Source organism: Microvirga sp. Mcv34 (genome assembly GCF_024519725.1).
Taxonomy (GTDB): Bacteria; Pseudomonadota; Alphaproteobacteria; order Rhizobiales; family Beijerinckiaceae; genus Microvirga.
Genome location: NZ_JALJRK010000004.1, coordinates 98,031 through 155,701 on the forward strand (window position 1 = coordinate 98,031; position 57,671 = coordinate 155,701).

The following is a 57,671-nucleotide window of genomic DNA, read 5'->3' on the forward strand; positions in this document are numbered from 1 at the left end:
CTGCCCGCGCTCACCATCGACGCGCAGGGACGCCTGGCCGACCAGCGGGCCGGAATCGACGCGAGGATCGCCATCGGACGAGGAGGCACCGTGCAGGTTTCGGGCAGCGTGCCGCTGAGCCCAGCCGAGGAGCTGGCGCTCCGGGTGTCGGGTCGCACCGACCTGACCATCGCTAATTCCTTCCTGTCCACATCCGGCCAACGCCTGACGGGCGCCGCCAATCTCGACCTGTCGATTGCCGGCCCTGTCGCCGATCCCCGCATCGAGGGCAGCGTCACGCTCGCCAATGGCAGCTTCACCGACTCGCTGCAGGGCGTTCGGCTGACCGGCATCGCCGGGCGGTTCGTCGCGCGCGGGCAGGTGCTGACCATCGAGAGCCTGACCGCCCAGACCCCGAGCGGCGGCTCCCTTGCAGCCCGGGGGCAGGTGACCATCGATCCGGCCGCGGGCCTGCCCGGCGAGATCCGGATCACTGGCAGCCGCGCCCAGCTCGTCTCCAATGAGACCGTCGACGCGACGGCGGATTTGGACCTGACCCTCTCGGGCCCGCTCATGAGCCGGCCGCGGGCTGCGGGGCGCATCGACATCATCTCGATGAACGTCTCCGTGCCGGACCGCCTTCCGACCACCCTGAGGCCGCTCCCCGGGACCAAGCACGTGCGGCCGACCCCGACCGCCGCCGCGCGCCTTGCGCTCGCCCAAAGGCGGCAATCCGCGTCTGCGCGGGGCACCCCGTTCCGGGCGGAGCTCGACCTGACGCTGACGGCGCAGAACCGGATCTTCGTGCGTGGGCGCGGCATCAATGCCGAACTCGGCGGCGACTTGCGGCTTCAGGGCACGACGCAGGACCCCGTTGCCATCGGGGCCTTCGAACTCCGGCGCGGACGTTTCGACATCCTGGGCAAGCGGCTCGATTTCGTGCGCGGCAGGCTCGATTTCACCGGCGATCTCACCCCGTCCCTCGACTTCCTGGCGGAGACGCAGGCGGGCGACGTGACAGCGCGGATCGGCGTGACAGGCCCAGCCTCAAGCCCGGAATTCACCTTCAGCTCCAGCCCGGACCTGCCTCAGGACGAGGTGCTCTCCCGCATTCTGTTCCAGCGCCCGTCCGGTGGCCTCTCGGCCGGGCAGGCGCTGCAACTGGCGCAGGCCGTGGCGCAGCTCTCGGGCGGCTCCGGCAGCGACGCGTTCGAGCAGTTGCGCCGCTCGCTCGGCGTCGACAGCCTCGACATCACGGTCGGCGCCGGCGGCGGGCCGGGCGTGGGTGTCTCGCGCTACATCAGCGACAATGTGCGGGTGGGCGTGAAGGCCGGCGCCCAACCGGAGGAGAGCGGCGTGACGGTCGATATCGACCTGACCCGGCGCCTGAAGGCCCAGGGCGAGATCAACGCCGAGGGCGGCAGCTCCGTGGGTTTGGGTTTCGAGATGGAGTATTGAGGGTGGTCGTCTTCCGCGTTACCGACGGTCGAACCGGCTCGCGATGAGATCGCCTGTGGACTGGACCACCGTGACGATGACGATCAGGACCGCGATGACGCTGACCATGACCGTGGTGTCGAAGCGCTGGTAGCCGTAGCGCATGGCGAGGTCGCCCAAGCCGCCGGCTCCCACGGCGCCGGCCATGGCCGAGGAGCCGATCATCGAGACCAGCGTGATGGTGAAGCCCCGGATGATGCCAGGCAGGGCTTCCGGCAAAAGCACGTGGACGATGATCTGCAAGCGGCTCGCTCCCATGGCCTGCGCGGCCTCGACGAGGCCGTGATCGACCTCCCGCAGGCTCACCTCCGCGGTGCGGGCGAAGAACGGCGTCGCCGCGATGCTCAGGGGCACGACCGCGGCCCAAAGGCCGATGGATGTGCCCACGATCAGGCGCGTAAAGGGAATGAGGGCGACCAGGAGGATGATGAAAGGCGTCGAGCGGAAGCCGTTGATGACGCTGCCCAGAACCCGGTTGAGGCGCGGCATCTCGTAGATGCCGCCGGGGCTGGTGGTGACGAGGACGACAGCCAGCGGGATCCCGGCCGCAAAGGCGAAAAGGCCCGCAGCGCCGACCATGGTCAGGCTCTCGAGGAAGGCTTCCCAGAACATGGGAAGGAAGTTGGTAGGCATGGCTGGTCTCCCGTTCCGTTCACGAAGTCGATGAGGACGCCGCAGCGGCACTCTTCGCCTGGGCCTCGCTCTGGATGACGGCCTGGAGGACGCCCGCCGGCGGCGTGCCGTTCAGCCAGTAATCGCCGATGGCGCGTTGGCGCTGGATGGCGGGATTGTGGGAGGCGAGAACCCTGGCATTGCGCCAGTAACGGTCGAGGCGGCGCGTCTCGCTCGTGGCCGAGGCGCCGCCGATCTCGAAGAGCGACGTCGTCGCTTCGAGCACCTGCTCGATCACGATCTGCTGCGCCTGGTAGGCCTTGATGTTGGCCGAAGTATAAAGCTGCGTCTCCTCCTGGCCGTTGGTAGCCGCCTGATAGGAGGACTCAATGGCCTCGGCAACGGCGTCTACCAGCGTGTCGGCCGTGAACGACAGGCTTGCGAGGCGCCCGATCACGCTCTGGACCAGAGGGTCGTGGCGCGGACTCGACTTGCCCGGAACCGCGAAGGTCCGGGTCTTGGCGCGGGTGAACGCAATGGCATCCTTCAGGACCGCCCGGGCGATGCCGGCCAGCGCCGCCAGATGGAACAGCTGGTAATACGCGATGATATACGAGGCCTTCGGCGGCTGCTCGACGGAGACCCGGCGCAGGATCTGATCGTCGCGGACCACGACCTTGTCGAAGCGCGTCGTGCCGCTGCCGGTCAGGCGCTGTCCGAAGCCGTCCCAATCGTCCTCGATCGTGACGCCCGGTGCCGTGGTGGGGAGAACCAGGGAGACATACTCCGTTCCCTCCAGGGCGACCGCGACGATCCACGAGGCATAGATCGTTCCGGTGCTGTAGAACTTGTAGCCGTCGAGGAGCCAGTGATCGCCGGTCTTCGTGAGGGTCACGGTGGTCTCGGTTCCCTCGGTCTTCTCCGCCATGGCGGCGCCGAAGAGGGCGCCGTCGACGATGAGGGAGAGCCACCGCTGACGGTCGGCTTCATTCTTGCCGTTCAGGCGCTCTTCGACGAAGGCGAAATGGGCGCGGAAGATCTGGGGCAGGTTGGAATCCGCCTCGCCCAGCTCGACGAGAAGCCGGAACGTCTGGGGCAGGCTGGCGCCCAGACCGCCATAGGCCTGCGGAACGCGCAGGGCTCCGAAGCCCGCATCGCGCAGCCAGGCGACGGCGTCGAAGGCCAAACTCCGCGACTGCTCCCGCTCGACGGCGCCCTCGGCGATCCTTTCGAAGATCGGGCGGAAGCGCTGCGCCAGTTCTTCGTCTGAAATGGGTGGAGACGCGGATCGGTGCAGGGCGCTGCCCGCGCCGGTCTGCGGGTCCGGAATGAAAAGGCTCGTGGCGGCTGACATCGGTGTTTCCGTTCAAAGGGAGGGAAGGGTTCAGGCGAGTTCCCGGGCCGGTGCGGACTGTGTCGCGCCGGCGCGGTAGCGAGCACCCCAATGCTCGGCCGGGAGGCGGCTGCGGCCTTCGCCGAACAGCTTTTCGCGGAGCGTCCCCTGCGCATAATCGGCCTTGAACAGGCCCCGCTCCTGCAGCGCGGGAACCACGAGATCGACGAAGTCGGCGAGGCTTTCCGGCGCCACCGTGCGCGGCAGGTTGATGCCGTCGATATCGGCGGTCTCGACCCATGCGGCGATATGGTCGGCGATCTGCTCGGGCGTGCCGACGAACGGCTTCTGCCGGCTGCCGAGGATCATCTGGTCGATCAGTTTGCGAACGGTCCAGACCGTTCCGGCGCTGCGCGTGGTAATGGCCTCGAGCGTCGAGTTGTTGGCGTTGTTCTTCTCGTACTGGATCGGCTCGTCGAGATCGTATTTCGCGAAGTCCACGCCCGACGAGCTCGAGAAATGGGCCAGCGCGCCTTCGACGCTCGCGTGGCGTCGATATTCCTCCAGCTTGTCCTGTGCTTCCTTCTCGGTGCGGCCGACCACGACGCTCATTCCGACGAAGACCTTCACATCGAGAGGATTGCGGCCATGGCTTGCCGCGCGGGCTCTGATGTCCGCGATGACGTCTTTCGCGACACCCGGGTTGGGACCGCCCGTGAACACGCATTCGGCGTGCCTTGCGGCGAACTCGCGTCCGCGCGTCGAGGAGCCGGCCTGATACAGGACAGGCGTGCGCTGAGGAGACGGTTCGCTCAGGTGAATGGCGTCGATCTGGTAATAGGGACCGTCGTGCCTGATGGCCCGGACCTTGTCCGGGCGCGCATAGACCCCGTTGGCGCGGTCGCGGACGACCGCATCGTCGTCCCAGCTGCCTTCCCAGAGCTTGTAGAGCACGTCGAGGTAATCGTCGGCGATGTCGTAGCGATGATCGTGATCGAGCTGCTCGGGCAGTCCCATGCCGCGCGCCGCGCTGTCGAGATAGCCTGTCACGATGTTCCAGCCGATGCGCCCGTTCGTGAGATGATCGAGTGTCGACATGCGGCGGGCATGGAGATAGGGCTGCTCGTAGGTCGTGTTGACGGTCACGCCGAAGCCGAGATGCTTCGTGGCATGGGCCATGGCCGGCACGACGAGCATCGGGTCGTTGACCGGCACCTGCGCGCCGGCCGCGATGGCGCTTGCGGGCCCGCCTTTGTAGACGTCGTAGACACCCACGATGTCGGCGAGGAAAATCCCGTCGAGCTTGCCGCGCTCGGCGATCTTCGCGAGGTTCACCCAGTAGTCTAGGCTCGTATAGGATGGAGACTGATCGCGCGGGTGGGTCCACATTCCATGATTGATGTGGCCCACGCAGTTCATGTCGAAGGCATAGATGTTGATCTTCTTGGTCATGGTCTCACCCGGCTCGATCTTCGGTTGATGGTTGAGCATCGAACGCAAAAGTGGGAACCGGTTTTGCGTGCAGAGATGCGTGAAAACAAAACTTGGAGCATCGGACGTGAGTTCGAAGTCACGTCCGATGCTCTAGTTCGTCGGGTTGGCGGCGGATTCCTGCGGGAGATCCCAGGCCGGAACGGTCATGTCGCCGAAATGCTTCTTGAGGATCGCTCTGACCTCGGGCGAGTTCTGATAGATCGAGACGAACTTCTTGATCCGCGGATTTTCGGCATCCTCGGCGCGCACCACCCACTGAATGGCGAAGCGCTTCTGGACGTTGTCGAAGATCAGGGCCGAGTTCGGATCGATGTTGAATTGCTTGAGGGTTGCGGGATAGCCCTGTCCGAGATCCACGTCGTCGAGGGCGGTCGGCAGTTGCTGCGCGACGAGCTCGGTGATCCTGATGTTCCTCGGATTCGACACGATGTCGGCCACGGTGGCTTTGTAGTCCAGGCCTTCCCTGAGCTTGATCAGGCCGACTCGCTCCAGGAGGACGAGCCCACGCCCGCCGTTCACCGGATCGTTGGCGATGGCGACCTTCGCGCCGTTGGGCAGATCCGCGATGCTCTTGTACTTCTTCGAATAGAGGCCGACCTTCGACATGGTGCCCACGCCGACGGACACGAAATCATAGCCGCGCGCCTTCTTCGCATCCTCCAGGAAGGGGATGTGCTGGAAGTAATTGGCGTCGATATCCTTGTTCACGAGGGCAGCATTGGGCGTGATCCAGTCGGTGAACTCGATCACCTTTACGTCGAGCCCCTGCTCCTTGGCTTCCTTGGCCGCCTGGTGGACCGCGTCGGCCGAGAGGCCCGAATTGATGCCGATCTTCAGGGGCGGTTCCGCCAAAGCCGGGCCCGAGACGAGAGCCCAGGCGGAGGCGGCGAGAAGGGCCAGGAGCGGGAGGGACTTCACGGGTGAGCCGCGACGGCTCAAGGTGGAGAAGGCTTTGATCGGCATCAGACCGGACCTCGGATTTGAAAGAAAAAGACAGCGGGTTTCCTGTCTCCCGATGGTTCACGAAGCATCGTGGCCCTCGTTATGCCGCATCATCGGCTTCGACATCTTCGAAGATCTGGCCAGTCGAGAGCAGATACTTCCCTATGCTGATGCCGACAGCCCATGGAGCGCTTCGGAGACTTGAGGAAGGGTGACGGGCGAATGGGCCGGGGTCAATTAGATTGTTCTTTTTTTAGAACGCGGAGGTAAAGAAGAAACTTTCCTCTTCTGTGGTGATGGCAGGATAAAATTACTTCTTAGGCGGAGTGTTCCGGGAAATGGCGCTCTCTCGGCTCATTATGATGAGGCTGGAGGATCGTATGTGCCGACGGTCGGCATCTGAGGCAGGTTGACCTTGTTCTATATAACGAACATAAATGGCGGTGCGAAACCCTGCGTAGGACAGTCGATGGACGCAACCGATGCCAAAATCCTGAGGTTCCTGCAGGAGGACGCCAGTATCTCCGTGGCGGAGCTCGCCCAGCGCGTGAACCTGTCCCAAACCCCTTGCTGGAAGCGCATCCAGCGGCTCGAATCCTCGGGCATCATCAAGCGGCGGGTCGCGCTCGTCGATCCGGACAAGATCGGCCTCAGCCTGACAGCCTTCGTGGCGGTAGAGGCCTACGACCATTCCGAGGCCTGGATGCAGCAATTCGCGGAATTCGTGTCCGGCATCCCGGAGGTGATGGAAATCTACCGCATGGCCGGCGACGTGGACTACATCTTGCGCGTGGTCGTACCCGACATGGCGGCCTACGACCACTTCTACAGGCAGCTGATCAAGGCCATCCCGCTCAAGAACGTCACCTCCCGCTTCGCCATGGAGCGCATCAAATCCACCACGGCCTTCGTGCTGCGCTCGTGAGGAGGGCGGGATTGAAGGCTCGTCTATCTTCGGCCTCATCCTGAGGAGCAGACGCAGTCTGCGTCTCGAAGGATCGTCCAAAGAGCACGGGAGGCGCCCTCATGCCCGGACATCGTCCGGGACCTCGAGACGGTCGCTGCGCGACCTCCTCAGGATGAGGGCTCAGGGAATAGCCAGAGGATGAGCCAAGGACCTAGGAACTGAACAGCTCCGGGTTCTCGGCCTCAACGCGGGGCAGGGCGCGCAGGATCTCGGTGAGGTGGCGGCGCATGGCTTCGGCGGCGGCGTCCTCGTCGCGGCTGTCGATGGCCGTCACGATGGCGCGGTGCTGGTCGATCAGGGGCAGCATGGCCTCGGGGCTCGGCAGCGTCAGCTGGCACACCCGGTCCATATGGGCCTTGATGTCCTGCACGGCCTCCCAGGCGAGGGGGCATCCGGCGCCCTCGGCCAGCGCGATGTGGAACAGCTCGTCGTAGCGCTGAAAGGCATCGTGATCGTTCCGGCGGGCGGCCTGTTCCTGCATCTCGAGGAGATCGTCGATCCGCTCCCGGCTCTGCTGGTCGAAGGATGAGCAGGCGCGGCGCACGACCGCCGTCTCGATCGCCTCCCGGACGAACCGGGCCTCCATCATTTTGCGCACGGAGATCTTCACCACAGTCGTACCGCGCTGGGGCTGGATCTCCACGAGGCGGGTTCTGGCGAGGCCGATCAGCGCCTCGCGGACCGGCTGGCGTGAGACCCCGTGGCGCTCCGCGATGTCCTGCTCGGAAAGCCGGCTTCCGGGCGGAAGCTCCAGAGCGATGATCAGGCGGCGCAGCTCGTTCTCGATGCGCTGGGCTGCGGAGCCTTGGCCGACAGGGAAGGGCGTGTTCACGGCAATCTCATTCTTTTGGCGGGTTGCGTAACATATAAGTGCATACTACCATACAATGGTCGACAAGGTAAGCCGCGCCAAGCGGTACCCGGTCCCGCTCGATGAGTCGCACGGGCTCGAGGCGCAGGGCAAGCCGGCCAAAGGCTTGGACTGGAACAATAAAGCATTCGAGGAAACCCTAAGGAGGAAGATCATGTTCACCAGGAGAACTCTTGCCGCCACCGCGCTCGGCGTGTGGGCGGCTTTCATGAGCGGCACGGCCGGTGCCCAGACGACGCTGCGCTCCGCCGATATCCACCCGGACGGATACCCCACCGTCGAAGCCGTGAAGTATTTCGGCTCCCTGCTCGAGAAGAAGACCAACGGCCGGTACAAGGTGCAGGTGTTCCATTCGGCGCAGCTGGGCCAGGAAAAGGACACCATCGAGCAGACCCGTTTCGGCGTGATCGACCTGAACCGGATCAACATGGGGCCGTTCAATAACCTGATCCCTGAGACGCTGGTCCCGTCGCTGCCCTTCATCTTCCGCTCGGTCGACCACATGCGCAAGACCATGGACGGCCCGGTCGGCGACCAGATCCTGAAGGCCTTCGAGCCGCATGGGCTCGTGGCGCTCGCCTTCTACGATTCCGGTGCCCGCTCGTTCTACAATTCCAAGCGTGCCATCAACACGCCGGCCGATCTCAAGGGCATGAAGGTGCGCGTGATCCAGTCGGATCTCTTCCTCGACATGGTGAACGCGCTCGGCGCCAACGCGACGCCGATGCCTCCGGGCGAGGTCTATTCCGCGCTCCAGACCGGCGTGGTGGACGGCGCCGAGAACAACTGGCCGAGCTACGATTCCTTCCGTCACTTCGAAGTGGCGAAGTTCTACTCGCTGACCGAGCATTCCATGTCGCCGGAAGTGCTGGTGATGTCGAAGAAGAGCTTCGACAAGCTCTCCCCGGAGGACCAGAAGGCCGTGCGTGAGACGGCGAAGGAATCCGTCGTGAAGATGCGCGAGCTCTGGGAAGCGCGTGAGAAGGAAGCCGAGAAGAAGATCCGGGCGAGCGGCAGCCAGATCAATAATGTCGACAAGCAGCCCTTCATCGACGCCATGAAGCCCGTCTACGAGAAATATGCGAAGGACGCGAAGGTGAAGGAGCTGGTCTCCCGCATCCAGGCGATGAACTGAGCCTCGTTCTGCCGACACTGCCGGGCCGGCCGGCGCATCGTGCGGAAAGGTGGAAGCCAGTTTTTTCCGCCCGATGCGCCTCTTGATCGGGAGCATTCCATGGAGCCTGAAAGTGCATGCCACTGTCAGGTCTGATGCCCAGGGCCGGCCCGTCTTTTACTTCACCGGAGACCATTACCGATGCGCGCTGAACTTGCCGCGCTGTCCCGCATCCTTGCCGTCGTGAACCGGGCGGCTCTCTGGATCGCCGGGATCGGCCTCGTCGCAATGACCCTTTTCGTCGCCTGGCAGGTGTTCGGCCGCTATGTGCTGAACCAGTCGCCGAGCTGGACGGAGCCTGCCTCGCTGCTTCTCATGAGCTGGTTCATCCTGCTCGGCTCCGCCGTGGGCGTGCGCGAGGGCAACCATCTCGGCTTCGAGATCGCCCTTCACTACGCTCCGTATGGGCTGCGCCAGATCATGCTGGCCGTCACCGAGGTGCTGGTGATGCTCTTCGGCGCCGCCATGGCCTGGTACGGCACGGCGCTGGCGGTGGAAACCTGGTCGGCCCTCATGCCGGGCCTGCCGATCCCGCAGGGCTTCGACTACGTGCCGCTCGCGGTCGGCGGCGTGCTGATCGCCCTGTTTTCCCTGGAAAAGCTCGTCCGCCTCCTGCTCGCGGGAGAGGACGTGCCCCTGGTGCGCGCGGACGAGCCGCGCCTTGCCGCCGTGAAGGAGTGAGACAATGGAGATGTGGGTTCTCTTCGGCGTCTTCACGCTTTTGCTCATCATCGGCACGCCGGTCGCATTCTGCCTCGGCATCGCGTCACTGGCGACCGTGCTCTACATGCAGCTGCCGCCGGTGGTGGTGTTCCAGCAGCTCAATTCCGGCATGAACGCCTTCGCCATGATGGCGATCCCGTTCTTCATCTATGCGGGCGACCTGATGATGCGCGGCGGCATCGCCGACCGCCTGATCCGCCTGGCTGCGGGTTTCGTCGGTCATCTGCGCGGCGGCCTGGGCCAGGTGAACGTGGTCGCTTCGACGCTCTTCGGCGGCATTTCCGGTTCGGCCGTCGCCGATGCGTCCGCCATCGGGGGCATCATGATCCCGCAGATGGAGAAGCGCGGCTACGCCAAGGATTACGCCGTCAACGTGACGGTGAATTCCGCCATCATCGCCCTGATGATCCCACCGTCGCACAACATGATTATCTATTCGATCGCGGCCGGCGGCACGATCTCGGTGGCGGATCTCTTCACCGCCGGCGTGGTGCCGGGCATCCTTCTGGCCATGGCCCTGATGATCACCGCCTATGTGGTGGCGATCCGTCGCGGATACCCGGCCGATCCGTTTCCGGGCTTCCGGATGCTGGCCTATTTCTTCGTCTCGGCCGTGCCGGGCATCCTTCTGATCTTCATCATCTTCGGCGGCGTCCGCTCGGGCATCTTCACCGCGACGGAGAGTTCGTGCATCGCGGTCGTCTATGCGCTGCTCGTCACGCTCTTCGTCTATCGCGAGATGAACTGGGAGAGCTTCGTCGAGGCGACGCTCGGAGCCGTGCGCACCACCGCCATGGTCCTGCTCGTCATCGGCACGGCCAGCGCCTTCGGCTGGCTCATGGCCTTCCTGCAGGTTCCGCAGGCCACCATCGCGGTGATGAAGAGCGTGTCGGACAATCCCATCGTGCTGCTGCTGCTCATCAACGTCATCCTGCTGGTGCTCGGCACCTTCATGGACATGGCCCCGATGATCATCATCTGCACGCCGATCTTCCTGCCGGTGATCAAGGCCTTCGGAATCGATCCGGTGCATTTCGGCGTCATCCTGATTCTGAACGCCGGTATCGGCCTCAACACGCCGCCGGTGGGCTCCGTGCTCTTCGTCGGATGCGCGGTCGGCAAGATCACCATCGGCGAAGCCATGAAGACCATCTGGCCGTTCCTGGGCGCCAGCGTCTTCGTGCTGCTGCTCGTCACCTACATCCCCGGCCTGTCGCTCTGGCTGCCGGCCCTGTTCCGCTGAATCGTCGCATCTGAGAGGTAATGATGACCATTGACATCCGGCAGGTATGCCATCCCGAGGCGGTCCGCCATTTCAGCGCGGCCGAACTGCGCCGGCACTTCCTGATCGAGACCCTGTTCGTTGCGGGCGAGGTCAAGCTGACCTACAGCCATATCGACCGGCTGGTCGTCGGCGGCGCGACGCCGACCACGGGAGCGATCCGGCTCGAGTCGCACAAGCAGATCGGCTCGCCCAACTTCCTCGACCGACGCGAGCTCGGCGTCGTCAACCTCGGTGGAGCAGGCCGCGTGCATACCGACGGCGAGGTCCATCATCTCGAACCCCGCGACGCACTCTACATCGCCATGGGCACGAAGGACGTCCGCTTCGAGAGCCTCGACGAGAGCCGTCCGGCGAAGTTCTATCTCGTCAGCACCCCGGCCCATGCCCGCTTCGAGACCGTGAAGATCGGCCTCGACCGCGCGCGCCGGGTCGATCTCGGCGATGCGGCGAACGGCAATGTCCGCACGATCTTCCAGATGATCCATCCGGAGGTGTGCCGCTCGGCCCAGCTCGTCCTCGGCATGACGCAGCTGAAGCCCGGCAGCATGTGGAACACCATGCCGGCGCATCTGCATGACCGCCGTTCCGAGGTCTATGTCTATTTCGACATGCAGCCCGACACGCGCGTGTTCCACTTCATGGGCGAGCCCGACGAGACGAAGCACCTCGTCGTCGCCAACGAGCAGGCGATTCTCTCCCCGGGCTGGTCGATCCATTCCGGCGTCGGCACCAGCAACTACACCTTCGTGTGGGCCATGGGCGGCGACAACCAGGATTTCACCGACATGGACATGGTGCCCATGGACGCGCTGCGGTGAGGACCGGACGATGACATATCCCTTCGACCTCGCCGGCAGGACGGCGGTCGTGACCGGGGCCAATACCGGCCTCGGTCAGGCCATTGCCGTCGCGCTGGCCCAGGCGGGCGCGTCCATCGTGGCCGTCGGCCGTTCGTCCATGGACGAGACCGAGCACCTGTGCCGAGAGGCGGGCGCAGGCTTTCACGCCGTGCGGGCGGACCTCGCGAGCCTTGAGCCGATCGAGCGCATCGTCGCCGAGGCGACCTCGGTCAGCGGTCGGATCGACGTCCTCGTCAACAATGCCGGCATTATCCGCCGTGCGGACGCCATCAACTTCACGGAAAAGGATTGGGACGACGTGATGAACGTCAATCTCAAATCCACCTTCTTCCTGTCCCAGGCGGTGGCCCGCACCATGCTGGCGGACGGGCGCGGCGGCAAGATCATCAACATCGCGTCGCTCCTGTCGTTCCAGGGCGGTATCCGCATCCCATCCTATACCGCGAGCAAGAGCGGCCTGGCGGGGCTCACGCGGCTCCTGGCCTGCGAATGGGCCGGGAAGGGCATCAACGTGAATGCCATCGCGCCGGGCTATTTCGTGACCAACAACACGGAGGCGCTCCGCGACGATCCGAAGCGCAGCGCCGAGATCCTCGCGCGCATCCCCGCCGGGCGATGGGGCGATCCGACCGATCTCGGCGGCGCCGCCGTCTTCCTGGCGTCGCCGGCCGCAGACTACATTCACGGCGTCGTTCTGCCGGTGGACGGCGGATGGCTCGCCCGCTGAGAACCTTCTGGAGGAACCATGAACCGCATCAATGAACCCTTCGCCTTCGACGGCGAGATCGGCTGGGAGCCGGCAGGCCAGGGCATCCGCCGCAAGATCCTCACCTACAATGAGAAGGTGATGATGGTGCGCGTGGATTTTCAGGCCGGAGCCGTCGGCACGCCGCATTCGCATCCGCATATCCAATGCAGCCTCGTCGAGGCGGGGATCTTCGACGTGACCATTGCCGGGCGGACCGAGCGGCTCAAGCAGGGCGACAGCTTCCTCGTGCCTCCCGATGCCGTGCACGGTGCCGTCGCGGTGGAAGCCGGCGTGCTCCTCGACGTCTTCACCCCGATGCGTGAGGATTTTGTCTAGAGAATTGTCCGCGACTGACAATCGACTATCGATATCGGGCCGTCGGCGGGAGCGCCGGCGGCCCGTTCTGCTTTCGGGGACAGGAAAACTCAATCGCCGACTCGCGGTATAGTGTGGTGCCGCCAATCGCTTCTCCCGATCTCGCCGCCAGGGTCCTTCTGGAATGGAACCCTCTCACGTCACGGCCCGCCTTGTGCTTGCCACCCAGATTGTCCGAGGCGCCGCGCTCTCCCGGTCGACATCATTGAGGCACGTGCGATGATGGCGGGGAAATAGCGGTCATCGCGCTCCCATGCAGACTCCTAGGTATGGAAAATGCGCGACGTATGACGGTAATAGAGAGAACGTCAGTATCGCGAGAGGCGAAACATAATTTCGACTCCGAGACGCTGTCATAAAATTGCTGAAGCGATGGAACTCCGGTCCTTGAAAAACGTTAAGAGGGGTCGAGTTCCATCTGAAGACGAACAAAGTAGCTTTTGGAATGTCGGCGAAGGGGGCCAGGCGTTGGTTAAGCCTGGGACAGCGTAACGGGGGGCCTTATGTCACAAGTCGAAACCACCACTTTGCAGCTTGATCCCAGGCTGCTCCTCAAGACATTGCGCGCCTTGAGAAGAGGCGACTTTTCCGCCCGCCTGCCGTCGGACTTGACCGGCATCGACGGTGAGATCGCAGAGGCCTTCAACGACATTGCCGACCTGAACCAGGGTCTCGCGCAGGAACTGGAGCGCGTCGCCAAGGTCGTCGGCAAGGAGGGACGCATTGAGGAGCGCGGGCGCCTTGCGGGGGCGACCGGCTGCTGGAGCGAGTGCATCGATTCGGTGAACGCCATGATCGGCGACATCGTCCAGCCGACGATCGAGGTGGCGCGCGTGATCGGCGCGGTCGCAAAAGGCGACCTGAGCCAGACGATCGACCTGGCGACCGATGGGCGCCCCCTGCGCGGCGAATTCCTGCGCATCGGCAAAGTGGTCAACACCATGGTTGGCCAGCTCGGCAGCTTCGCTTCCGAAGTGACCCGCGTGGCGCGCGAGGTGGGCTCGGAAGGTAAGCTCGGCGGACAGGCGAAGGTCAAAGGCGTGGCCGGCACCTGGAAGGACCTGACCGAGAACGTGAACCTGATGGCGGCCAATCTGACCGGACAGGTGCGTAACATCGCCGAGGTCACGACGGCGGTGGCGAACGGCGATCTCTCGAAGAAGATTACCGTCGATGTGAAAGGCGAGATCCTCGAGTTGAAGGACACCATCAACACGATGGTGGACCAGCTCAATTCCTTTGCGTCCGAAGTGACGCGCGTTGCGAAGGAGGTCGGCACCGAAGGCAAGCTCGGCGGGCAGGCCCAGGTGCGCGGCGTCGCCGGCGTGTGGAAGGACCTCACCGACAACGTCAACATGATGGCGGCCAACCTCACTGGTCAGGTGCGAAACATCGCCGAGGTCACGACGGCCGTCGCCCGGGGCGACCTGTCGAAGAAGATCACCGTCGACGTGAAAGGCGAGATCCTCGCCCTCAAGTCGACCATCAACACCATGGTGGACCAGCTCAACTCCTTCGCCTCGGAAGTGACGCGCGTGGCGAAGGAGGTCGGCTCGGAAGGCAAGCTCGGCGGGCAGGCGCAGGTGGAGGGCGTCGGTGGCGTCTGGCGAGACCTCACCGAGAACGTGAACATGATGGGTTCGAACCTCACCGCGCAGGTTCGTAACATCGCCGAGGTGACCACGGCCGTGGCGAACGGCGACCTGTCTAAGAAGATCACCGTGGAGGTTCGTGGCGAGATCCTCGAGCTGAAGAACACCATCAACACGATGGTGGACCAGCTCAACTCCTTCGCGTCCGAAGTCACCCGCGTGGCGAAGGAAGTCGGGTCGGAAGGCAAGCTCGGCGGTCAGGCGCAGGTGCGGGGCGTGGCCGGAACCTGGAAGGACCTCACCGACAACGTAAACCTCATGGCGGCGAACCTGACGGGACAGGTGCGCAACATCGCGGAAGTCACGACCGCTGTCGCTAATGGCGACCTGTCGAAGAAGATCACCGTGGAGGTGCGCGGTGAGATCCTCGAGCTGAAATCGACCATCAACACCATGGTGGACCAGCTCAACTCCTTCGCTGGAGAAGTGACCCGCGTGGCCAAGGAGGTCGGCTCGGAAGGCAAGCTCGGTGGGCAGGCCCGCGTGGAAGGTGTGGCCGGCATCTGGAAGGACCTGACCGATAACGTCAACCTCATGGCGGCGAATCTGACGGGTCAGGTACGTAACATCGCGGAAGTGACGACGGCCGTCGCGAACGGCGATCTGTCCAAGAAAATCACCGTCGATGTGCGCGGTGAGATTTTGGAACTCAAGTCCACCATCAATACGATGGTCGACCAGCTCAATTCCTTCGCGGGCGAGGTGACCCGCGTGGCGCGTGAAGTGGGTACCGAGGGCAAGCTTGGCGGGCAGGCGCAGGTGCGCGGCGTTGCCGGCGTGTGGAAGGACCTGACCGACAACGTCAACATGATGGCGGCCAACCTCACAGGTCAGGTGCGAAATATCGCCGAGGTGACCACAGCCGTGGCGAACGGCGACCTGTCGAAGAAGATCACCGTCGCGGTCGAAGGCGAGATTCTGGAGCTGAAATCGACCATCAACACCATGGTCGATCAGCTCAACTCCTTCGCGGGCGAAGTGACGCGCGTGGCGCGCGAAGTGGGCACGGAAGGTAAGCTCGGCGGACAGGCCCAGGTTCGCGGCGTCGGCGGCGTCTGGAAGGACCTGACCGAGAACGTGAACATGATGGCGGCGAACCTGACGGGACAGGTGCGCAACATCGCCGAGGTGACCACGGCGGTCGCGAACGGCGATCTGTCCAAGAAAATCACCGTCGACGTGCGTGGTGAGATCCTCGAGCTGAAATCGACCATCAACACCATGGTCGATCAGCTGAACTCCTTCGCGTCCGAAGTCACCCGCGTGGCCCGCGAGGTGGGCATCGAAGGCAAGCTCGGTGGACAGGCGCAGGTGCGGGGCGTGGCCGGCACCTGGAAGGATCTCACCGACAACGTCAACATGATGGCCGACAACCTCACCGGTCAGGTGCGCGGCATCGCCAGCGTGGTGACGGCGGTCGCCGAGGGCGACCTCAAGCGCAAGCTCATCGTAGATGCGAAGGGCGAGATCGCGGCGCTTGCCGAGACCATCAACGAAATGATCGACACCCTTGCGACCTTCGCCGACCAGGTGACGAACGTCGCCCGCGAAGTGGGTGTGGAAGGCAAGCTGGGAGGGCAGGCGAGGGTGCCGGGAGCTGCCGGCCTGTGGCGCGATCTCACCGATAACGTGAACCAGCTCGCGGCCAACCTGACCACGCAGGTTCGCGCGATCGCGGACGTGGCCACCGCCGTGACCAAGGGCGATCTTACTCGGTCGATCTCGGTGGAAGCCTCGGGCGAGCTCGCCTCGCTCAAGGACAACGTGAACGAGATGATCCGCAATCTGCGCGACACGACGCTCAAGAACGCGGAGCAGGATTGGCTCAAGACCAACCTCGCCAAGTTCACCCGCATGCTGCAGGGCGAGCGCGATCTTACCACCGTGTCCAACATGATCCTGTCCGAGATTGCCCCGCTGGTGAACGCCCAGCAGGGCGTGTTCTACACGATGGGGAACGATGGCAGCGGGCCGATCCTCGACATGGTGGCGTCCTACGCCTTCACGGAGAGGAAGCATCTCAACAACCGCTTCCGCCTGCGCGAAGGCCTCGTCGGGCAGGTCGCCTACGAGAAGAAGCGGATCCTCCTCACCAATGTGCCGGGCGACTACATCACCATCAGCTCGGCTCTCGGCGAGGCGCCGCCGCTGAACATCATCGTGCTGCCTGTCCTGTTCGAGCAGGAGGTGAAGGCCGTGATCGAGCTTGCCTCCTTCAGCCGGTTTTCGGAGACGCATCAATCCTTCCTCGAGCAGCTCACAGAATCGATCGGCATCGTTCTGAACACCATTGCGGCGAACATGCGGACGGAAGGGCTGCTGAAGCAGTCCCAGCTTCTCACCTCCGAACTGCAGAGCCAGCAGGAAGAGCTGAGAAACACCAACGACCGGCTGGAGCAGCAGGCCGCCAGCCTGCGCCAGTCCGAGGAACTCCTGCGGCAGCAGCAGGAAGCGCTGCAGAAGACGAATGAAGAGCTCGAAGACAAGGCGCGCCTGCTCGAACTTCAGAAACGCGAGGTCGAGACGAAGAACCAGGAGGTCTCCGTCGCGAAGACCGCCCTCGAGGAGAAGGCCGAGCAGCTCTCGCTCACGTCGCGCTACAAGTCGCAGTTCCTGGCCAATATGAGCCACGAATTGAGAACGCCGCTGAACTCGCTTCTCATCCTCTCGAAGCTCCTGACCGAGAACTCGGACGGAAACCTGACCGACAAGCAGAGGGAATTCGCCAAGACCATCCACGCGGCGGGATCCGACCTGCTCTCGCTCATCAACGACATCCTGGACCTGTCGAAGATCGAGTCCGGTACCGTCAGCCTCGAAGTGTCGAGCGTCGCCTTCAAGGATCTCGTCGACAACATGGAACGGACCTTCCGTCAGGTGGCCGAGGAACGGAAGCTCGATTTCCACGTGGAGGTCGATCAGAAGCTGCCGTCGTCGATCAGGACGGATTCCAAGCGTCTGCAGCAGGTGCTGCGCAACCTCCTGTCGAACGCCTTCAAGTTCACGGAGCGCGGAGGCGTGACGCTGCAGATCGGCTCGGCCGAGGGAACGCCGCTGAGGGCCGGCAGCCAGTGGGTCGCCATATCGGTGACGGATACCGGCATCGGCATCCCGGAGGAGAAGCAGCGCATCATCTTCGAGGCCTTCCAGCAGGCGGACGGCACGACGAGCCGGAAATACGGTGGCACCGGGCTGGGCCTGTCGATCAGTCGCGAGATCGCCCGTCTGCTCGGCGGCGAGATCGTTGTGTCGAGCACCCCGGGAAGCGGCTCGACCTTCACGCTCTTCGTGCCCGTAGAGCCGCCGGCCAGCCATGGAACGGCCGGCGCGGCATCCTCCGTGCGGCTGAACGGCGATGGAGCCGCTCAATCGACCGCGACGACGGACGAGGCGGCGGGAACTCTGATCCGCCAGCCGTCGGCCGCCATGGCGCTCTCCGCCTCGCTCGACGACCGCCATGCGATCACGAGCGGGGACCGTGTCGTCCTCATCGTCGAGGACGACGCCATGTTCGCCTCGGTGCTGCTGGAGCTTGCCCGCGAGGAGGGCTTCAGGGGATTGATCGCCATGGACGGCGCCTCGGCGCTCGCGCTGGCGCATCGCTACAAGCCCCATGCGATCACACTCGACATCGGCTTGCCCGACATGGACGGCTGGGCGCTGCTCGATCTTCTCAAGCACGATCCGCGCACGCGGCACGTGCCGATCCATGTGATCTCCGTCGACGACCAGAAGAAGCGCGGCCTGAAGGCTGGTGCCTTCGGCTTCCTGGAGAAGCCCGTCGACCGGGATGCGCTCATGGGGGCGCTCAACCGCACGAAGGAGTTCATCGACCGTCCCGTGAAGAATCTGCTTCTCGTCGAAGATGACGACATTCAGCGCATGAGCCTGTCGGAGCTCATGAAGAGCGAGCAGGTCGACGTGACCGCCGTGGGAACGGCCGAGACGGCCCTGGAGGCGATCCAGGTGCGGCAGTTCGATTGCGCGGTCGTCGATCTGGGCTTGCCGGATCTCCCGGGAGCGGAACTCATCGAGCGCATCCGTAAGACGAAGGGCGGAGAGGACCTGCCGATCGTCATCTATACCGGCCAGGACCTAACCACGACCGAGGAGCGTCACCTGCAGGGCATGGCGGCCACGCTCATCGTGAAGGGCGAGGGCTCGTCCGAGCGCCTGCTCAACGACACGGCTCTCTTCCTGCACCGGGCGATCAGCGCGATCCCGGAAGAAAAGCACATCGTCGTCCAGCACCGAACCGACAATTCGCTCGATGGCCGGAAGGTGCTGATCATCGATGACGACATGCGCAACATCTTCTCGCTGACGAGCGCGCTCGAGCAGCACGGGATCTCGGTCGTCTTCGCCGAGAACGGCCTGGAAGGCATCGAGAAGCTCCAGGCCAACCCGGACGTGGACGTCGCCCTGGTCGACATCATGATGCCCGAGATGGACGGTTACGAGACCATGCGCGAGATCCGCAACATCCCGCGGTACCGCGACCTTCCGCTCGTGGCGGTGACGGCGAAGGCCATGAAGGGCGACCGGGAGAAGTGCCTCGAGGCCGGGGCGACGGATTACGTGTCGAAGCCGGTGGATGTGGATCAACTTCTCGCCGTCTTGCGCGTTCAACTCAGTCGGAGCACATATATCCCGGGCGGAACGATGGCTCCCAATGGTGCGGCAGAGACCGGGTTGAACTCATGACGGACGACGTACGGCGCGGGGAGCTGAGCCAGAGCCCGGATGAGTTACATCTGGTCTCGGTCCGCCCTCCGTCAGATCCGATTCCGGCCAAGATCCTGGTGGTCGACGACGACCCGCGGAACCTGATCGCCGTCGAGGAGGTGCTCCGGTCTCCCGGTGTGGAGATCGTCACCGCCGATTCCGGCGAGGGCGCGCTGCGCCATGTCCTGAAGGACGACTTCGCGGTTATCCTGCTCGACGTGCAGATGCCCCGGCTCGACGGCTACGAGGTTGCGAGCCTGATCAGGAACCGGCCGCGCTCCTCGCGCGTCCCGATCCTGTTCCTGACGGCCTTCAACAAGGACGACATGCATGTCTTCAAGGGATATTCGGCCGGGGCCGTCGACTATGTCTTCAAACCCATCGAGCCGCTGATCCTCCGCTCCAAGGTCGAGATCTTCGTCGACCTTTATCGCAAGACGGAAGAGATCCGCCGGCAGGCCGAGCAGGAGCGGCGCCTGCTGATGGACAACCTTCGTGTGCGCAGCGAGAAGCTGAAGGCGGAGCAGGCCCTGCGCCGCCGCGAGGAACATCAATCGATCGTCCTGCAATCTCTGCCCATCGCGCTCTATACGGCCTCGGTCGAGGAGGATCATCGGCGCCTTCATTTCACCAACGAGAGCATCGAGCGCATCACCGGATTCCGGCCGGAGGCTTTCCTCGAACGGCCGGATTTCTGGTCCTCCCGCATCAATCCGGAGGACCAGGAGCGTGTTCTGGCCCAGCTGAAGCGTCTGGGAGAGGAGGGTTCCGTCAATCTCGAATATCGCTGGCGCTGCGCCGATGACGTGGAACGGCACTTTCTCGACCAGACGGTCCTCATGCGCGACGAAGACGGCCAGCCGCGCGAATTCTTCGGCATGTGGTTCGACATCACGGAAAGCAAACAGATGGAGCAGAACCTGCTCCATGCCAGCAAGCTCGAGGCGGTCGGCCGCCTGACGGGTGGGATCGCACACGATTTCAACAATATGCTGAGCGTCGTGATCGGCAATCTCGATCTCCTGAAGAAATCCATTCAGGGTAACGAGAAGGCCGAGCGCCGGGTGCGCATGGCGTTGGAAAGCGCCCAGCATTGCGCCGATCTCACCTACAGGCTCCTGACCTTCTCGCGGCGTCAGGCTCTGCAGGTCTCGACCATCGACGTCGCGAGCCTGATGCCCAGCCTGTTGGAATTGATGCGCAGGACGTTGGGCGAGCACGTCAATGCGAGCCTGCATCTGGACGACGGGATCTGGCCGATCCAGGTCGATCGCGCCCAGTTCGAGGCGGCGCTCCTGAACCTCGCCGTCAACGCCCGCGATGCCATGCCCCATGGGGGCGATCTCACGATCTGCGTCAAGAACCAGATGGTGGAGGAGGGGAAGTCCGCTCCGGGTGGCGAGTTCGTCGTGATCTCCGTGAGCGATACAGGCATCGGAATGCCGCCCGAGGTCCTGGAAAAGGTGTTCGAGCCGTTCTTCACCACGAAGGAAAGCGGGAAGGGCACGGGCCTCGGCCTGAGCATGGTCTACGGCTTCGTTCAGCAATGCCACGGCCACGTGGAGGTCGAGAGCGAGCCGAATGTCGGCACGACGATCCGCATCTTCCTGCCCCGCTCGCACGATGCGGCGGAAAGGCACGAAGACAGCCAATCGGCCATGGCCCACCCTTTCGGGGATGGCCGCACGGTGCTCGTCGTGGAGGACAATCCCGCCGTGCGCCAGGTGGCGCTGTCCACCCTTCATTCGCTCGGTTTCAAGGTGATGGAGGCCGAGACCGGGGACGAAGCCGCTCGGCTCCTGCGATCGAAGAACGACATCAAGCTTGTTCTCTCCGACGTCAGGATGCCGGGGGCTCTCAGCGGCATAGACTTGGCCCGCCTGATTCAGAAGGAACAGCCGGACGTGCAGGTTCTCCTGACCACCGGCTATTTCGACGGTGAGGAAAAGCTCGAAGATCTCAATCTTCTCTACAAGCCCTACAGAGCGAGCGACCTGGCGGAGAAGCTGCAATCGCTGATGAATTCTCCGGAGAATGTCCCCTTGGAGAACACGGCCATGCGCCGGGCTGCGGCCGCCGTCGCCTAGAGCTTTGTACGGTGAAGTGGGGCCGGCTCACTCTCGAGCGATGCCACTCGGCAAGGGCTGGAGCTGATTCCACGCCGGTGGAGACAGCTCCAGCTTTGGCGCGATAACCGAGCCGGGATGGCGCATCCGTCTGGCAGGAATGTTCCTTCCCGGTTTGTCTTTGAGGCAGACTTTCAGAACTCGGCCGACAGACTGTCCCGGTCGCCGCGCCAGGCGGTGTAGAAATCGCCTGTCCGGTCGAGAACGAATACCGTCGGATTGTTCGACACGGCCGACCAGCAGGCGGCCTCGACGGCGAATTTCAGTGCTTTGGCGCGAAAATAAAACGAACCAAGATCCCGGCCGAATTGAGAAACCGTCCAACGATCGTGCTTGAATGCAACGCAATACGCTCCGTGGGGCATGAAGCACCTCCCAAGTCGCTCTTCCGGCGCATCGTGCGGCACTCTAGGGCCGCTCTGAGTGATGCGCTGTTTCAATCAAACAGCATCGGGTCGACCCCGAGAGTGGATCCACCTTCGGGTCCGATGCTTCGCAAAATACAGGTGCCGTTGCTAACCATCCTGAACGGATATGGCAACCGGGAATGACGGTTTACGATCCCAAACATTAAGGATGGGTTTCCCGGCGCGTCAGAGCGAGGCGGTCACGCCTCCGTCGACATAGATGATCTGGCCGTTGACGAAGTTGGACGCGTCGGATGCGAGGAAGACGGCGGCGCCGATCAGGTCCTCCAATTCGCCCCAGCGCCGGGAGGGTGTACGGCCGATGAGCCAGTCGGAGAAGGCCTTGTCGTCGACCAGGGCCTGGTTGAGTTCCGTCTTGAAATAGCCGGGCCCGATGCCGTTCACTTGCAGGCCATGCCTGCCCCAATCGATGGCCATGCCCTTCGTGAGCATCTTCACGGCTCCCTTGGTGGCCGTGTAGGGCGCGATCGAGGGGCGACCGAGCTCGCTCTGGACCGAGCAGATATTGATGATCTTCCCCCGGCCGCGCGGGATCATTTTCCTGGCGACCGCCTGGCTCACATAGAAGACGCTGTCCACATTCGTGGTCATCAGCGCGTGCCATGTCTCCTCCGGATAATCCTCCAGAGGGCCGCGCCGCTGCATGCCCGCATTGTTGATCAGGATGCCGATGGGCCCGATCTCGGCTTCGGTCCGGTCGATGGCCGTCCGGACGGCGCCGCTGTCCGTTACGTCGAAGGGCATTTCGAACACGGACGAGCCTTCGTCGCGTAGCAGTCGGGCCGCTTCCGCAACCTTGTCCGGATGGCGTCCGTTGAGGATGACGCGCGCGCCGGCGCCTCCGAGGCCCCGGGCGAGCGCAAGGCCGATGCCCGCGCTCGATCCCGTCACGAGCGCGACGCGGCCCGACAGGTCGAACAGGTTCGCAATGTTCATGTTCATTCCAGGTCTCGCGTGAGCCCGACCGCTCTCAGAGAATGCGGCCGGGATTGAGGATGCCGGCCGGATCGAGCGTCTGCTTCATCTGCCTCATCAGGGCGAGTTCGGGCTCCGTGCGGCTCAGGGGAAGATAGGGGCGCTTGATGCGCCCGATGCCGTGCTCCGCCGAGATCGAGCCGCCGAGGCGGGAAACGAGCTCGTAGACGAGACCCTGTACGCCCTTCTTGATTGCATCGTCCATGTCGCGATGGGCGACATTGATATGGATGTTGCTGTCGGCCACATGACCGAACACGACATAGACGGCATCCGGCCACTGCCTTGGCATTTCCTGGCGCAGATGCGCGACCGCCTCCGTCATGCGGTTGAGCGGCACGCTGACGTCGAAGCGGATTTCCTCCGGCAGGAAGCGGCCGTATTCGTAGGGTGTTTCTCGGTATGCCCAGAAGCGGTTCCGGTCGGCGCGGGACTGCGCCACCACGGCGTCTTGTATCAGCCCCTGCTCGTAGAACTCGCCGAGGAGCATGGAAAAGGCTTCCGTTCCCGCCGGATCGACTCCCATATCGGCCTCGATCAGGAGCGTCACGTCGTGTTCCGCCTCGAAGGCCGGCGCAAGGCCGCAGATCTCGGTAGCGACGGTCATGAATTCCCGCCACATTGCCTCGAAGACCAGCAGGCGTCCCGGATGAGCCTGCTGGAACCGGCGCAGGACCACGAGGGCATCCTCGAAGCTGCCGACCGCGCAGAGGGCCGTCTGCAACCCTTGAGGCTTGGGATGCAGGCCGATCACCGCCCGCGTCACGACGCCGAGCGTTCCCTCGCTGCCGATGAAGAGCTGCGTCCAATCGTATCCGGCATTGTTCTTCAACATCTTATTGAGAGATCGGACCACAGTGCCATCCGCCAGAACGATTTCGAGACCGAGAACGTTGCGCCGGGTCATGCCGTAACGCAGCACTTGGTTGCCGCCGGCATTGGTCGCGATGTTGCCGCCGATCGTGCAAGTTCCACGCGCGCCGAGATCGATCCCGCACAGGAAGCCGGCCTCGTCCGCCGCCTGCTGTATGACCGCGAGCGGCGTGCCGGCCAGAGCGGTCAGCGTGGCGCTCGCCGCGTCGATCTCTTCAATGGCGTTCATGCGCTCCAGCGACAGGGCGATCTCTCCCGCCTGCGGGTGCGCGCCGCCCGCAAGGCCGGTCAGCCCGCCCTGCGTGACGACAGGCTGGCGGTGCTCGCGGCAGATCCTCAGGGCCGTCGAAACATCCTCCGTGGTCTGCGGCAGGATCAAGGCCTGCGGCGCGACGGGTGGCAGGCCGCCGGCATCGGCGTGATTGCGGGAGGGAATGTCGGTCCCGACCCGGATCCGCGATCCCAAGGCCGCAACGAGGGCATCGATTACTTGGCTCATCGTGGTCTCACTCGAAATCAGAAGCGCTCCTGGCGCGAACGGACAATTCGCACCTGGCCATCGGGCACTAGAGTTTATCCGTCAGCCGCACGATGGCATCCGGTCGCTGCCAGAGTTCCGGCAGCAATTCGAGGCCGAGTCCCGGCTGCATGTTCACCGTGACTTCGCCTTTGGTGACGATCGGCAGTTCCGTTACGAGCTCCGTGTACCAGCCCGTATAAAAGGCGCGAACGCTTTCCTGGATCAGAGCGTTGCGCGCATGAAGCGAAAAGTGGCAGGACGCGGCGTACACCACCGGGCCCGTGCAGTCGTGCGGCGCGACCGGCACGTGCCAGGCTTCCGCGAGCGCGGCGATCTTGCGCGCCTCCGTCAAACCGCCGCACCAGGACAGGTCGAGCATGGCGACGCCCGCGACGCCGGTTTCCAGATATTCCCGGAACGCGTGCGTGTAGGACAGGGTCTCCGACGCGCAGACCCAGGCCTTCGAATGCTGCGCATATTCCTTGAGGTCGCCGATATTGTCGAGACGGAACGGGTCCTCGTGCCAGTAAGTGTCGAATTCGGCTAGCGCTGAAGCGAGCTTCTTGGCCATCGGAAGGCTCCACAGGGAGTGGAACTCGACCATGATGTCCATCTTGTCGCCCACGGCCTTGCGGATCTTGGCGAAGGGTTCGAGCGCCGTCCGCAATTCCTCCGGCGAGATGTCGTAGCCGTGGCTGCGTTCGGCCGCCATATCGAAGGGCCAGATTTTCATGCCCGTAATGCCCTGTTCGAGCAGCGAATGGGCGAGATCATCCGCGCGGTGCAGGAATGCGTCCAGATCCTCGTAGGCGCCTTCCACCCCGCCGACGCCCCAATTGGCGACCTTCTGCGCACGGCTGTCGCGAATGTAACGGTAGCCCGCACAGGTGTTGTAGACCCGGATTCTGTCGCGGGAGCGGCCTCCCAGCATATCGCAGACGGGTTTGCCGTGCGCCTTGCCGAAGAGATCCCACAGGGCGATGTCGACTGCGGAGTTGCCACGCGTTTCCACGCCGGCCGAGCGCCATCCAAGGTAGTTCTGAAGGTCGCGGTTGATCCCTTCGATCTGCAGGGGATCGCGCCCGATCAGCTTGGCCGCGACCGTCTCGTGAATATATGCCTCGACCGCTGCAGCCCCCATGAAGGTTTCACCGAGGCCGATCAGCCCCTCGTCCGTGTGCAGGCGAATCCAGACGATGTTTGCGAATTCCTGGAGACGGATTGTTTCGACGCCTGTGATCTTCATGGGATCCTCGTGGGGCTGCGCTTGCGCGGCGATCGGAAGAGGCGAAAGGTTTGATGCCGCCTGCGGATGGGATGGAAGCCGCCGCTCCCATGATATCCACCGAAATGCTCCGCGCGAGCAGGTATTCATAAGTCTAATCTGCAACAAAGATGCAATTTGCAAACTTTCTCGCTTGTCTCTGAGAATCGGGCGGCTGATTTCTCCAATACAGGCTTGGATGCTGCCGCAGGTGAAAAAGCGTGAGAATGAGACGTGACGGGGAAAAGCCCGTTGTCCTGCATCGCCATTTACTCGCGAAACCGCTCCATCGGCTGAATTGACACTCCCTGCCACTGCGCCTTAGATCGACTGACATGTTTGTCGCTCCCGAGGCTTGAAGCATGCTCGGGGCGGAACAGAATCATGAGCGCTGAAGCGGGTTCCAGAGGCAGGGAGAACGTGTGAGCAGGGTAATCGCCATCTTTTTCAAAGGCTTGGAAGGACTGCTGGTTCTTCTGCTGGCCGCCATGGTCGTCATGGTCTTCGGCAATGTCGTGCTGCGCTATCTCTTCGATACGGGCATCGACGTCTCGGAAGAACTGTCCCGCTTCTTCTTCGTCTGGCTGACTTTCATCGGCGCCGTCGTCGTCGGGCGTGAGAATGCGCATCTGGGTGTCGAGACCCTGGTGGCACGCCTCGGCGATAACGGCCGTAAGGTCTGCATGGTCCTGTCCGACCTCTTCATCATCGGTTGCTGCGCGGTCTTCTTCTGGGGAACATGGCAGCAGGCCGAGATCAATGCCACGAACTACGCACCCATCACCGAGATCTCGATGCTATGGGTCTACGGGATCGGATATTTCACGAGCATCGGCCTGGGATTGATGGCGCTGCTCCGGATCGTGCGTGTCGCGACCGGACGGATCAGCGAGCATGAACTCAAGATATTCGCCGGCGACTACAGCGGCGACGAAGCCCATGCCCTGAGGGAGCGCCTCGAGTGACCATTCTCGTCTTTCTCGTCTCGCTTCTCGGATCCATGGCACTCGGAATGCCGATTGCCTTCTCGCTGATCGTCTGCGCCCTCGCGCTCATGCTCTGGCTCGGCAATTTCGACAGCCAGATCGTGGCCCAGAACATGATCATCGGGGCCGACAACTTTCAGCTCCTGGCAGTCCCATTCTTCCTGCTGGCCGGAGAGCTGATGAATGTCGGCGGCCTGTCGAAGCGCATCGTCAATTTCGCCCTGGCCTGCCTGGGGCACATCCATGGCGGCCTCGGTTACGTGGCCATCGTGGCGGCGCTCATCCTCGCGGCGCTGTCGGGATCTGCGGCGGCCGACACGGCGGCGCTGGCGGCCATCCTGATCCCGATGATGCGCAATGCCGGATACGACATTCCGCGTGCGGCCGGGCTCATCGCAGCCGGCGGCATCATCGCGCCGGTGATCCCGCCGTCCATCGGCTTCATCGTCTTCGGCGTCGCGGCCAATGTGTCGATCTCACAGCTCTTTCTCGCCGGCGTCGTGCCTGGTGTGATGATGGGCGTGGCGCTTGTCGTCGCTTGGGCCATCGTCAGCCGGAAGGACAAGATGAAGACGGCGCCTCGTGCTTCCATGCGCGAGAGGGGCAAGGCCTTCGTCGACGGCTTCTATGCCCTTCTCATGCCCGTGATGATCCTGGGCGGCATCAAATGGGGCATCGTCACGCCGACGGAGGCCGCAGTTCTCGCCGCCGTCTATGCGCTCATCATCGGCATGTTCGTCTATCGCGAGCTGAAGCCATCGATGCTCTATGGCGTCTTCCTCACGGCCGCGAAGACGACCGCCGTGGTGATGTTCCTGGTCGCGGCGGCGCTCGTCTCCGCATGGCTCATCACCCAGGCGAACATTCCGGGGGAGATCAGCGGGCTCATCCAGCCTCTCATGGGCAACAAGACCCTGCTCATGTTCGCCCTCATGTTCCTCGTCGTCATCGTCGGAACCGCGCTGGATTTCTCGCCGACGGTTCTGATCTTGACGCCGGTGCTCATGCCGATCGTGAAACAGGCCGGCATCGATCCGGTCTATTTCGGCGTGCTGTTCATCATCAATAACGCCATCGGGTTGATCACGCCCCCGGTCGGCATCGTGCTGAACGTGGTGAGCGGCGTCGCCCGCGTACCCATGGGCGCGGTCATCCGCGGGGTCAACCCGTTCCTGATGGCCCAGCTCGTCGTGCTTGTCCTGCTCATCGTCTTCCCCGACCTGGTCATGGTACCCCTGGCCTGGCTCAGGGGACGCTGAGACGGCAGATCCGTTGAAAACCAAAAGAGAGAGGAAACGACCATGAAAGCACTCAAATACGCACTCGCCGCCGGCGTGGCCGCGACTATCCTGGCGGCCGTTCCGGCCAATGCGCAGTTCACGGAGCGCAACATCCGCCTGTCCAACGGCGTGAACGAGGATCACCCGAACGGCAAGGGCGTCGAGAAGTTCCAGGCCTGCCTGACCGACAAGTCGGGCGGCAAGATCAAGGTGCAGGGCTTCTGGGGCAACGCCCTCGGTGGCGATCTCCAGGCCACGCAGGCGCTGCGCTCCGGCACACAGGAGATGGTCGTCACGTCGAGCTCGCCGCTCATCGGCATCCTGCCGGATCTCGGCGTGTTCGATCTGCCGTTCCTGTTCGCCAGCAACAAGGAGGCCGATTCCGTCCTCGACGGCGAGTTCGGCAAATACATCGACGGCAAGCTCGAAACGGTCGGCCTCGTCAATCTGGCCTATTGGGAGAACGGCTTCCGTAACCTCACCAACTCGCGCCGTCCGGTCGAGAAGTGGGAGGACTTCAAGGGCCTGAAAGTCCGTGTCATGCAGAACAACGTGTTCCTCGACACGTTCAAGAACATGGGTGCCAACGCGGTGCCGATGGCGTTCGGCGAAGTCTTCACGGCTCTGGAGACGAAGGCCATCGACGGCCAGGAAAATCCATTCGTGACCATCGACACGTCGAAGTTCTACGAGGTGCAGAAGTACCTGTCCGTGACGCGTCACGCCTACACGCCGTTCCTCGTGCTCTATTCCAAGAAGCTGTGGGACGGTCTGTCGAAGGATGAACAGGCCGCTCTGCGCGAATGCGCCGCCGTCTCGCGCGACGAGCAGCGCAAGGTGTCCCGCGAGCTGTCGGAAGCCTCGTTGAACAAGATCAAGGGCGCGGGCATCATCGTCAACGAGCTGAACGAGCAGGAAGCCAACCGCATGCGCGAGCAGGCGAAGTCGGTCTGGGAGAAGCACGCCGCGACCATCGGGCCTGAGACGGTGAAGATGATGCAGGCGGAGCTGGACAAGGTCCGCAAGAAGTAAGCTTGTCATAGAAATCCGATCGCCGCCGTCCGGAGCCTTCGCGCACCGAACGGCGGCGCCCATACATTTCCCACAAGCCTGAACCGCCGTTGCGGTCGTCGGGCCGATTTGAAAAGACCCCGATCGATGCAGATCCTCATTCTCGGGGCGGCCGGAATGGTCGGCCGCAAGCTCACGGAACGCCTGGTCAAGGAAGGCCGACTGGGAGGAGAGGCGATCACGCGTCTCGTACTGCACGATGTCGTCGAGCCTCCGCGGCCACAGGCGTCCTTTGCCGTCGACACGCTGACGTCCGATTTCTCGCTGCCCGGAGAGGCGGAAAAGCTCGTGGCGAGCCGTCCCGACGTGATCTTCCACCTCGCCGCCATCGTGTCGGGCGAGGCGGAGGCGGATTTCGACAAGGGCTATCGAATCAATCTCGACGGGACACGCTTCCTGTTCGATGCGGTTCGCACCATCGGGGACGGCTACAAGCCACGCCTCGTCTTCACGTCGTCCATCGCGGTGTTCGGGGCACCTTTCCCGGATGCGATCGGGGACGAGTTCTTCCTCACGCCGCTCACGAGCTACGGAGCCCAGAAGGCGATGGGCGAGCTGCTGCTCGCCGATTACACCCGGCGTGGGTTCTTCGACGGCGTCGGGATCCGGCTTCCCACGATCTGCGTCCGTCCGGGCAAGCCCAACAAGGCGGCGTCGGGCTTCTTCTCGAGCATCATCCGCGAGCCGCTCAACGGTCACGAAACCGTCCTGCCGGTTTCGCTGGATGTCCGCCACGCCCATGCCTCGCCACGATCCGCCGTCGGCTTCCTCATCCATGCGGCGAGCATGGACACGTCGAAGATCGGTCCGCGGCGCAACCTGACGATGCCGAGCGTGTCGGTGACCGTCGGCGAGCAGATCGAAGCGCTTCGGCGTGTTGCCGGCGAGCAGGCCGTCGCCCGCATCCGCCACGAACTCGATCCGACCATCATCCGTTTCGTAGAAGGATGGCCCCGCCGTTTCGATGCAAGCCGCGCCGAAAGCCTGGGCTTCCACGCGGAGTCCAGCTTCGACGAGATCATCTCCATCTATGTCGAGGACGAACTCGGCGGCGTCGTTCCGACCTGACCGGGATCCGGATAGGAACTTAGCTTCGGGGGCGCTCCGGGAAGAACCGTTGCCTGAGCGACGCCCATTTCTGGATCGCCCAGAGGGTGAACCGGCCTATGGGTCTCTGCAGGATGGGGACGTCCCGGGCGATCAGCAGAAGACCCAAAGGCAACATCCAGATCCCAAGGAAGGGCAGGATCGAGAAGATTCCCCCCAGGATGAGAAGCAGGCCTGCGGGGATCCTGATCCACCGCGAGTTCGGGTGGCGAAGGCTGCGAAGCACGCGGGCAACCTTGCCCGGCACCTCATGCTCCAGGCGCTTGAACGCCTGCCTCAAGACGGCTCGTCCGCTTTGGTGTCCCATAACCTTCGAAGTATCCGCCACCGAGAGGGGTTCCCTCATGATGTGCCGTTGCGTACGCGGGACCGTGAACACGGGCTGAAGGCCGCCCTTTCCGCCGGATCTAGCAGGTAAAGCCCGCGAGGGCTTCGGCCACCGCCTGTGTGCCCTTTTCCCGGACCCGCATGATCCGAAGGGTCCGTTCTTTCTGCTCGAGGCGGTAGAGATAGGGGTCGAATTCCAGCGGGAGCGCGGGATCGCCCAGATAGCGCGGCTTGTCGGCCAACTCGTAATAATCAGCCCTCAGCAGCCGTCCGAGATGCTCCTGGACCGAGTGGGGGAGAGGCGGCACGTTATGGCGGACGGGCAGCGCCATGGAAGACGATTGGGCGAAATTGGGATCATTTACAATGTTATCAAGCATCGTTGAGCCCCGTGAAACTGCGTAGGTTAACGCGTGGGTTACCATCGGGTTTCACGGGCAGGTGGTGCAAACTGCCGCAGGCTTGGCCGAGCGGAGCAAGCTTCGGCCAAGCCTGCAGCATTAGATCTGCCCGAAAGACGTGGCTTGAGGAAAAATTTTGCAAAACGACCTTTTTCTTGCCGAGCGGCTGGCATTCCTGGGCATCGATGACGACGTCTGCCGGGAGCTTCGCGGGGTCTGGCAGGACATCTCCCCCGAATTGCCGAAGATCCTCGAACGCTTCTACGCCCACATGCATCGGCAGCCGCAGCTGTCCCGGCTGATCGGCACGCAGCAATCCCGGCTCGTCTCCGCCCAGATGCAACATTGGGGCAGGCTCTTCAGCGGCGCTTTCGACGATGCCTATGTGGAGGGGATCCGCCGCATCGGTCTCATCCATAACAAGATCGGCCTCGAGCCGCGCTGGTACATCGGAGGCTATGCCTTCATCCTCAACGAGCTGATCCGTGTCCTGTCCAGGAAGCATCGTTTCAGCGCAGGGGCGCTGGCCCGCAAGCTGGCGGCGGTGAACCAGGCGGTCATGCTCGACATGGACTTCGCCATCTCCGTGTACCAGGACGCCTTCGTTCAGGATCGTCAGAGGAAAGGGGAGGACTTGTCGCTGGCCGTCGCATCCTTCTCCGATGCCGTCCAGGAGAGTCTGGAGATCTCCGGGCAGGCGAGCAGCGCTCTCTCCGAAAGCGCTACGGTTCTCGACGAGGCGACCGGAAGCGCCCGGAGCCTGGCCGTTCAGGTCACGACGGCGGCCGAGCAGACCGCATCCAACATGCAATCGGGGGCGGCGGCCACGGAGCAGCTCGCATCCTCCGTCCGCGAGATCGGTCAGCAGGCCAGCCGCTCGGCCGATGTGGCGCGCCATGCCCTGGAGAGCTCCCAGCGGACGAAGGAAACCGTCAATGGCCTGGCCGAGCAGGCGAAGGAAATCGGCGACGTCGTCGACCTGATCGAGCGGATTGCGGCGCAAACCAACCTGCTCGCCCTGAACGCCACCATCGAGGCGGCCCGCGCGGGGGAGATGGGGAAGGGCTTCGCCGTCGTGGCCCAGGAGGTCAAGACCCTCGCCAACCAGACCGCCCGGGCGACGACGGAGATCGGCTCGCGCATCGGTGCGATTCAGGAGGCGACGCAGCGCAGCGTGTCCGACATCGACAATATCGGCCGCATCATGGAAGAGCTGAGCGGCATAGCCACGGCCATTGCGGCCGCCGTCGAGGAGCAGGCAGCAGTCACGTCGGAAATTTCCGTCAACGTCAACCAGACGACAGACCATACGCATGCGGTCGTGAGGAGCATCGAGGCGCTGACCGGGTCGACGGCCTCAGCGGCCGCTGCCGCGCAGGACGTGTCCAGCGCCAAGCACACCTTGGACCAGCAGCTTCAACGCCTGAGACAGGACATCGACCGGTTTCTCGCAACCGCCAGGGCCGCCTGACACCTGCGCGACTGACCGCGGCGATTTGTGGCCGAATCGTGTCTTTTTGGGTACAGACACGAGTCCGCAAATCAGACACCTTGCCGACAGTTGCCGCCGGATTTGCCTCTGGCGCAGCTGCCGGAGCCGCGAGGGCTCCTGTGTGGGGGCACAGGTGGATCAGACGGACCAGGAAATCGAGCAGATCGCTCGCGCATTCTTTATCGCACGGCATGAAGGCGGAATCTGGGAGACCGCATCGCGGCTCCTGCAACACGAATTCCGGCTCTATGCCCGGCAGGCCCTGAGCATGCTGGAGAAGAGGCAAGAACAGATCTGGAGCGAGGCTCCCATCATGGCCTCGGCGGACGTTCTCGAAGCGGCCTAGAGCTGTGCCGCCTTCCTCGACAGTGAAACGGATCCCCTTCACCGAAAATGCTCTGGCGAACCGTCGCCTCCGAGATTCCCGGATGGCGCACGTCAGATGGGCCTGATGCTCTCTCACATCACGGCTTTTTGTGCGTCAAATGGGGGAGGCCCGTTGAAGGCGCCGCAGGCGCCGCCATTTTTACAGGGTGCAGACCCTCTGCAGAGGGTCTGGGGAGCTTTGCATGCAATCACCCGACGAATGGGAAATCCCTCCAGAATACCAACCCGATCCGAAAACGCTCGGTTATGATCTCAAGGATGCTCTGGCGGCCGTCGTTTCACTGAGGGCGCGCGTTCCCGATGATGCTTTCACGGCGGAAACCCTCGGGACGGAGCGCGCCGGGCAGGGCGTCGTCATTCGGGATGACGGCCTTGTCGTCACCATCGGCTATCTGATCGCCGAGGCCGAGGAGGTCTGGCTCACCACTAACAAGGGACGGGTCGTTCGGGCCGATGTGCTCGCCTACGATTACGAGAGCGGCTTCGGATTGGTGCAGGCGCTGGAGCCACTCGGGGTGCCGGTGCTGGCGCTGGGTGACTCACGTCATCTGAAGCCTGGGGATCAGGTGGTCATCGGCGGGAGCGGAGGGCCGAGCCATTCCCTCGCGGCGCAGGTAGTCGCCTGCCAGGAATTCGCCGGATACTGGGAATATCTCATCGATCCGGCCATCTTCACCGCGCCGGCCCATCCCAATTGGGGCGGCACGGCGCTGATCGGCCCCCGGGGCGACTTGGTCGGGATCGGCTCGCTCCAGCTCCAGCATCAGGCCTCCGGCGGCGCCGTGGTGCCTCTCAACATGAGCGTACCGATCGATCTTCTGAAGCCGATCCTGGACGATCTTCTGACCCTCGGGCGAACCAAGAGCAAGCCGCGACCTTGGCTTGGATTCTATGTCGCGGAGGCCGAGGACGATCAGATCACGGTCATCGGTCTCGCCGGCGACGCGCCGGCGCAGCGGGCAGGCTTGAGGGCCGGAGATCAGATCCACGCGGTGGCCGGCCAAACGGTAACCTCGCTGGCGGAGTTCTACCGCGCGATCTGGGCCCTGGGGGCTGCAGGCGTTGATGTCCCGCTCACGCTCGAGCGGGAAGGGGACACGTTCGACGTGACGGTCCGGTCCGCCGACCGGGGGCGTTTCATGAAGGGACCGCGCCTACAGTGATCGTCCGGGCGCCACGGCATCTGCCCGGCGCTGAACCGCTCTCACGAGCCTTTAAGCCATCTTCGAGCGACGATCGCCCTATGCGGAGATTGAGACATGGACCTTGAAGTGATGCTGCCGGGCGGCGAATCCGTTCCGTCTCTCGGGCAGGGAACCTGGCAGATGGCGGAGACGGGAAGCCGCCGGGCGCGGGAGATCGATGCGCTCCGCCTCGGCGTCGAGCTCGGCATGACGCTTATCGACACGGCCGAGATGTACGGTGAGGGCGCCGCGGAACAGCTCGTCGCAGAGGCGCTCGCCGGACAGCGGGATCGGCTCTTCCTCGTCAGCAAGGTCTATCCCCACAATGCGAGCCGCCAGGGCGTGGTGCAGGCCTGCGAGCGCAGCCTGAGGCGTTTGAAGACGGATCGGCTCGATCTCTACCTCCTGCATTGGCGCGGCGGCGTGCCGCTCGCGGAAACCGTTGCCGGTTTCGAGGACCTGCGCCGTGCCGGCAAGATCCGGCACTGGGGCGTCAGCAACTTCGACACCGACGACATGAAGGAGCTGCTTAGGATTCCTCAAGGGACGAACTGCGCGACCAATCAGGTGCTCTACAACGTGAACCGGAGAGGACCGGAATTCGATCTCATACCCTGGATGCAGAACCATCGCATCCCGCTCATGGCCTACAGTCCGATCGAACAGGGCAGGCTCCCGGCGAGCGGCATCCTGGAGAGCATCGGACGGAAACATGGAGCGAGCCCGTTCCAGATTGCCCTGGCTTGGCTCCTTCACCAGCCCGGCATGATCGCGATCCCGAAGGCCTCGAGCGCGGAGCATGTGCGGGACAACCATCGAGCGCTTGAGATCCGGCTGGATAGCGACGATCTTGAGGCCATCGATTCAGAGTTTCCACCGCCCCGGCGCAAGCGCCCGCTCGAAATGATCTGACCCTTTACCGCGAAAGCAGGATACGACAAGCTCATGACCTTCACCAGAGCCGATGCACTCGCCGTTGCGGAGATCCTCAGGACCACGGCTCAAGCCGAGATCCTGCCGCGGTTCCGCAACCTGTCGGACGACGCGATCCGGACGAAAACCTCGCAGCTCGATCTTGTGACTGATGCGGACGAGGCCGCCGAGCGCGTCATCGAGGCCGAGCTCCTGCGCCGCTTTCCGGGAGCGCTCGTCGTCGGCGAGGAGGGCGTCAGCCGGGATGCGCGCCTGCTCGATGGCCTCGGCCAGGCCGATCTCGCCTTCGTTCTCGATCCGGTCGACGGCACCTTGAACTTCGCCTCGGGGCTTCCGCTCTTCGGCGTGATGGCGGCGGTTCTGGTCAGGGGCGAGATCGTCGGCGGTGTGATCCTGGACCCGATTTCAGACGACTGGGCCGTGGCCGTCCGCGGTGAGGGCGCATGGATCCAGCGCACCGACGGCAGCACGAGCTCGCTCCAGGTTGCGGCGAAGGCGCCCCTGTCGCAGATGGCGGGCAACGTGTCATGGCGCTACCTGCCGGAAGACCTTCGTCCCGTGGTGACGGGCAACCTTCCCAAAGTCGCCATGGCGGCGGACCTGCGCTGCGCGGCGCATACCTACCGCCAGACGGCAGCCGGGCACATGCATTTCTCGTTCTCGTCGAGCGTGATGCCCTGGGATCACGCGGCCGGCTGGCTGATCCACCGCGAGGCTGGCGGGTACACGGCGCATTTCGACGGCTCGCCGTATCGCCCCGTCAATCGCGGCGGCGGCCTCATCAGCGCGCCGGACAAGGAGAGCTGGCAGGCGTTGCGCGACGCGCTGCTGCCTCAGGCCTGATCCTTCTTGAGGTAGTTGTACACCGTCGCCCGTCCCAGTCCCAGCACGCGCGAAATATAGGCGGCGGCATTACGCCCGCCGAAGGCGCCGTCCCCGGCGAGATCCGTGACGAGCTGCTGCTTCTGCGCGCGGCTCATCTCGGCGATGGTCAGGCCGCGCTCGCGGGTCCAGGACTGGATGTATTCGTTGATGCGCTCGTGCCAGTCTTCCTTGAACAGCGAAGCAGGCTTCTCCGGCGATTGCGGCACGGCGACGAGCGCGGTCAGCGTCTGCATGACGGCATGGAAGTGCGACACGTCCACATTGATGCAGAGAATGCCGATGGCTTTCTCGGGCGTGCGCAGGACGGCGCTGACCGACTTGATGCGCCGACCGTCCCAGTTCACCTTCTCATAGGGCCCGATGATGATGTCGGACGGCTTGAAATCTATCTCGTGCAGAAGGGACGGCTCGCCGAGTTCGCGCTTGGAGAAGGGATTGGAGAGATGCACCACGGTCTCGGTGGCGAGATCGTGGAGCACCACTTCCGCGTAGGGCTGGAACAGCAGCGCAATGGCGTCGCAGACGGGCGCATAGCTCGCGAGTTCAGGCGAGAGCGCCGTCTTCACACGCGTTTTGCGCGTCCGGTTCATGCGGCCTGCGCACGCATGAAGGCGGCGAGACGCTCCAAGCCCGCTTCGAGATGGTGCGCGGGGGCACCGATGCCGATCCGGATATAGCGATCCATGCCGTAGACGTCGCCCGGCAGCAGCATGACGCCGCGCTCCTCGCGCAGGCGGTGCACCAGTTCGGTCGAGTTCATTGGCATGGCGTAGCGGATGAAAGCCATGCCGCCGGCCTTGGGCGGCACGAAGGAGAACAAGTCGCCGTTGGCATCGACCCAGTGCTGCAGCACGGCGAGGTTCTCGCGCAGGATGCGCTTGCTTCGGGACAGGATCTCCTGCCGCTTGGCCGGCTGCACGGCGATCTCCGCAACGAACTCGCTGATCGCGCCCGTCGTGATCGAGGTATAGTCCTTGCGCTGCCAGGACGTGTAGATCTCATCGACCGGACCCACGAGCCAGCCGATGCGCAGGCCGGGCAGCGCCATGGCCTTCGACAGGCCGTTCGTCACGATAGCTTTCTCGTAGAGATCGGCGAAGCTCGGAGGCTCGTCCTGGTCAAGTTCCGCCCCCTTATAGACCTCGTCCGCGTGGAGGTAGATGCCGTGCTCGCGGGCGATGGCCACGAGGCCGTCCATCGTCTCGCGCGACAGGACGGCACCGGTCGGGTTGTTAGGGTTGCAGATCGTCATCATCTTCGTGCGGCTTGTGACCGCCTTGCGCACGTCGTCGAGATCGGGCGTCCACCCGAGCTCCTCGCGCAGCAGCACCTCCTTCACGGTGACGCCGATGGCCCGGGCCCAGCCCCAGATCTGCAGATAGTTCGGTACGAAAACCACGAGCTCGTCGCCGGGCTCGAGAAGCGACATCACGAGAAGAAAATTCGCCTCGGCCGATCCGTTGGTGACCATCACGTGGTCCGGTGTGCGACCGGGATGCAGGTTCGCGATAGCTTGGCGCAATTCCACGCGACCGTTGGTCCAGCCGTAGCCGAGCTCAACGTCGAGCACCCGGCTCTGCTGTTCGGGCGTCAGAAGCTCACGCAGGGAATAGGGATGCACGCCGCTATCGGACAGGTTGTACTCAACCGTGTTCTCATAGAGCGACTGAATGCGCTCGAGCGTGAACTCTTCGATCTTCATGGCAATCCCCGCAAGGCAAATGATTCACGCGGGTCTTAGCACCGTGAAAATAGACTTCATAGTCCAAATTAGACTTGACGGTTCAATTGCCGGCCTGCCATGGTCCGCCCCTGCCGTTTGCCCATGTCATACGTGGGCGCGGCTGTGTTTTGATCTTTGCCTCGACCCCCTTTCCGATTGGAGCCTTTGGGTGCAGTTCGATACTTTCCTGATGGAACGGAACCAGACGCTGTTCGAGAACGGCGTCGAGATCAACCTGACCGAGAGTGGCGTGCATCCATGCACCATCGAGGAGATCCTGCCCTCGGACGAGGCCCAGGCGCTGCTGCGCCAGCCGCTCGGCTATGGCTGGACGGACGGGCATCCCGATCTCAGAGACGGCATCGCGAGCTGGTATCCGGGCGCGTCCGCGGCCAACGTGCTGGTGACGAACGGCTCCTCCGAGGCAACGATGATCACCCTGATGGCGATGATCGATTCCGGCGACAAGGTGCTCTTCGCGGTTCCGAACTTCATGCAGGTGGACGGTCTCGGGCGCGCCCTCGGCATGAACGTCCGGCGCCTCCCTCTCTTGGCCGACCAGGGCTGGCAGGTGGATCCGGACGCGCTGGCGAAGGCGATGGATGGCGTGAAGCTGATCGCGGTCACCAATCCCGGCAATCCGACGGGCACCGTCCTGTCCCGCAGGAGCCGCGAGGCGCTGCTCGACGGGGCGCGCAAGGCCGGTGCCTGGCTTCTGGTCGACGAGATCTATCGCGGAGGCGAGATCGACGGTGCCGAGACGGAGACGTTCTACGGTCAGTATCCGCGCGTCATCGTCACGAGCAGCCTGTCGAAATCCTTCGCATGTCCGGGCCTGCGTCTCGGTTGGATCGTCGGACCGCAAGACGTGGTCGAAGAGGCCGCCAAGCGGCAGGATTACACCACCATCGGCAGCGGGATTCTCAGCCAGATCCTCGGCGCGGCGGTCATGGAGCCGCAGAACCGCGAGCGCATCCTGGCGCGCGGTCGCGCCCTTCTGAGCGAGAATGCCGACATCGTCGAGCGCTGGGTCGAGAAGCGGAACCGGTGGTCGTGGCAGCGCCCCGCCGCCGGCGGCATGGCGTTCCTGCATTATGATTTCGACATGTCCTCCGAAGATCTGTCGAACCGGCTGCGGGAAGAGGAGAGCGTGTTCGTCGTTGCCGGAAGCTGGTTCGGGATCGAGAGCCACATCCGCATCGGCATCGGTGTGAAGACCGAGCATCTGGTCGAGGGGCTGGCCCGTCTCGATACGTTCCTGTCCCGTCACGGCCTCGCCTAGAAGGCATAAGCGATGCTGCCGAAAGAGACCCTTCAGCGTGCGCGAGAGGATCTGAGGCGCCTCGTCGCTATCCCGTCCGTGAGTGCGCGCGGACAGGGCCTTTCTGAATGCGCCCGGGCCGTGCGCAGCCTGCTCACCGAGGCCGGCTTCGAAACGGAGATCCATACCGGTGAAATCGGGCCTTTCGTCGTGGGCGAGATCGGCGATGGTCCTCTGACTGTCGTCGTGTACAACCATTACGACGTGCAGCCTGAGGAGCCGGTGGACCTTTGGCACAGCGCCCCGTTCGACATGAGCGAGCGCGACGGGCGCTGGTACGGACGCGGTGTCGCCGATGACAAGGGCGAGTTCGTCAGCCGCCTCGAAGGCTGGCGCCTGTTCCGCGAGCGGAACCCGAGACCCTTGCCCTTCCGGCTCATCTGGCTCGTGGACGGCGAGGAGGAGATCGGCAGCCCGTCTCTCGAAACCTTCCTGAAGACACGCTTCTCCGGCGTGAAGGCCGACATCTGCTGGTGGGAATACGGCGAGATCGACTCGAGCGGTCGCCCGATCATCCTCTGCGGCTTCAAGGGCGTGATGGCCGTCGAGCTGCGTTGCAGGATGGCGAGAGCGGATCTGCATTCGAGCCTGGGCGCGGCATTCGACAATCCGCTGTGGAGGCTCGCGGCCGCCACCGCTTCCTTGCGTGACGGATCCGGCCGCGTGCTGATCGACGGCTTCTATGACACGGTGCGCCAGCCCACGCAGCCGGAGCAGGATCTCGCCGCTGAGCCTCCCTTCTCGTTCAGCAGTCTGGTTCAGGCCACGGGAGGCCAGCGGGTTCTGGACGGAATAGACCCAGATAATTTCTATGCGGCGATGAACTTCGCGCCATGCATGAACGTCAACGGCTTCTCCGGCGGCTATGCGGGCGAGGGCGCCAAGACCGTGCTGCCGGCGGAGGGAGCGGTCAAGATCGATTTCCGCCTCGTGCCCGATCAGGATCCGCAGCACGTCGTCAGCCTCCTTCGCGCCCATCTTGACCGGCACGGCTTCGAGGATATCGAGCTCATCGTTCACGATGCCAACGTGAAGCCTGTCCGATCGTCAACGGATCACTGGTTCATTCAGGATGCGAAGGAGCATCTGGAGCGGCATTTCGGCCGGCCTGTCATCGTGCAGCCGAGCTCGCCCGCGTCCGGCACGTCTCACCCCTTCGTCGACCAGCTCGGTGCTAGCATCGCCGGCATCGGTCTCACGCATCACGGAGCCATGCTCCACTCGCCGAACGAGAACATCATCGTCGCGCAATTCGAGGCGATGATCGCCTGTTCGGCAGAGATCTTTCAGAGGCTCTCCGAGCGCGCGAACGGAATCGGGTCTTTCGGGACTTCCTCAACGCATGGAGGGACGCCATGAACAGCATCGTTGTCGAGGCCGCAGCGCGGTCGGTTCAGGCGCGTCGGCGCATTCGCCCGCATATCTATGAGACGCCCCTGCTGCCGTCCCGCCGGATCGGCCGCGAGAGGGGATCGTCCGTTTTCTTCAAGGCCGAAAACTTTCAGCTCACCGGCTCCTTCAAGATCAGGGGAGCCGCGAGCAAGATGACGGCGCTCGGCCTCGACCGCGCGGTCATCACCGCATCCTCCGGCAACCACGGAATCGCCTCCGCGCAGGCGGCGAGCTCCATCGGCCAGGCCTTGACCGTCGTGCTGCCTGAAACCGTCGCGCCGGCGAAGCTCGAACGGATCCGTTCGTTCAATGTCGACGTGATCCTGCACGGCGCCGAGAGCGGGCTCGCGGAACTTTATGCCCAGCAGGAAGCGGCTTCGCGCGGCCTTGTCTATGTCTCTCCCTACAACGATCCCGAGATCGTGGCGGGGCAAGGAACCATTGGACTCGAACTGCTGGAACAGGCAGAGAGCATCGACAATGTCTTCGTCGCCATGGGTGGCGGGGGACTGATCGGTGGCATCGGCGCCGTGCTCAAGAGCTTCAGCCCGCAAACGCGGGTCTTTGGCGTGGCGGCGCAGAATTCGGCGGCTCTTGCCGCCGCGATGGCGGCAGGGCGTGTGGTCGAGACCGAGCATCTCGATACGCTCGCCGACGGTGTTGCCGGTGGCATGGACGAGGACAGCATGACCCTGCCGCTGGCCATGTCGGTCATCGACGAGGTCGTCACCTGTACGGAGGCCGAGATCGCGGACGCTCTCAAGGATCTGGCCTTCAAGGAAAACCAGATCGTCGAGGGCGCAGCGGCCCTCGCGCTCGCCGGATTCCTGAAGGTTGCTGAAAGCTGCAGGGGGCAGCGGAACGTCATCGTCCTGTGCGGAGCCAATTTCGACCGCGACAAGATCTTCTCCCTTCTCAACGGTTAGGGCCGCAACCGCCATGCAGCTGTCGTCCATCACCTTTCTCGATCTTCCGCAGATTGAAGAACGCCTGAAAGGTCTCGATCCGATCGGCCTGATGGAAGAGGCCTTCGCGGCCTTCTCCCGTGGCGAGGCCGTGGTGCCGATGCCGGGCGAGTTGCTGCTCCAGGATCCGCCCGGCGAAGTTCACATCAAGTATGGGTATCTGACCAGCGGCGACACCTATGTGATCAAGATCGCCTCGGGGTTCTGGAACAATCCCGCGCGAGGCCTCAGCAGCAGCGACGGGCTTCTGCTTGTCTTCAGGAAGGACACGGGAGAGCTGGCGGCGGTGCTGAACGATCGCGGTCGGCTGACGGACCTTCGCACGGCCGCCGCCGGTGCGGTCGCGGCCAAGCATTTGGCGCCGGAAAAAATCGAGGCAATCGGCGTGCTCGGCTGTGGCATCCAGGCGGAGCTTCAGGTGCGATTGCTGCAATCCGTTCGTCCCTGCCGCACCATCGTCGTCTGGGGACGCAACTCTGAGCGGGCATCGGCTTATGCGCGGCGGATGCGGGAGAACGATTTTTCCGTCGAGGTCGCATCGTCGCCGGCGGAGGTCGCATCCCGGTGCCGGTTGATCATCACCGCGACCGCCAGCCCGTCGCCGCTGCTGCGATGGAGCGATCTCCACCCGGGCACACACATCACCGCCATCGGGGCCGACAGCGCCGATAAGCAGGAGCTGGATGAAGCCATTATTCACAACGCCGATATCGTCGTCACGGACAGCAGGGGCCAGGCTCTGTCGCGAGGCGAATTGGGGCGTGCCTATGGGGGCGATCCGGCGGCAATGAAGGCCGTGGTGGAGATCGGCGAGATCATCATGGGCAAAGCGACAGGGCGAGAGAGGGCGGACCAGATCACCGTTTCGACATTCTCGGGGCTGGCCGCCCAGGATATCGCCATCGCGTCTGCTGTCCTGAAGCAGCCGTGACGCGCATCAGGACGCCCGCTCGATGCGGCCGATCAGGGCGTCGATGTCGGAAATCTTTTCGACGCGGCGCTTGCAGGTCCTGTCGAGATACCAGGCCCTGCCGATGCTGAAGCCTAGGAAGGGCAGGGCCCAGAGAAGGCTGACGGCATTCAGGAGAACGAGGCCTAGAAACGACAGCGAGAGAATCCAGGACTCGATCCGCCCGAAGCCTTCGGTGAGTTGATTCTTCACCAGCAATTGCTGCCGCTCAATCAGAAGCTGGAACCTGGCATCATCCATTCTCGATTTCTGCGAGACGGTGGAAAGCCCACCCCGCAGGGTTTCGAGCGAGCCTTTGATTTCGCTCAAGTGCAATGCGCGTTCCGCGGGATGGGGCTCGCTCGCCACCGGCGCGAAAGCTGCGGTGATCCTGCGATAGAACGCGACGAGCGCGGGCGGCCGGTTGTCCTGATCCGTCTCGAATGCGCCGTGCCGAAAGCGGTCTGTGATGTGGTTGCGGGTCCGGGCCGCGATGGTGACATCCGTGCTCCGGACGCTTCGCTGAAAGGAAACGGCCACATGCCGGGCGATCGCAATTTCCACCGCCGCTTCAGCGCGTTCCGTCGACATCACTGGCTTCCTTTGCCTTTGGAGCCCGAAGCGCGGCCGCTCCACGCTCAAGGTTTCCTCAACGTGAAGGAACGTGGTTAACGGATGGTTAATCGGCGGGTGGATCCCCTGTCTTTTAGGAAGATGCTCCGAGGCCTCGCGGCCTGCCTTCACCGCTTCTCAGCGTTGATCGTCCGGGAGCATGCCGGCGAGATCCTGCAGGAACTTGATGGAGGCAGGCGGGCGGCCTTCCTGCTCGGCGATCTTGATGATGTTGTTCAGGATGTGGGCGATCTCGCTCAGCTTGGCGACGCGCCCCGCCGAGAGGACGTGGAAGAAGGTCGAGAAGGCGACCGCGATGGCCTGATCGTGCTCTTCGAGCTTGCGGCATTGCTCCTTGAGCGCCTTGATGTCCCTTTCCTGGGCCGAGACGATGTCCACGAGAGTCAGCATCTGTTCGGCCAGGGTATCCACGGAGGCGGCGTTCATGTCGATTGAGCGTCCCAAGTCTTCGATGCCAGAGCGGGGCGGAGGGGTGAAGTCGTCGGCCACGTGGTGCCGAAGCGACGCGCCGACGGAGTGAAGCGTGGATGATACGCGATCCGCATCATCCGGGCGAGCATAGACCTTCGTGGAAGCGGGCCGGCCACGGGCGGCTTCGGACGCGTCCGCAAGTGCGGGCCAGCTTTTCGTACGGAGGAGGCTGGACGCAACCTGCCGCAGGAAACCGCGCAACTTTACTCGAACATCGGAAATCACGGTCTCACGCCTGCTCCGCCAACCTGCACTCTCGTCTCCTGGTGAGGATGGCCCTACCGACGGTAGCATGACTTCAACACGAATGCTTCAAGGAAGCTTCCTGCGAAACGGTGCCGCTCAGCCTCTGGCGTAGAGCAGTCGCGCCCGGATGGTTCCGTCGAGGGTGCGGATCTCGTTGAGGGTCTCGCGACTTTGCCCCGGCAGCCCCTCCGCCTCGATCACCACGTAGCCGATCTCGCCGTCCGTCTGCAGATGCTGGCCCGTGATGTTGAGGCCACGCTGCGAGAAGACGTTGTTGAGCCGTCCAAGAATGCCGGGCACGTTGCGGTGCACATGGATGTAGCGTGTTCCCGTCGCCCGAGAGGGGAGCTGAACCTGCGGGAAATTGACGGCTCCGACCGTGGTGCCGACATCGGAATACTCGACGAGCTTCTTCGCGACCTCGGCGCCGATCCGTTCCTGCGCCTCTTCCGTCGATCCGCCGATATGTGGTGTCAGAATAACGTTGGATAGGCCCTGCAGCGGCGTGACGAAGGGTTCCTTGTTCGAGGCGGGCTCGACGGGGAACACGTCCACGGCAGCGCCACGCAGATGGCCGCTTCGCAGGGCCTGGGCCAGCGCATCGAGATCGACGACCGTGCCGCGGCTGTTGTTGATGAGATAGGCGCCCTTCTTCATGGCGGCGATCTCGGCCTTGCCCATCATGCCGTGTGTGGCCGGCGTCTCGGGAACGTGCAGGCTGACCACGTCGCTCTGGCCCAACAGGGCATTCAGGCTGTCGGCCGGCTCCGTATTGCCGTGGCGGAGCTTATCCGTCTGGTCGAAGAAGATGACCCGCATGCCCATGGCCTCGGCCAAGTAGGAGAGCTGCGAGCCGATATTGCCGTAGCCGACGATGCCGAGGGTCTTGCCGCGGACCTCGTGGCTGTCGATGGCGGACTTGTCCCATTCCCCGGCATGGGCCGCGGTGGATTTGGGGAATGTCCGCCGTAGCAGCATGACGATCTCGCCGATCACCAGTTCGGCCACGCTGCGGGTGTTCGAGAAGGGGGCGTTGAAGACCGGAATGCCCGCATGCCGGGCGGCTTCCAGATCGACCTGGTTGGTGCCGACGCTGAAGCAGCCGACGGCGATCAGCCGGTTGGCCGCCTGCAGGACCTTGCCCGTCAGCTGCGTCCGGGAGCGAATGCCCAGCAGATGGACGCCCTGGAGGGCTTCGATCAGCTCGGCTTCGTCGAGGGCCGTCTTGAGATGCGTCAGGTTGGTGTAGCCGGCGCCTCTGATCAGTTCGACCGCACTGTCGTTCACGCCTTCGAGCAGGAGAACGCGGATCTTGTCTTTCTGAAGAGAGAACATCTCGGACATGTCAGCTCCAATTCGCCATGTGCGGGCATGGCATACCGCGCGGAGGCGGGCATGCAAGCCCCTTTCGGCGCATCGCGCCCATGCTCGGCCGGACAGGGCACCCTCGGTTGGAGGACGCCTGTACCCCTAATGCACCGTCCCCATCAGGTTGGTCCGGGTTATGATGAGTCAATCCGGGTGCAGCGGCAGCCGGTCAGGGAGATGGGAGCCGGTGCCGGATGTACGCACGGCTCCTGTTTCTTTTTGGAAGGCCACCGGCGCCTCCACTGCAAACTTAGCCAAGCCGAGGAGGCGCCGAGCCCATCCGGCCTTAGAAACAGGTCTACGTTCGCGTTCTATGCTCTAGGTCTCCTTGGGCAATCTCCCGTTGCTTAGAACTCGACCTATCGGTTACCATGAGATGTTGCCGATAGAATGCTCCCGAGCTTGGCTGTCAGATCCACCGAGGGAGCGACATTCCGTCGTTCGAGCGGCATTCCAACCTATCCGGGCTATCAATGTTGTTTCGTATCGACTAATCATGCGGCTGCGCGCCGACTCGGTGCTCGTAAAAGATCCGTTCTCCGGGTTTCATGATTTCGAATGGCGAGAAGGCGCATGGTTGCGGATGCTAAAGAGAGGCTCGGGCAAAAACATGCTGGCGATCCGCAGAAGACCGTAAAATTGCAAGAAAAAACTCCCAGCTCGACTCCTGGCAAACGAGGAAAAATCAGTTCTAAGCTTGACAATATTGGTCATGGGCTGATCGTTCTTCTGCCGATGGCGATGGTGGTCGCTAATCGATCCTCTCCTTTGTTTCTGGCCTGCGCCGCCTTCTTCGTGCTTGCTTCGCGTATCGCTTCCGGGGCCATCCGTCTGGATCGTTCGGCGCTCAGGGGGGTACGGGCGAGCATCCTGGTCCTCGTTCTCTGCGGGGTTGCCTATCCGCTGATCTCCCTCAGCTGGGCGATAGGGCCGGCTACAGGCCTGTTCTCCTGGGGAGAGGCCGTGCTGCCCGCCCTGTCGAGCGCCCTCCTGATCATGAGCTGGCGGGCCGCTCCTCCGCCGCGTTGGATGGGCGTAGCTCTCGCAGGGGCGATGCTGGTCGCTGCGGGCGTGATCCTGGGTGAGATTCTGCTCGGGTTTCCGTTGAGGCGGCTTCTAACCGATCGAGCCGTCGATGGCTTCCTTTACAACCGGACGGTGGTGACCCTCCTGCTCCTGCTGGCGCCGGTCCTCGTCCTGGTCGGCTTCCGCCGGCAGCCTGCGCTCTTCCTGGGGCTGCTTGTCCTCGGCTTGGGGACGATCCTGCTCGCAGACAGCGAAGCCGCGAAGCTCGGATTGCTGGTTGCCACCGGGACTTTCGCGCTGAGCTACGTTCCCTTTCTTTGGGTAAAGCGCCTGCTGACCGTCGTCCTTCTCGGATTGATCTGGATGCAGCCATTTTTCGGCAGCGCCATGCGAAACCTGCCCGACATCGTGGTCCGAGCCACCGAGGCAGGACACTCGCGCGAGCGCATCGCCCTCTGGCAGGCCTTCAGCGACGTTACACACCATTTCCCGGTTCTCGGAACGGGCTTCTCGTCCTCGCCGCATATGGGCCGCCATCCGGTTGCGGCGGCCATCGACCCTGCCTATCGTGCGATGCTCAGAATCGGCCATCCTCACAATGCCTTCCTGCAGGTCTGGGTCGAGTTGGGAGCCGTCGGCGCGGTGCTTTTGTCCGCGCTCATCCTGTGGGTTCTGAGATGCCTCTCGGGCGCGCCGCCCGACATCCGCCGCGTCGGCCTGATGACCCTCATGACGGCCAGCGCCATCGCCCTCGTCAGCCATGGCGCCTGGCAGGGCTGGTGGATCGCCGCCGTTTCCCTGGCGGCGGCGCTTTTGACCCTCCGTCCTGTTCCGCCAAACCCGATGGAGTGATGGCGGGCCTTCGGACCGGCCCTGCCTGAATAGTCAGGCTTGGCGGGATCCAACCCCTGTCGATCCGAGTTTGGCTTCAAACCGGATCCGATGAGCCCGCCTGGTCGCGCAGGAAGGGGCGAGACAGGGGGGGCAAGTGCCGCGAATCCTGACCTACAACGTACATCGCTGCATCGGGACGGACGGGCGGCTGTCCCCCACGCGGATCGCCGACGTGATCGCCGCCTGTGAGCCGGATGTGGTTGCCCTTCAGGAACTCGATGTGGGACGCCTCCGCACGGGCGGGATCGATCAGGCCCATGCGATCGCGCAAGCGCTCGGGATGCACGTGCATTTCCATGCCAGCCTGAAGGTGCTCGAGGAGGAATACGGCAATGCAATCCTGACCCACAGGCCTTCACGGCTGATGAAGGCTGCCGCGCTTCCGGGTTGGGCCCGCAAGCCCGGCCTGGAGCCGCGAGGGGGAATCTGGGCCTGCGTTCAGATCGGCGGCATCGACGTTCAGGTGATCAACACCCATCTGGGCCTGCGCCGCCATGAGCGGTTGGCTCAGGTGGACGCCCTGCTGGGTCCGCAATGGCTCGGGCATCCGTCCTGCCGGGAGCCGGTGATCCTCGTCGGCGATCTCAACGCCACGCCCAGCTCCAGAGCCTATCGGCGGCTGGCCTCGCACCTGTGGGATGCGCAGGCGCAGGCCCCGCTCCCTCGCCCCAAGGCAACCTTTCCCTCCCGGCTGCCGGTGCTGCGCATCGACCATGCCTTCGTCAGCCGCTCGGTGCGTGTCCTGCGGGTCGAGACCGTGCGGACGCCGCTCGCTCGCGTCGCCTCGGATCACCTGCCGCTCCTGGTCGAGTTCCAGGTCGCCCAGGGCAAGGCGCACAGGCACGACCTCGCTCATGCACAGGAATAAGTGAGACCGGAGGCATCTGTGACGGATCGCACCGCGCTCCGCCGCGTTTAGCTCCACGGAGCGGAGCCGTTTCGGAGGCTCGCCCTAACAGGTCGAGGAGTGCGGATGCGGAACTGGAAATACGTGATTGCTGCGGCGGCCGTCGGCCTTGCGGCTTTCCTTCTCTACCGCACCCTCAGCCGCTACAGCCTGGACCAGCTGGTCGCCGCCGTGACGGCCGTGCCTGCCCCCCGGCTTCTGGGAGCGGCAGGCTTCGCCGCCGCGAGCTACCTGTCCCTGACCTTCTTCGATTATCTGGCCCTGCATTACGTGAAACGGCCGCTGCCATATCGTAAGGCGGCCCTGGCCTCTTTCACGGCCCTGTCCCTCGGGCACAATATCGGGCTGGCCGCCTTGAGCAGCGGCGCAGTGCGCTACCGCTTCTACAACCGCTGGGGCCTGAAGACGGGCGAGGTCGCCAAGGTGATCGTCTTCTGCGGGATCACGGTCGGGCTGGGCCTTCTGGTCTTGGGAGGAGCGGCGCTCCTGTTGCGCTCCGGGCTGGCGGTGGAGATCACGGGACTGACCCGGCTGGTCGTCCTCGCCCTCGGGGCGGGCTGCCTCGCGCTTCCCGGCCTGTACCTCGTCCTGTCGGCCTTCGTCCGAAAGCCTCTGACGATCCGGCGCTGGTCGCTCGAGATGCCGCCCCTCAAGCTCGCCATCGGGCAGGTCGTTGTCGGCTCCGTGAACTTCGCATTCGTAGTGGCCTGCCTTCATCAGGCGCTCGCGGCCGTAGCCGATGTCGCCTATCTGGGCGTGGCATCGGTCTATGTGATCGCCAACGCGACGGCCCTGGTCAGCCATGTTCCCGGCGGCCTGGGGGTCATCGAGAGCGTTGTCATGTATCTGCTGCCGCAGAAAGACCTGATCGGACCGCTTCTCGTGTTTCGGTTCGTCTACTTCCTCGTGCCGCTCGTCCTCGGCGGCATCCTGTTCGCCGTCACGGAGCTCGTCTACCGCCGCAAGGGCAATGCCTATGTGGGCGACGGGGTCGGCGCGGAGGCGTGAGGCCTATTCCCGGAGGCGTTTGAACAGGGACAGGGGCTCGAAGGGTTCGAGCGGATCGAGGAGCCCTGTGCCCGTAGCCGGCACGGCCGGGCCATCATCCGTCATGGCCTGGAAGGCACGAAGCCCACGAATGTTCGTGTTGAGCTGCTCGACGGCCGCGATGAGGGATCCGCCATTGGCATCGAGAGCCCTGCTGAGTGTCTCGGGATCCACATCCAGATGCTCCGCGAGGAGGCGGTTGCGAAGCGCCACGATGGTCCGGCGCATCTCCTCCGTCGTAGCCTCGATAGCGGCATCGCATTCGCTGTCGAGGCCGATGGAGCGGTTGTTCAGGTTCGAGGAACCGATGCGGACGAAGACGTCATCCACGATGATGAGCTTGGAATGGATCAGGACCTGGCATTCCCCGCCTTTCCCGTTGGGGATGACCGGGTAATAGACCCGCAGGCGGCCATGGCGGTCACATTGGCGCAGGCGACGGATCAGCCGGTCCCGGTTGGTCCCCATGACCAACTCCTCGGCCCAACCGTGGGACTCGTGGGTCTGGATGACGACGATCTCGGGGCCGTCGGGATCGGCGAGAAGCCGCTCCAGCACGTCGCCCACATAGGGGGCCGTCATGTACTGTGCTTCGATGTAAATCGCCTCTTTCGCGGCCGAGAGCGCATCCAGGGTGAGCGCCGCGGCCTCGTTGGCGGCAGGCTGCTCGCCCCAGGCCGGATAGGTCCGGGCGATGGCGACCGGGGCGCGGCGGAAATCGGCCGCGAGCCCGTCAGGCCAGGGATCCGCACTGGCCGGAGCTGGGGCAAGCTCTTGGCCGGTGGCGAACTTCCAGCGCCCGTAGGCCACCTCGGCGATCGCGCGCGCGGCTTCCCCATCGACCGCCATCTGGAGATCGTGAACGGGTTCGTAGATGGTCCCGTCGTCCTTCAGCCGGATCGGGTCGTCGCAGGCATGGCGGCAGGTGTCCCAACGCTCGACGGTCAGGTCCATGCCGCCGATGAAGGCCAGAGTGTCGTCGATGCAGACGATCTTTTGGTGATGGGCGGCGTAGAGGGGGTGATGGGTGTCGAGCTTGAGCTGCAGGCGCGGGTGGTTCTGCCAATCGGCGCCGAAGATCAGCGGACCCGGCGCTCCCGGGGCATGAACGACCGCGATGCTCCAGACGAGGATTCTGACCTCGAGCTCAGGCTGCGCCTCGACGAGCGAGCGGAGCAGCGGACCGAGCGGCGGCGATTCCTCGGCGGCGAGATCGGGCCGCAGGCGGATGCTGCCGTCGAAATCCCAACCGATGATGATGATCGAGCGGCGGGCCTTTCGCAGGGCGGCTTCAAGACTGGCGAAATAGGCGGCGCCGTCGATCAGGACGCTCGCCCGATCGGCCTCGGCCACGCGCCAGCAATTCTGCCCCGGACGCAGGATTGGGCCCGCAGGCGGTGTCACCGCCGCCGGAACCCTGTCGAGGACCTGCCTGCTTGTCTCTTCTTCTAAAAGTTGCACGTCAGCCACGATCATGAACGGAGTGACTTGCCAACTCGGGACTGAAGCCAAGGTTCCGGATGGATACAGGCAGGGATCGGGCGCTGCATCGGGGATAGAGGCGGCGAGTACCAGGACGATCAACGTTCGTCGGCAGAGCCGGGCCGACCGCGTTCCGGAGGGGCGTGATCGCGTCCGCCGAAAACTTCATCCGAATGCGCATCAAGTTCGAGCAAACATTTGCCCCTGAATCAGCCGGTAGCCGTTGCCATTCGCCGGAACTGCCTAATAATTTACATAGTTCAATTTCCGATGAGCGCTCAACCTTGTGACTGGAGGGTACCCCCAGTCTCTTGGCGCGGCATCCGGGCAAGGAAGAGCATCAGGACGAAGGCGGTCATGGACAAGCAAATCGAAGAAAGAATCCGTGAGAGGGCATATGAGCTCTGGATGCGGCACGGCAGCATTCACGGTAAGGCGGACGAGTTTTGGTATCAGGCCGAGCGCGAGCTTCTCGGTGAGGGGAGCGAGACGGAAGGCACGAAGGCGCCGATCATCGACCCGGCGCCATTGGGCATGACGAGCATGACGGCGGATGAAGAGCTGGTGAGCCCGGCGGCGCCGAAGACCCGCAAGAAGCGCACTCCTGCGACCGCGGTTCCCATGGCGCCTGTCGCGGATGGAGGCGAGACGCCCGTAGCTGCGCCGAAGCGCAGGCGTTCGACGCGCGCGACCTGAGGTCTGACACGACATGAGCCTTCGACCGATGCGGCCGGGGGCTCGAGGGGCAAGAGGAAAACTGAGGCCCGTATCGACAAGCGAAGAACTTGCGGGCGGTTTCAGCGTCTATAGAGCGGGGCAGGTAGCTGCCGTTGATGTGAGGACCCGGTCTTGCCTATTTCCAGCGTTTCGAATGCCCCTCTCGCCCGCCATGCGATGGCTTACATTCTCGCCGGCGGACGCGGCAGCCGCCTGATGGAGTTGACCGACATCCGCGCCAAGCCCGCCGTTTATTTCGGCGGCAATACGCGGATCATCGACTTCGCCCTGTCCAATGCCCTCAATTCCGGCATCAGGCGCATCGGTGTGGCCACCCAGTACAAGGCGCACAGCCTCATCCGCCATCTCCAGCGCGGTTGGAACTTCTTCCGTGCCGAACGGAACGAGAGCTTCGACATCCTGCCGGCCAGCCAGCGCGTCTCGGAGACCATGTGGTACGAGGGCACGGCCGATGCGGTGTACCAGAACATCGACATCATCTCGAGCATCGACCCGGAATACATCATCATTCTTGCAGGCGACCACGTCTACAAGATGGATTACGAGATCATGCTGCGGCAGCACGTCGATTCGGGAGCCGACGTCACCGTTGGCTGTCTCGAAGTGCCGCGTATGGAGGCGGTCGGCTTCGGCGTGATGGCCGTCGACGAGACGGACCGCATCATCTCATTCCTGGAAAAGCCCGCCGATCCTCCGGGCATGCCGGATAAGCCCGACATGGCGCTGGCCAGCATGGGCATCTACGTCTTCAACACCCGCTTCCTCTTCGAGCAGCTGCGGCGGGACGTGGAAGCGCCCGGCTCGAACCGAGATTTCGGCAAGGACATCATCCCCTACCTGGTCCAGCATGGAAAAGCCGTGGCCCATCGCTTCACGACATCCTGCGTCCGCTCCGGCGCCGAAGCAGGCGGGAGCGATGCGGAATCCTATTGGCGCGATGTCGGCACGGTCGATGCTTATTGGGAAGCCAATATCGACCTCACGGCCATCGTCCCGTCGCTCGATCTCTACGATCGCGACTGGCCGATCTCAACCTTCTCTGAGACATGGCCACCGGCGAAATTCGTTCACGACGAGGACGGCCGGCGCGGTCATGCCATCAACTCGCTGGTGTCCAGCGGCTGCATCGTGTCCGGTGCCGCCCTGCGCCGGTCTCTCGTCTTCACGGCCGTCCACATGCATTCCCATGCCGACGTGGAGGGCGCGGTCATTCTTCCCTTCGTGGAGATCGGCCGCGGCGCGCGGTTGAAGAACGTGGTCATCGATCGCGGTGTCCGCATTCCCGATGGGCTGGTGGTCGGCGAGGAGCCCGAGCTGGATGCCCGACGCTTCCGCCGCACAGAGAAGGGCGTGTGTCTCATCACCAAGCCGATGATCGAGAGATTGTCGGGATGAAGCCTCTGAACGTTCTGTCGGTCGCGTCGGAGGTCTTTCCCATCATCAAGACAGGCGGATTGGCCGATGTGGCCGGCGCCCTGCCGTCCGCGCTTGCCGAGGAGGGCGTGACCGTCGTCACGCTCATGCCGGGTTATCCCGCGGTTCTGAAAGCTTTGGAGAGCACGGAAGTCGTGCATCAGTATCCCGCCTTCTTCGGCGGAGCGGCACGTCTCCTGTCCGGCCGGGCGGCCGGGCTCGATCTCTTCGTCATCGATGCGCCCCATCTCTTCGAGCGTCCGGGCTCGCCGTATCTCGCGCCGAACGGCCGCGACTGGCCGGACAATGCCCGGCGTTTCGCGGCGCTCGCCCGGGCCGCCGCCGATATCGGGCAGGGGCTTGCTCCCGCCTTCGTGCCCGACGTCGTTCATGCCCACGACTGGCAGGCGGGTCTCGTGCCCGTCTATCTGAGCCTCACCGGCCAACCTCGTCCCGGTACGGTCGTCACGATCCACAACATCGCCTTCCAGGGCATCTTTCCGGCCGATCTCCTGTTCGAGGTCGGTCTGCCCGCGAGCGTGTTCACGGTCGATGGCGTCGAATATTACGGGCAGATCGGGTTCCTGAAGGGCGGTCTGCAGCTCGCGGATCGGATCACCACCGTATCGCCGACCTACGCCAAGGAGATCCAGACGCCGGAGGGTGGGATGGGGCTCGACGGGTTGCTGCGTGCGCGGGCGGGCGTCGTGTCCGGCATTCTCAACGGCATCGACGACAAGGTTTGGGATCCCGCGACCGACCAGCACCTGGCGCTCACCTATGACCGCGACAGCCTGGAACGGCGCGCGGCCAACAAGCGGGCGCTCCAGGAAAGGCTCGGTCTGAAGCCCGATCCCGATGCGCTGCTGTTCGGGGTCGTCAGCCGCCTGTCGGAACAGAAGGGCCTCGACCTCGTGCTTGCCGGCCTCTCCCGCCTGCTCACCGAGGGCGCGCAGCTGGCTCTGCTGGGCGCAGGGGATCGCGCCCTGGAAGAAAGCTTCCAGACGGCGCGCATCGTCTATCCCGGTCAGGTCGGATGCGTCATTGGCTACGACGAGAAGCTGGCTCACCAGATTCAGGGTGGAAGCGACGCGCTTCTCGTGCCGTCGCGGTTCGAGCCCTGCGGCCTGACGCAGCTCTGCGCCATGCGCTACGGGAGCCTCCCGGTCGTGTCGCGCGTGGGCGGACTGGCCGACACGATCATCGACGCCAACGAGATGGCCATCGCCACCGGGGCCGGGACGGGCTTCCAGTTCGGGCCCACCACGTTCGGCGCAACCCTGGATGTCATCGACCGGGTGAAGGCCCTGTGGCGCGACAAGGATAGCTGGCAGCGCCTGCAGCTGAACGGTATGGCGGCCGACCTGAGCTGGCACCGCCCGGCGCGCCAATACGCCAATCTGTATCGTGGTGTTCGAGGGTAACGAGGGAAAATTCGCAGAAGCGTGCCCTTACAGGTCATCACCGGCGTTGTGCCGGTGAGCTCTATTACATGAAGCGCAGAGCCTCACCGTATCGAGATGGCCGGGACAAGTCCGGTGATGACGTCATGGGGTCAATGAGCAAAGGGCCGGTGCTCACACCTGTTCCCAATCAGCCGTTCCTCTTCTTCTCCGCCTTGCGCTGCTTCTCCGGCTTCAGCTGGAACAGGAGCAGGGAGTGGGCGGTGACGGTGTATTCCTTGCCGAACCGGAATTCGGTCGGCGCTTCCAGATCGGGCTGGTTGGTGTCGATGTGGCACATCCAGGCCTCGCCCCCTACTACCTCGGGCAAGGTGCATTTCACCACGTCGTGATGCGCATTCAGAATCAGCAGCAGGGTCACGTCCGTGCCGCGCCGGCGGATGCCGGTCGGCTGGGCGCGGCCGTCGAGCAGGATGCTGATGCAGCGTGCATTCGGGTCCTGCCAAAGCTCCGGCGTCATCTCGTCACCGGCAGGCGTGAGCCATGTCACATCCTTGACGTCGAGCTCCTCGTTGTAGACGCCTGACAGGAAGCGACCCCGGCGCAGGATCGGCAGGTCCTGGCGCAGCTGGATGAGCTTGCGGGTGAATTCGAGAAGCTCGATGCCGTCGTCGTCTATCCCTTCCCAGTCGATCCAGGAAATCTCATTGTCCTGGCAATAGGCGTTATTGTTACCCCGCTGGGTGCGCGCGAACTCGTCGCCCGCGAGCAGCATCGGCGTTCCTTGCGAGAAAAGCAGGGTGGCGAGCATGTTGCGCATCTGGCGCAGCCGGAGCGTGCGGATCTCCTGATCGTCGGTCGGACCCTCGACGCCGTAATTGGATGACAGGTTGTGGTCGTGCCCGTCCTTGTTGTCCTCGCCGTTCGCCTCGTTGTGCTTGTCGTTGTAGGACACGAGGTCGTTTAGCGTGAAGCCGTCATGGGCGGTGATGAAATTAACCGAAGCCCAGGGGCGGCGTCCGCGCTTGTTGAAGATGTCGGACGATGCGGTGAGACGCGAGGCGAGTTCAGGCAGCTTGCCTTCCTCGCCTTTCCAATAGGCGCGCACCGTATCGCGATACCGGTCGTTCCATTCCGCCCATCCGGGCGAGAAGCGCCCGACCTGATAGCCGCCCGGGCCGCAATCCCAAGGTTCGGCGATGAGCTTGACTTGGCTGAGAGCAGGGTCCTGTCGGCAGGTATCGAGGAAGCGCCCGTCCTCCTCGAAACCGTGCGGCTCCCGGCCCAGGATCGTCGCGAGATCGAACCGGAAACCGTCGATCTGCACTTCCTGCGCCCAATAGCGCAGGGAGTCGGTGACCATCTGAAGAACGCGGGAATGGCTGAGATTGACCGTGTTTCCCGTGCCGGTGTCGTTGATGTAGTAGCGCTTGTCGGGCGCGAGCCGGTAATAGGATGCGTTGTCGATGCCCTTGAACGACAGCGTCGGTCCGAGTTCGTTGCCCTCGGCGGTGTGGTTGTAGACCACGTCGAGAATGACTTCGATCCCGGCGTCGTGGAGATGGCTCACCATCTCCTTCACCTCGTTCACGAAGGGCGTCGCGAGGTAGCGCGGCTGCGGCGCGAAGAAGCCGATCGAGTTGTAGCCCCAGTAGTTCCGCAAGCCCTTGTCGATGAGATAACTGTCGTCCACGAAGGCGTGGATCGGGAGCAATTCCACGGCGGTGACGCCGAGATTGCGGATGTACTCGATCACCTCATGCTGCATGAGCCCCGAGAAGGTCCCCCGCAGCTCTTTCGGAACGGCCGGATGCTGCATCGTGAAGCCGCGCAGATGCGTCTCGTAGACGATCGTCCGCTCCCACGGGATCTGCGGCCGGCGCACGCGCCCCCAGGTGAAGGCCGATTCCACGACGCGGCATTTGGGCATGAACCGCGCGCTGTCTCGTTTGTCGAAGGACAGGTCGGCATCCGGCGAGCCGATGGTGTAGCCGAAAAGGGCCGGGTCCCAGGTCAGGTCGCCGATGAGCTGGCGGGCGTAAGGGTCGAGCAGGAGCTTGTTCGGGTTGAACCTATGGCCTTCCTTGGGATCATATGGACCGTGAACGCGATAGCCGTAGGTGGTGCCGGGCCGCGCATCGGGCAGGTAGCCGTGCCAGACCTCGTCGGTGTATTCCGGCAGCTCCACCCGCTCGAGCTCCGTGACGCCGTCGAGATCGAACAGGCAGAGCTCGACCTTGGTGGCGTTGGCGGAGAAGATCGCGAAATTGACCCCCAGCCCGTCCCAGGTCGCTCCGAGAGGATAAGGCAATCCTTCGCGCACGCGGGACGTGCGCCTCACATTCGGGGCAACGATCTGAGCTGACGGAAGCTCACGGGTATCGACTTTTTCGTTCATCGGGGATCTCGGAAAACAAGCGGAGCAAAACCTTCATTTCGACAACGCACAAGCCTGCACGAGGTCCCGGGCAAGCTGAACTATATCTTGGGTCCGGAGCCTTCGGGATCGAGGACGAGAATGAGCGTCGCCAAAGGCGGAATCGTCAGGCTCAGGGAGCAGGGCCGGCCATGGCTCGGAACGGCCTCGGCCGTCACGCCGCCGAGATTGCCCACGTTGCCGCCGCCATACTGTCCCGCATCCGTGTTGACCGCCTCGCGATAGAAGCCCGGCAGCGGAACGCCGATGCGATAGGCTTCCCGCGCGACCGGCGTGAAGTTCGACACCACGACGGCGACCGAGGTCTCGTCGTCGCCGCGCCGCATCCAGGCGATGACGCTGTTGCCATGGTCGTCGGACACCAGCCACTCGAATCCCTTCGCCTCGCAATCGCGCTCGTGCAGAGCGGGAATGGAGCCGTACGCGTGGTTGAGGTCTCTGATCAGCGACTGCATGCCCTTGTGATAGGAGCTGTCAAGGAGATGCCAGTCGAGACTCGTGTCGTGGTTCCACTCCCGTTCCTGCGCGATTTCCCCGCCCATGAACAGGAGCTTCTTGCCGGGATGGCCCCACATGAAGCCGAAATAGGCGCGCAGATTGGCGAAACGCTGCCATTGGTCGCCCGGCATCTTGCCGAGGAGCGATCCCTTGCCGTGAACCACCTCGTCATGGCTCAGGGGCAGGATGAAATTCTCGGAGAAGGCGTAGAGCAGCCCGAAGGTGAGATCGTGATGATGGTACCGGCGGAAGACGGGATCCTTGCTGATGTAGCGCAAGGTATCGTGCATCCAGCCCATATTCCATTTGAACCCGAAGCCAAGCCCTCCTGCGTAGGTAGGCTGGGACACGCCCGGCCATGCGGTCGATTCCTCCGCGATGGTGACGGCGCCCGGCGAGGTGGCATAGGCGACCTCATTCATCTTGCGGATGAAGTCGATGGCGCCGAGGTTCTCGTTGCCGCCGTAGCGGTTGGGAATCCACTCTCCGGCTTTTCGCGAATAATCGAGGTAGAGCATGGACGCGACCGCATCGACGCGCAGTCCGTCCAGATGGTACCGCTCCAGCCAGAAGCGGGCATTCGCCACGAGGAAGCTCATCACCTCCTGGCGCTCGAAATTATAGATGTAGGTGCCCCAATCCTGGTGGAAGCCCAGACGCGGATCGGCATGTTCGTAGAGATGCGTGCCGTCGAAATAGGATAGCCCGTGCGGATCGTTCGGGAAGTGCGCCGGCACCCAATCGAGAATGATGCCGATGCCCGCCGCGTGTGCCGCCTCGACGAAAGCGGCGAAATCTTCCGGCGTGCCGAAACGGCTCGTCGGCGCATAGAGCGAGATCGGCTGATAGCCCCATGAGCCGTCGAACGGATATTCGGTGATCGGCAGAAGCTCGATATGCGTGAAGCCGAGATCCTTCACGTAAGGGATAAGCCGCACGGCCAATTCGCGGTAGGTCAGATAGCGGTTGCCCTCCTCGGGGACGCGCGCCCACGAGCCGAGATGGCACTCGTAGATCGACATTGGCGCCTTGCGGTGGTTCTGCGCGGCGCGCGATTTCATCCACTCCGAATCCTGCCAATCGAAGCTCGGAACGTTTTTGGCGATGGAAGCCGTTTCCGGTGGATGCTCCGCCGCGAAGGCGATGGGATCGGCCTTCTGGGCGAGGAGATTGCCGTGCAGGCCGATGATCTCGAACTTGTAGCGCTGCTCCGGCGTGACGTCCGGAATGAACAATTCCCAGATCCCGCCTTCATGACGGCGGCGCATGAGGTGGCGACGCC

The 57,671-nt window shown here is 63.7% G+C and carries 48 protein-coding genes (2 of these 48 cut by a window edge); 29 read left to right on the plus strand and 19 right to left on the minus strand.

What is annotated here, in order from left to right; all coding sequences use genetic code 11:
• On the plus strand, nucleotides 1–1,437 hold the final stretch of the coding sequence (locus tag OC446_RS03975) for a translocation/assembly module TamB domain-containing protein (protein WP_262027746.1). Its footprint begins 2,862 nt before the window's first position; only the last 1,437 of its 4,299 coding nucleotides appear in the window; its start codon lies off the left edge, out of view; its stop codon occupies nucleotides 1,435–1,437.
• 18 nt (nucleotides 1,438–1,455) lie between these two features.
• Here the strand turns inward: OC446_RS03975 and OC446_RS03980 are convergent, their stop codons facing one another.
• From OC446_RS03980 to OC446_RS03995, 4 genes are all read right to left on the minus strand, one after another.
• On the minus strand, nucleotides 1,456–2,109 hold the full coding sequence (locus tag OC446_RS03980; protein ID WP_262027747.1) for a methionine ABC transporter permease: 654 nt from the start codon (nucleotides 2,107–2,109) through the stop codon (nucleotides 1,456–1,458).
• Nucleotides 2,110–2,128: 19 nt separating this feature from the next.
• A complete protein-coding gene (locus OC446_RS03985) occupies nucleotides 2,129–3,442 on the minus strand; it encodes an acyl-CoA dehydrogenase family protein (protein ID WP_262027748.1) in 1,314 nt (437 codons plus the stop codon).
• 30 nt (nucleotides 3,443–3,472) lie between these two features.
• A complete protein-coding gene (locus tag OC446_RS03990) occupies nucleotides 3,473–4,873 on the minus strand; it encodes an LLM class flavin-dependent oxidoreductase (protein WP_262027749.1) in 1,401 nt (466 codons plus the stop codon).
• 132 nt (nucleotides 4,874–5,005) lie between these two features.
• Entirely contained in the window at nucleotides 5,006–5,878 is an 873-nt protein-coding gene (locus OC446_RS03995; RefSeq protein ID WP_262027750.1) for a MetQ/NlpA family ABC transporter substrate-binding protein, read from the minus strand.
• Between the two features lie 448 nt (nucleotides 5,879–6,326).
• Between OC446_RS03995 and OC446_RS04000 the strand changes: the two genes are divergently transcribed.
• Nucleotides 6,327–6,782: an Lrp/AsnC family transcriptional regulator gene (locus OC446_RS04000; protein WP_262027751.1), complete on the plus strand. Its 456-nt coding sequence runs from the start codon at nucleotides 6,327–6,329 to the stop codon at nucleotides 6,780–6,782.
• Nucleotides 6,783–6,975: 193 nt separating this feature from the next.
• On the opposite strand, the gene OC446_RS04005 is transcribed toward OC446_RS04000, so the two are convergent.
• Complete coding sequence (locus OC446_RS04005; RefSeq protein WP_262027752.1) at nucleotides 6,976–7,656, minus strand: GntR family transcriptional regulator; 681 nt, start codon at nucleotides 7,654–7,656, stop codon at nucleotides 6,976–6,978.
• A gap of 193 nt (nucleotides 7,657–7,849) precedes the next feature.
• On the opposite strand from OC446_RS04005, the gene OC446_RS04010 reads away from it, so the two are divergent.
• The 8 genes from OC446_RS04010 (at nucleotide 7,850) to OC446_RS04045 (ending at nucleotide 21,324) form a co-directional block, all read left to right on the plus strand.
• Nucleotides 7,850–8,830 carry a TRAP transporter substrate-binding protein gene (locus tag OC446_RS04010; protein WP_262027753.1) on the plus strand — a complete coding sequence of 327 codons (981 nt, stop codon included), beginning with the start codon at nucleotides 7,850–7,852 and terminating at the stop codon, nucleotides 8,828–8,830.
• Between the two features lie 180 nt (nucleotides 8,831–9,010).
• Nucleotides 9,011–9,550, plus strand: coding sequence for a TRAP transporter small permease (locus OC446_RS04015; protein WP_262027754.1), 540 nt, complete (start codon nucleotides 9,011–9,013; stop codon nucleotides 9,548–9,550).
• Nucleotides 9,551–9,554: 4 nt separating this feature from the next.
• Complete coding sequence (locus tag OC446_RS04020; RefSeq protein WP_262027755.1) at nucleotides 9,555–10,835, plus strand: TRAP transporter large permease; 1,281 nt, start codon at nucleotides 9,555–9,557, stop codon at nucleotides 10,833–10,835.
• Between the two features lie 23 nt (nucleotides 10,836–10,858).
• On the plus strand, nucleotides 10,859–11,695 hold the full coding sequence (gene kduI / locus OC446_RS04025; RefSeq protein WP_262027820.1) for a 5-dehydro-4-deoxy-D-glucuronate isomerase: 837 nt from the start codon (nucleotides 10,859–10,861) through the stop codon (nucleotides 11,693–11,695).
• Between the two features lie 10 nt (nucleotides 11,696–11,705).
• Nucleotides 11,706–12,464 (plus strand): 2-dehydro-3-deoxy-D-gluconate 5-dehydrogenase KduD, encoded by a 759-nt coding sequence (gene kduD / locus OC446_RS04030; protein ID WP_262027756.1) that lies wholly within the window; start codon nucleotides 11,706–11,708, stop codon nucleotides 12,462–12,464.
• 18 nt (nucleotides 12,465–12,482) lie between these two features.
• Nucleotides 12,483–12,821, plus strand: coding sequence for a cupin domain-containing protein (locus OC446_RS04035; RefSeq protein ID WP_262027757.1), 339 nt, complete (start codon nucleotides 12,483–12,485; stop codon nucleotides 12,819–12,821).
• Nucleotides 12,822–13,363: 542 nt separating this feature from the next.
• Nucleotides 13,364–19,216, plus strand: a complete 5,853-nt coding sequence (locus OC446_RS04040; RefSeq protein ID WP_262027758.1) for a HAMP domain-containing protein — start codon at nucleotides 13,364–13,366, stop codon at nucleotides 19,214–19,216.
• Nucleotides 19,213–21,324 carry a response regulator gene (locus OC446_RS04045; RefSeq protein WP_262027759.1) on the plus strand — a complete coding sequence of 704 codons (2,112 nt, stop codon included), beginning with the start codon at nucleotides 19,213–19,215 and terminating at the stop codon, nucleotides 21,322–21,324. The genes OC446_RS04040 and OC446_RS04045 overlap by 4 nt, the downstream gene beginning before the upstream one ends.
• A 173-nt stretch (nucleotides 21,325–21,497) precedes the next feature.
• Here the strand turns inward: OC446_RS04045 and OC446_RS04050 are convergent, their stop codons facing one another.
• The 4 genes from OC446_RS04050 to OC446_RS04065 form a co-directional block, all read right to left on the minus strand.
• Nucleotides 21,498–21,728: a hypothetical protein gene (locus OC446_RS04050; protein WP_262027760.1), complete on the minus strand. Its 231-nt coding sequence runs from the start codon at nucleotides 21,726–21,728 to the stop codon at nucleotides 21,498–21,500.
• 228 nt (nucleotides 21,729–21,956) lie between these two features.
• On the minus strand, nucleotides 21,957–22,727 hold the full coding sequence (locus tag OC446_RS04055) for an SDR family oxidoreductase (protein ID WP_262027821.1): 771 nt from the start codon (nucleotides 22,725–22,727) through the stop codon (nucleotides 21,957–21,959).
• Nucleotides 22,728–22,761: 34 nt separating this feature from the next.
• Nucleotides 22,762–24,138, minus strand: a complete 1,377-nt coding sequence (locus tag OC446_RS04060; protein WP_262027761.1) for an FAD-binding oxidoreductase — start codon at nucleotides 24,136–24,138, stop codon at nucleotides 22,762–22,764.
• A 67-nt stretch (nucleotides 24,139–24,205) separates the two neighbouring features.
• Nucleotides 24,206–25,405, minus strand: coding sequence for a mandelate racemase/muconate lactonizing enzyme family protein (locus OC446_RS04065; RefSeq protein WP_262027762.1), 1,200 nt, complete (start codon nucleotides 25,403–25,405; stop codon nucleotides 24,206–24,208).
• Nucleotides 25,406–25,845: 440 nt separating this feature from the next.
• Here OC446_RS04065 and OC446_RS04070 point away from each other — a divergent pair, with 440 nt between their 5' ends.
• From OC446_RS04070 to denD, 4 genes are all read left to right on the plus strand, one after another.
• A complete protein-coding gene (locus OC446_RS04070; protein ID WP_262027763.1) occupies nucleotides 25,846–26,388 on the plus strand; it encodes a TRAP transporter small permease in 543 nt (180 codons plus the stop codon).
• Nucleotides 26,385–27,668, plus strand: coding sequence for a TRAP transporter large permease subunit (locus OC446_RS04075; RefSeq protein WP_262027764.1), 1,284 nt, complete (start codon nucleotides 26,385–26,387; stop codon nucleotides 27,666–27,668). The genes OC446_RS04070 and OC446_RS04075 overlap by 4 nt, the downstream gene beginning before the upstream one ends.
• A 42-nt stretch (nucleotides 27,669–27,710) precedes the next feature.
• Nucleotides 27,711–28,721: a TRAP transporter substrate-binding protein gene (locus OC446_RS04080; protein ID WP_262027765.1), complete on the plus strand. Its 1,011-nt coding sequence runs from the start codon at nucleotides 27,711–27,713 to the stop codon at nucleotides 28,719–28,721.
• A 126-nt stretch (nucleotides 28,722–28,847) separates the two neighbouring features.
• Nucleotides 28,848–29,828, plus strand: coding sequence for a D-erythronate dehydrogenase (gene denD, locus OC446_RS04085; RefSeq protein ID WP_262027766.1), 981 nt, complete (start codon nucleotides 28,848–28,850; stop codon nucleotides 29,826–29,828).
• A 19-nt stretch (nucleotides 29,829–29,847) separates the two neighbouring features.
• Here the strand turns inward: denD and OC446_RS04090 are convergent, their stop codons facing one another.
• Together OC446_RS04090 and OC446_RS04095 are read right to left on the minus strand one after the other, a co-directional pair.
• Nucleotides 29,848–30,147 (minus strand): hypothetical protein, encoded by a 300-nt coding sequence (locus OC446_RS04090; RefSeq protein ID WP_315986478.1) that lies wholly within the window; start codon nucleotides 30,145–30,147, stop codon nucleotides 29,848–29,850.
• 127 nt (nucleotides 30,148–30,274) lie between these two features.
• Nucleotides 30,275–30,574 carry a hypothetical protein gene (locus OC446_RS04095; protein WP_262027768.1) on the minus strand — a complete coding sequence of 100 codons (300 nt, stop codon included), beginning with the start codon at nucleotides 30,572–30,574 and terminating at the stop codon, nucleotides 30,275–30,277.
• Between the two features lie 157 nt (nucleotides 30,575–30,731).
• Here OC446_RS04095 and OC446_RS04100 point away from each other — a divergent pair, with 157 nt between their 5' ends.
• The 5 genes from OC446_RS04100 to OC446_RS04120 all read left to right on the plus strand — a co-directional run bounded on the left by OC446_RS04100 (nucleotide 30,732) and on the right by OC446_RS04120 (nucleotide 35,434).
• A complete protein-coding gene (locus OC446_RS04100) occupies nucleotides 30,732–32,066 on the plus strand; it encodes a globin-coupled sensor protein (RefSeq protein ID WP_262027769.1) in 1,335 nt (444 codons plus the stop codon).
• Between the two features lie 154 nt (nucleotides 32,067–32,220).
• Nucleotides 32,221–32,433 (plus strand): hypothetical protein, encoded by a 213-nt coding sequence (locus OC446_RS04105; RefSeq protein ID WP_262027770.1) that lies wholly within the window; start codon nucleotides 32,221–32,223, stop codon nucleotides 32,431–32,433.
• Nucleotides 32,434–32,656: 223 nt separating this feature from the next.
• The gene (locus tag OC446_RS04110) at nucleotides 32,657–33,637 is read left to right on the plus strand and encodes a S1C family serine protease (RefSeq protein ID WP_262027771.1); all 981 of its coding nucleotides are present in this window, start codon (nucleotides 32,657–32,659) and stop codon (nucleotides 33,635–33,637) included.
• A gap of 96 nt (nucleotides 33,638–33,733) precedes the next feature.
• On the plus strand, nucleotides 33,734–34,570 hold the full coding sequence (locus OC446_RS04115) for an aldo/keto reductase (protein ID WP_262027772.1): 837 nt from the start codon (nucleotides 33,734–33,736) through the stop codon (nucleotides 34,568–34,570).
• Nucleotides 34,571–34,603: 33 nt separating this feature from the next.
• Nucleotides 34,604–35,434 (plus strand): inositol monophosphatase family protein, encoded by an 831-nt coding sequence (locus OC446_RS04120; protein WP_262027773.1) that lies wholly within the window; start codon nucleotides 34,604–34,606, stop codon nucleotides 35,432–35,434.
• On the opposite strand, the gene OC446_RS04125 is transcribed toward OC446_RS04120, so the two are convergent.
• Both OC446_RS04125 and OC446_RS04130 read right to left on the minus strand, forming a co-directional pair.
• The gene (locus OC446_RS04125) at nucleotides 35,425–36,066 is read right to left on the minus strand and encodes a transcriptional regulator (RefSeq protein ID WP_262027774.1); all 642 of its coding nucleotides are present in this window, start codon (nucleotides 36,064–36,066) and stop codon (nucleotides 35,425–35,427) included. The genes OC446_RS04120 and OC446_RS04125 overlap by 10 nt on opposite strands.
• Nucleotides 36,063–37,178, minus strand: a complete 1,116-nt coding sequence (locus OC446_RS04130; RefSeq protein ID WP_262027775.1) for an aminotransferase class I/II-fold pyridoxal phosphate-dependent enzyme — start codon at nucleotides 37,176–37,178, stop codon at nucleotides 36,063–36,065. Before OC446_RS04130 ends, OC446_RS04125 begins: the two co-directional genes overlap by 4 nt.
• A 190-nt stretch (nucleotides 37,179–37,368) precedes the next feature.
• Between OC446_RS04130 and OC446_RS04135 the strand changes: the two genes are divergently transcribed.
• The 4 genes from OC446_RS04135 to OC446_RS04150 are packed head-to-tail and all read left to right on the plus strand — an operon-like array spanning nucleotide 37,369 to nucleotide 41,808.
• Entirely contained in the window at nucleotides 37,369–38,481 is a 1,113-nt protein-coding gene (locus OC446_RS04135) for an aminotransferase class I/II-fold pyridoxal phosphate-dependent enzyme (RefSeq protein WP_262027776.1), read from the plus strand.
• Nucleotides 38,482–38,493: 12 nt separating this feature from the next.
• The gene (locus OC446_RS04140; RefSeq protein WP_262027777.1) at nucleotides 38,494–39,879 is read left to right on the plus strand and encodes a M20/M25/M40 family metallo-hydrolase; all 1,386 of its coding nucleotides are present in this window, start codon (nucleotides 38,494–38,496) and stop codon (nucleotides 39,877–39,879) included.
• Complete coding sequence (locus tag OC446_RS04145) at nucleotides 39,876–40,838, plus strand: pyridoxal-phosphate dependent enzyme (RefSeq protein ID WP_262027778.1); 963 nt, start codon at nucleotides 39,876–39,878, stop codon at nucleotides 40,836–40,838. The genes OC446_RS04140 and OC446_RS04145 overlap by 4 nt, the downstream gene beginning before the upstream one ends.
• A 13-nt stretch (nucleotides 40,839–40,851) precedes the next feature.
• Nucleotides 40,852–41,808 carry an ornithine cyclodeaminase family protein gene (locus tag OC446_RS04150; RefSeq protein WP_262027779.1) on the plus strand — a complete coding sequence of 319 codons (957 nt, stop codon included), beginning with the start codon at nucleotides 40,852–40,854 and terminating at the stop codon, nucleotides 41,806–41,808.
• A gap of 6 nt (nucleotides 41,809–41,814) precedes the next feature.
• On the opposite strand, the gene OC446_RS04155 is transcribed toward OC446_RS04150, so the two are convergent.
• The 3 genes from OC446_RS04155 to serA all read right to left on the minus strand — a co-directional run bounded on the left by OC446_RS04155 (nucleotide 41,815) and on the right by serA (nucleotide 44,520).
• Nucleotides 41,815–42,417 (minus strand): hypothetical protein, encoded by a 603-nt coding sequence (locus OC446_RS04155; protein ID WP_262027780.1) that lies wholly within the window; start codon nucleotides 42,415–42,417, stop codon nucleotides 41,815–41,817.
• A gap of 159 nt (nucleotides 42,418–42,576) precedes the next feature.
• Nucleotides 42,577–43,131: a hypothetical protein gene (locus tag OC446_RS04160; protein ID WP_262027781.1), complete on the minus strand. Its 555-nt coding sequence runs from the start codon at nucleotides 43,129–43,131 to the stop codon at nucleotides 42,577–42,579.
• A 141-nt stretch (nucleotides 43,132–43,272) separates the two neighbouring features.
• Nucleotides 43,273–44,520 carry a phosphoglycerate dehydrogenase gene (serA, locus tag OC446_RS04165; RefSeq protein ID WP_262027782.1) on the minus strand — a complete coding sequence of 416 codons (1,248 nt, stop codon included), beginning with the start codon at nucleotides 44,518–44,520 and terminating at the stop codon, nucleotides 43,273–43,275.
• 792 nt (nucleotides 44,521–45,312) lie between these two features.
• Here serA and OC446_RS04170 point away from each other — a divergent pair.
• From OC446_RS04170 to OC446_RS04180, 3 genes are all read left to right on the plus strand, one after another.
• Nucleotides 45,313–46,422 (plus strand): O-antigen ligase family protein, encoded by a 1,110-nt coding sequence (locus OC446_RS04170; protein WP_262027783.1) that lies wholly within the window; start codon nucleotides 45,313–45,315, stop codon nucleotides 46,420–46,422.
• 136 nt (nucleotides 46,423–46,558) lie between these two features.
• The gene (locus tag OC446_RS04175) at nucleotides 46,559–47,332 is read left to right on the plus strand and encodes an endonuclease/exonuclease/phosphatase family protein (protein WP_262027784.1); all 774 of its coding nucleotides are present in this window, start codon (nucleotides 46,559–46,561) and stop codon (nucleotides 47,330–47,332) included.
• 105 nt (nucleotides 47,333–47,437) lie between these two features.
• Nucleotides 47,438–48,379: a UPF0104 family protein gene (locus tag OC446_RS04180; RefSeq protein WP_262027785.1), complete on the plus strand. Its 942-nt coding sequence runs from the start codon at nucleotides 47,438–47,440 to the stop codon at nucleotides 48,377–48,379.
• Between the two features lie 3 nt (nucleotides 48,380–48,382).
• On the opposite strand, the gene OC446_RS04185 is transcribed toward OC446_RS04180, so the two are convergent.
• Nucleotides 48,383–49,879: a phospholipase D-like domain-containing protein gene (locus OC446_RS04185; protein ID WP_262027786.1), complete on the minus strand. Its 1,497-nt coding sequence runs from the start codon at nucleotides 49,877–49,879 to the stop codon at nucleotides 48,383–48,385.
• 378 nt (nucleotides 49,880–50,257) lie between these two features.
• On the opposite strand from OC446_RS04185, the gene OC446_RS04190 reads away from it, so the two are divergent.
• The 3 genes from OC446_RS04190 to glgA all read left to right on the plus strand — a co-directional run bounded on the left by OC446_RS04190 (nucleotide 50,258) and on the right by glgA (nucleotide 53,475).
• Complete coding sequence (locus OC446_RS04190) at nucleotides 50,258–50,596, plus strand: DUF2934 domain-containing protein (protein ID WP_262027787.1); 339 nt, start codon at nucleotides 50,258–50,260, stop codon at nucleotides 50,594–50,596.
• Between the two features lie 153 nt (nucleotides 50,597–50,749).
• Entirely contained in the window at nucleotides 50,750–52,033 is a 1,284-nt protein-coding gene (gene glgC / locus OC446_RS04195; protein WP_410054996.1) for a glucose-1-phosphate adenylyltransferase, read from the plus strand.
• On the plus strand, nucleotides 52,030–53,475 hold the full coding sequence (glgA, locus tag OC446_RS04200; RefSeq protein WP_262027788.1) for a glycogen synthase GlgA: 1,446 nt from the start codon (nucleotides 52,030–52,032) through the stop codon (nucleotides 53,473–53,475). The genes glgC and glgA overlap by 4 nt, the downstream gene beginning before the upstream one ends.
• Before the next feature lie 169 nt (nucleotides 53,476–53,644).
• Here glgA and glgX read toward each other — a convergent pair whose 3' ends face one another.
• Complete coding sequence (glgX, locus tag OC446_RS04205; protein ID WP_262027789.1) at nucleotides 53,645–55,852, minus strand: glycogen debranching protein GlgX; 2,208 nt, start codon at nucleotides 55,850–55,852, stop codon at nucleotides 53,645–53,647.
• Nucleotides 55,853–55,932: 80 nt separating this feature from the next.
• Nucleotides 55,933–57,671, minus strand: the 3' portion of a protein-coding gene (glgB, locus tag OC446_RS04210; RefSeq protein WP_262027790.1) for a 1,4-alpha-glucan branching protein GlgB. It continues 508 nt past the right edge of the window; the window shows 1,739 of its 2,247 coding nt (coding positions 509–2,247); its start codon lies off the right edge, out of view — the gene reads right to left on this strand; its stop codon occupies nucleotides 55,933–55,935.

Coding starts and splice junctions, on each gene's coding strand:
- OC446_RS04040 (WP_262027758.1), top strand. CDS start 13,364: ATGTCACAAGTCGAAACCACCACTTTGCAGCTTGATCCCAGGCTGCTC.
- glgX (WP_262027789.1), bottom strand. CDS start 55,852: ATGAACGAAAAAGTCGATACCCGTGAGCTTCCGTCAGCTCAGATCGTT.
- OC446_RS04065 (WP_262027762.1), bottom strand. CDS start 25,405: ATGAAGATCACAGGCGTCGAAACAATCCGTCTCCAGGAATTCGCAAAC.
- OC446_RS03995 (WP_262027750.1), bottom strand. CDS start 5,878: ATGCCGATCAAAGCCTTCTCCACCTTGAGCCGTCGCGGCTCACCCGTG.
- OC446_RS04050 (WP_262027760.1), bottom strand. CDS start 21,728: ATGCCCCACGGAGCGTATTGCGTTGCATTCAAGCACGATCGTTGGACG.
- OC446_RS03980 (WP_262027747.1), bottom strand. CDS start 2,109: ATGCCTACCAACTTCCTTCCCATGTTCTGGGAAGCCTTCCTCGAGAGC.
- OC446_RS04145 (WP_262027778.1), top strand. CDS start 39,876: ATGAACAGCATCGTTGTCGAGGCCGCAGCGCGGTCGGTTCAGGCGCGT.
- OC446_RS04035 (WP_262027757.1), top strand. CDS start 12,483: ATGAACCGCATCAATGAACCCTTCGCCTTCGACGGCGAGATCGGCTGG.
- OC446_RS03990 (WP_262027749.1), bottom strand. CDS start 4,873: ATGACCAAGAAGATCAACATCTATGCCTTCGACATGAACTGCGTGGGC.
- glgA (WP_262027788.1), top strand. CDS start 52,030: ATGAAGCCTCTGAACGTTCTGTCGGTCGCGTCGGAGGTCTTTCCCATC.
- OC446_RS04110 (WP_262027771.1), top strand. CDS start 32,657: ATGCAATCACCCGACGAATGGGAAATCCCTCCAGAATACCAACCCGAT.
- OC446_RS04045 (WP_262027759.1), top strand. CDS start 19,213: ATGACGGACGACGTACGGCGCGGGGAGCTGAGCCAGAGCCCGGATGAG.
- OC446_RS04125 (WP_262027774.1), bottom strand. CDS start 36,066: ATGAACCGGACGCGCAAAACGCGTGTGAAGACGGCGCTCTCGCCTGAA.
- denD (WP_262027766.1), top strand. CDS start 28,848: ATGCAGATCCTCATTCTCGGGGCGGCCGGAATGGTCGGCCGCAAGCTC.
- OC446_RS04015 (WP_262027754.1), top strand. CDS start 9,011: ATGCGCGCTGAACTTGCCGCGCTGTCCCGCATCCTTGCCGTCGTGAAC.
- OC446_RS04055 (WP_262027821.1), bottom strand. CDS start 22,727: ATGAACATTGCGAACCTGTTCGACCTGTCGGGCCGCGTCGCGCTCGTG.
- OC446_RS04150 (WP_262027779.1), top strand. CDS start 40,852: ATGCAGCTGTCGTCCATCACCTTTCTCGATCTTCCGCAGATTGAAGAA.
- OC446_RS04130 (WP_262027775.1), bottom strand. CDS start 37,178: ATGAAGATCGAAGAGTTCACGCTCGAGCGCATTCAGTCGCTCTATGAG.
- kduI (WP_262027820.1), top strand. CDS start 10,859: ATGACCATTGACATCCGGCAGGTATGCCATCCCGAGGCGGTCCGCCAT.
- OC446_RS04095 (WP_262027768.1), bottom strand. CDS start 30,574: ATGCTTGATAACATTGTAAATGATCCCAATTTCGCCCAATCGTCTTCC.
- OC446_RS04060 (WP_262027761.1), bottom strand. CDS start 24,138: ATGAGCCAAGTAATCGATGCCCTCGTTGCGGCCTTGGGATCGCGGATC.
- OC446_RS04155 (WP_262027780.1), bottom strand. CDS start 42,417: ATGTCGACGGAACGCGCTGAAGCGGCGGTGGAAATTGCGATCGCCCGG.
- OC446_RS04010 (WP_262027753.1), top strand. CDS start 7,850: ATGTTCACCAGGAGAACTCTTGCCGCCACCGCGCTCGGCGTGTGGGCG.
- OC446_RS04140 (WP_262027777.1), top strand. CDS start 38,494: ATGCTGCCGAAAGAGACCCTTCAGCGTGCGCGAGAGGATCTGAGGCGC.
- OC446_RS04080 (WP_262027765.1), top strand. CDS start 27,711: ATGAAAGCACTCAAATACGCACTCGCCGCCGGCGTGGCCGCGACTATC.
- OC446_RS04020 (WP_262027755.1), top strand. CDS start 9,555: ATGGAGATGTGGGTTCTCTTCGGCGTCTTCACGCTTTTGCTCATCATC.
- serA (WP_262027782.1), bottom strand. CDS start 44,520: ATGTCCGAGATGTTCTCTCTTCAGAAAGACAAGATCCGCGTTCTCCTG.
- kduD (WP_262027756.1), top strand. CDS start 11,706: ATGACATATCCCTTCGACCTCGCCGGCAGGACGGCGGTCGTGACCGGG.
- OC446_RS04115 (WP_262027772.1), top strand. CDS start 33,734: ATGGACCTTGAAGTGATGCTGCCGGGCGGCGAATCCGTTCCGTCTCTC.
- OC446_RS04180 (WP_262027785.1), top strand. CDS start 47,438: ATGCGGAACTGGAAATACGTGATTGCTGCGGCGGCCGTCGGCCTTGCG.
- OC446_RS03985 (WP_262027748.1), bottom strand. CDS start 3,442: ATGTCAGCCGCCACGAGCCTTTTCATTCCGGACCCGCAGACCGGCGCG.
- OC446_RS04120 (WP_262027773.1), top strand. CDS start 34,604: ATGACCTTCACCAGAGCCGATGCACTCGCCGTTGCGGAGATCCTCAGG.
- OC446_RS04000 (WP_262027751.1), top strand. CDS start 6,327: ATGGACGCAACCGATGCCAAAATCCTGAGGTTCCTGCAGGAGGACGCC.
- OC446_RS04190 (WP_262027787.1), top strand. CDS start 50,258: ATGGACAAGCAAATCGAAGAAAGAATCCGTGAGAGGGCATATGAGCTC.